This window comes from Amphritea atlantica, from assembly GCF_018860855.1.
In the GTDB taxonomy this organism is placed as follows: Bacteria; Pseudomonadota; Gammaproteobacteria; order Pseudomonadales; family Balneatricaceae; genus Amphritea; species Amphritea atlantica_A.
In genome coordinates this window covers 56,732-107,704 of record NZ_JAHKQE010000002.1, presented here as the reverse complement: position 1 = coordinate 107,704, position 50,973 = coordinate 56,732, and the positions used below count along the sequence as shown (strand labels likewise).

At 48.6% G+C, this 50,973-nt stretch carries 43 protein-coding genes and 5 tRNA genes (1 of these 48 running past the window's edge); 24 read left to right on the top strand and 24 right to left on the bottom strand.

Going from position 1 to position 50,973, the window contains the following annotated elements; genetic code table 11:
- From KO512_RS00735 to serB, 7 genes are all read left to right on the top strand, one after another.
- The coding region (locus KO512_RS00735) for a calcium-binding protein (protein ID WP_215950420.1) at positions 1-1,551 on the top strand (1,551 nt) is incomplete at its 5' end.
- 32 nt (positions 1,552-1,583) lie between these two features.
- Complete coding sequence (locus KO512_RS00730) at positions 1,584-1,889, top strand: DUF3467 domain-containing protein (RefSeq protein WP_126157769.1); 306 nt, start codon at positions 1,584-1,586, stop codon at positions 1,887-1,889.
- 93 nt (positions 1,890-1,982) lie between these two features.
- The gene (locus tag KO512_RS00725; RefSeq protein ID WP_215950419.1) at positions 1,983-3,806 is read left to right on the top strand and encodes an HlyD family efflux transporter periplasmic adaptor subunit; all 1,824 of its coding nucleotides are present in this window, start codon (positions 1,983-1,985) and stop codon (positions 3,804-3,806) included.
- Positions 3,807-3,840: 34 nt separating this feature from the next.
- On the top strand, positions 3,841-5,988 hold the full coding sequence (locus tag KO512_RS00720; RefSeq protein WP_215950418.1) for an efflux RND transporter periplasmic adaptor subunit: 2,148 nt from the start codon (positions 3,841-3,843) through the stop codon (positions 5,986-5,988).
- A complete protein-coding gene (locus KO512_RS00715) occupies positions 5,981-7,975 on the top strand; it encodes a prepilin peptidase (protein ID WP_215950417.1) in 1,995 nt (664 codons plus the stop codon). Before KO512_RS00720 ends, KO512_RS00715 begins: the two co-directional genes overlap by 8 nt.
- On the top strand, positions 7,972-8,718 hold the full coding sequence (locus tag KO512_RS00710) for an efflux RND transporter periplasmic adaptor subunit (RefSeq protein ID WP_215950416.1): 747 nt from the start codon (positions 7,972-7,974) through the stop codon (positions 8,716-8,718). Before KO512_RS00715 ends, KO512_RS00710 begins: the two co-directional genes overlap by 4 nt.
- A 298-nt stretch (positions 8,719-9,016) precedes the next feature.
- A complete protein-coding gene (serB, locus tag KO512_RS00705) occupies positions 9,017-10,243 on the top strand; it encodes a phosphoserine phosphatase SerB (protein WP_215950415.1) in 1,227 nt (408 codons plus the stop codon).
- Positions 10,244-10,299: 56 nt separating this feature from the next.
- On the opposite strand, the gene KO512_RS00700 is transcribed toward serB, so the two are convergent.
- The 12 genes from KO512_RS00700 to KO512_RS00645 form a co-directional block, all read right to left on the bottom strand.
- Positions 10,300-12,435 carry an EAL domain-containing protein gene (locus tag KO512_RS00700; protein WP_215950414.1) on the bottom strand — a complete coding sequence of 712 codons (2,136 nt, stop codon included), beginning with the start codon at positions 12,433-12,435 and terminating at the stop codon, positions 10,300-10,302.
- A gap of 537 nt (positions 12,436-12,972) precedes the next feature.
- Positions 12,973-13,047: transfer RNA gene (locus KO512_RS00695), tRNA-Gln, on the bottom strand.
- A gap of 9 nt (positions 13,048-13,056) precedes the next feature.
- Positions 13,057-13,133 (bottom strand) — tRNA-Met (locus KO512_RS00690).
- A gap of 110 nt (positions 13,134-13,243) precedes the next feature.
- Positions 13,244-13,318 (bottom strand) — tRNA-Gln (locus KO512_RS00685).
- An 18-nt stretch (positions 13,319-13,336) separates the two neighbouring features.
- Positions 13,337-13,413 (bottom strand) — tRNA-Met (locus KO512_RS00680).
- 189 nt (positions 13,414-13,602) lie between these two features.
- Positions 13,603-14,694, bottom strand: a complete 1,092-nt coding sequence (ychF, locus tag KO512_RS00675) for a redox-regulated ATPase YchF (protein ID WP_215950413.1) — start codon at positions 14,692-14,694, stop codon at positions 13,603-13,605.
- Between the two features lie 16 nt (positions 14,695-14,710).
- A complete protein-coding gene (pth, locus tag KO512_RS00670; protein WP_215950412.1) occupies positions 14,711-15,304 on the bottom strand; it encodes an aminoacyl-tRNA hydrolase in 594 nt (197 codons plus the stop codon).
- A 22-nt stretch (positions 15,305-15,326) separates the two neighbouring features.
- Positions 15,327-15,926, bottom strand: a complete 600-nt coding sequence (locus KO512_RS00665) for a 50S ribosomal protein L25/general stress protein Ctc (protein ID WP_215950411.1) — start codon at positions 15,924-15,926, stop codon at positions 15,327-15,329.
- Between the two features lie 129 nt (positions 15,927-16,055).
- Entirely contained in the window at positions 16,056-16,997 is a 942-nt protein-coding gene (locus KO512_RS00660; RefSeq protein ID WP_126157759.1) for a ribose-phosphate pyrophosphokinase, read from the bottom strand.
- Between the two features lie 161 nt (positions 16,998-17,158).
- Positions 17,159-17,233, bottom strand: a tRNA-Gln gene (locus tag KO512_RS00655).
- A gap of 96 nt (positions 17,234-17,329) precedes the next feature.
- Entirely contained in the window at positions 17,330-17,923 is a 594-nt protein-coding gene (gene lolB, locus KO512_RS00650) for a lipoprotein insertase outer membrane protein LolB (RefSeq protein ID WP_215950410.1), read from the bottom strand.
- A gap of 3 nt (positions 17,924-17,926) precedes the next feature.
- The gene (locus KO512_RS00645; RefSeq protein ID WP_215950409.1) at positions 17,927-19,666 is read right to left on the bottom strand and encodes a tetratricopeptide repeat protein; all 1,740 of its coding nucleotides are present in this window, start codon (positions 19,664-19,666) and stop codon (positions 17,927-17,929) included.
- 193 nt (positions 19,667-19,859) lie between these two features.
- Between KO512_RS00645 and hemA the strand changes: the two genes are divergently transcribed.
- The 6 genes from hemA (at position 19,860) to KO512_RS00615 (ending at position 24,780) form a co-directional block, all read left to right on the top strand.
- Complete coding sequence (gene hemA / locus KO512_RS00640) at positions 19,860-21,128, top strand: glutamyl-tRNA reductase (RefSeq protein ID WP_215950408.1); 1,269 nt, start codon at positions 19,860-19,862, stop codon at positions 21,126-21,128.
- A gap of 6 nt (positions 21,129-21,134) precedes the next feature.
- Positions 21,135-22,223 carry a peptide chain release factor 1 gene (gene prfA / locus KO512_RS00635; protein WP_215950407.1) on the top strand — a complete coding sequence of 363 codons (1,089 nt, stop codon included), beginning with the start codon at positions 21,135-21,137 and terminating at the stop codon, positions 22,221-22,223.
- Positions 22,224-22,234: 11 nt separating this feature from the next.
- Positions 22,235-23,089 (top strand): peptide chain release factor N(5)-glutamine methyltransferase, encoded by an 855-nt coding sequence (gene prmC / locus KO512_RS00630; protein WP_215950406.1) that lies wholly within the window; start codon positions 22,235-22,237, stop codon positions 23,087-23,089.
- A gap of 1 nt (position 23,090) precedes the next feature.
- Complete coding sequence (locus KO512_RS00625) at positions 23,091-23,846, top strand: HesA/MoeB/ThiF family protein (RefSeq protein ID WP_215950405.1); 756 nt, start codon at positions 23,091-23,093, stop codon at positions 23,844-23,846.
- 16 nt (positions 23,847-23,862) lie between these two features.
- Positions 23,863-24,258, top strand: coding sequence for a CoA-binding protein (locus KO512_RS00620; protein ID WP_215950404.1), 396 nt, complete (start codon positions 23,863-23,865; stop codon positions 24,256-24,258).
- Positions 24,259-24,426: 168 nt separating this feature from the next.
- Positions 24,427-24,780, top strand: a complete 354-nt coding sequence (locus tag KO512_RS00615) for a RidA family protein (protein WP_215950403.1) — start codon at positions 24,427-24,429, stop codon at positions 24,778-24,780.
- Between the two features lie 16 nt (positions 24,781-24,796).
- On the opposite strand, the gene KO512_RS00610 is transcribed toward KO512_RS00615, so the two are convergent.
- From KO512_RS00610 to KO512_RS00575, 8 genes are all read right to left on the bottom strand, one after another.
- A complete protein-coding gene (locus KO512_RS00610) occupies positions 24,797-25,423 on the bottom strand; it encodes an ankyrin repeat domain-containing protein (RefSeq protein ID WP_215950402.1) in 627 nt (208 codons plus the stop codon).
- A gap of 153 nt (positions 25,424-25,576) precedes the next feature.
- Complete coding sequence (locus KO512_RS00605) at positions 25,577-26,533, bottom strand: AEC family transporter (protein WP_215950401.1); 957 nt, start codon at positions 26,531-26,533, stop codon at positions 25,577-25,579.
- A 94-nt stretch (positions 26,534-26,627) separates the two neighbouring features.
- Positions 26,628-27,122: a SixA phosphatase family protein gene (locus tag KO512_RS00600; RefSeq protein ID WP_215950400.1), complete on the bottom strand. Its 495-nt coding sequence runs from the start codon at positions 27,120-27,122 to the stop codon at positions 26,628-26,630.
- Positions 27,123-27,998: 876 nt separating this feature from the next.
- Positions 27,999-28,700 carry an ABC transporter ATP-binding protein gene (locus KO512_RS00595; protein WP_215950399.1) on the bottom strand — a complete coding sequence of 234 codons (702 nt, stop codon included), beginning with the start codon at positions 28,698-28,700 and terminating at the stop codon, positions 27,999-28,001.
- Position 28,701: 1 nt separating this feature from the next.
- Positions 28,702-29,469, bottom strand: a complete 768-nt coding sequence (livG, locus tag KO512_RS00590) for a high-affinity branched-chain amino acid ABC transporter ATP-binding protein LivG (RefSeq protein WP_215950398.1) — start codon at positions 29,467-29,469, stop codon at positions 28,702-28,704.
- Complete coding sequence (locus KO512_RS00585; RefSeq protein WP_215950397.1) at positions 29,466-30,728, bottom strand: high-affinity branched-chain amino acid ABC transporter permease LivM; 1,263 nt, start codon at positions 30,726-30,728, stop codon at positions 29,466-29,468. Before KO512_RS00585 ends, livG begins: the two co-directional genes overlap by 4 nt.
- Complete coding sequence (livH, locus tag KO512_RS00580) at positions 30,725-31,651, bottom strand: high-affinity branched-chain amino acid ABC transporter permease LivH (RefSeq protein ID WP_215950396.1); 927 nt, start codon at positions 31,649-31,651, stop codon at positions 30,725-30,727. Before livH ends, KO512_RS00585 begins: the two co-directional genes overlap by 4 nt.
- Positions 31,652-31,767: 116 nt before the next feature.
- On the bottom strand, positions 31,768-32,886 hold the full coding sequence (locus KO512_RS00575) for a high-affinity branched-chain amino acid ABC transporter substrate-binding protein (RefSeq protein WP_215950395.1): 1,119 nt from the start codon (positions 32,884-32,886) through the stop codon (positions 31,768-31,770).
- A gap of 394 nt (positions 32,887-33,280) precedes the next feature.
- Between KO512_RS00575 and KO512_RS00570 the strand changes: the two genes are divergently transcribed.
- The 8 genes from KO512_RS00570 to KO512_RS00535 all read left to right on the top strand — a co-directional run bounded on the left by KO512_RS00570 (position 33,281) and on the right by KO512_RS00535 (position 43,349).
- Positions 33,281-34,390, top strand: coding sequence for a WD40/YVTN/BNR-like repeat-containing protein (locus KO512_RS00570; protein ID WP_215950394.1), 1,110 nt, complete (start codon positions 33,281-33,283; stop codon positions 34,388-34,390).
- Positions 34,383-36,776, top strand: a complete 2,394-nt coding sequence (locus KO512_RS00565) for an efflux RND transporter permease subunit (protein ID WP_215950393.1) — start codon at positions 34,383-34,385, stop codon at positions 36,774-36,776. Before KO512_RS00570 ends, KO512_RS00565 begins: the two co-directional genes overlap by 8 nt.
- Positions 36,763-37,596, top strand: a complete 834-nt coding sequence (locus tag KO512_RS00560; RefSeq protein WP_215950392.1) for a universal stress protein — start codon at positions 36,763-36,765, stop codon at positions 37,594-37,596. The genes KO512_RS00565 and KO512_RS00560 overlap by 14 nt, the downstream gene beginning before the upstream one ends.
- A gap of 290 nt (positions 37,597-37,886) precedes the next feature.
- Positions 37,887-39,686 carry an acyl-CoA dehydrogenase C-terminal domain-containing protein gene (locus KO512_RS00555; RefSeq protein WP_215950391.1) on the top strand — a complete coding sequence of 600 codons (1,800 nt, stop codon included), beginning with the start codon at positions 37,887-37,889 and terminating at the stop codon, positions 39,684-39,686.
- Between the two features lie 157 nt (positions 39,687-39,843).
- Positions 39,844-40,161 carry an SCP2 sterol-binding domain-containing protein gene (locus tag KO512_RS00550; RefSeq protein WP_215950390.1) on the top strand — a complete coding sequence of 106 codons (318 nt, stop codon included), beginning with the start codon at positions 39,844-39,846 and terminating at the stop codon, positions 40,159-40,161.
- Positions 40,162-40,305: 144 nt separating this feature from the next.
- A complete protein-coding gene (locus KO512_RS00545; RefSeq protein WP_215950389.1) occupies positions 40,306-41,973 on the top strand; it encodes an AMP-binding protein in 1,668 nt (555 codons plus the stop codon).
- Positions 41,974-41,987: 14 nt separating this feature from the next.
- The gene (locus KO512_RS00540) at positions 41,988-42,566 is read left to right on the top strand and encodes a DUF2889 domain-containing protein (RefSeq protein WP_215950388.1); all 579 of its coding nucleotides are present in this window, start codon (positions 41,988-41,990) and stop codon (positions 42,564-42,566) included.
- 12 nt (positions 42,567-42,578) lie between these two features.
- Entirely contained in the window at positions 42,579-43,349 is a 771-nt protein-coding gene (locus KO512_RS00535; protein ID WP_215950387.1) for an enoyl-CoA hydratase, read from the top strand.
- Between the two features lie 31 nt (positions 43,350-43,380).
- Here KO512_RS00535 and KO512_RS00530 read toward each other — a convergent pair whose 3' ends face one another.
- A complete protein-coding gene (locus tag KO512_RS00530) occupies positions 43,381-43,959 on the bottom strand; it encodes a 1-acyl-sn-glycerol-3-phosphate acyltransferase (protein WP_215950386.1) in 579 nt (192 codons plus the stop codon).
- Between the two features lie 395 nt (positions 43,960-44,354).
- Here KO512_RS00530 and fadB point away from each other — a divergent pair, with 395 nt between their 5' ends.
- From fadB to KO512_RS00515, 3 genes are all read left to right on the top strand, one after another.
- Positions 44,355-46,514 (top strand): fatty acid oxidation complex subunit alpha FadB, encoded by a 2,160-nt coding sequence (gene fadB / locus KO512_RS00525; protein WP_215950385.1) that lies wholly within the window; start codon positions 44,355-44,357, stop codon positions 46,512-46,514.
- Between the two features lie 13 nt (positions 46,515-46,527).
- Positions 46,528-47,706, top strand: coding sequence for an acetyl-CoA C-acyltransferase FadA (gene fadA / locus KO512_RS00520; RefSeq protein WP_215950384.1), 1,179 nt, complete (start codon positions 46,528-46,530; stop codon positions 47,704-47,706).
- Positions 47,707-47,807: 101 nt separating this feature from the next.
- Entirely contained in the window at positions 47,808-48,404 is a 597-nt protein-coding gene (locus tag KO512_RS00515; protein WP_215950383.1) for an ACP phosphodiesterase, read from the top strand.
- A gap of 34 nt (positions 48,405-48,438) precedes the next feature.
- Here KO512_RS00515 and KO512_RS00510 read toward each other — a convergent pair whose 3' ends face one another.
- The 3 genes from KO512_RS00510 to msrB form a co-directional block, all read right to left on the bottom strand.
- On the bottom strand, positions 48,439-49,578 hold the full coding sequence (locus KO512_RS00510; protein WP_215950382.1) for a hypothetical protein: 1,140 nt from the start codon (positions 49,576-49,578) through the stop codon (positions 48,439-48,441).
- 184 nt (positions 49,579-49,762) lie between these two features.
- Positions 49,763-50,125, bottom strand: coding sequence for a hypothetical protein (locus KO512_RS00505; RefSeq protein WP_215950381.1), 363 nt, complete (start codon positions 50,123-50,125; stop codon positions 49,763-49,765).
- Between the two features lie 63 nt (positions 50,126-50,188).
- Positions 50,189-50,973: the 3' portion of a peptide-methionine (R)-S-oxide reductase MsrB gene (gene msrB / locus KO512_RS00500; protein ID WP_215950380.1), read on the bottom strand. Its footprint extends 364 nt past the window's final position; only the last 785 of its 1,149 coding nucleotides appear in the window; its start codon lies off the right edge, out of view; its stop codon occupies positions 50,189-50,191.

The window sequence follows — 50,973 nt, the reverse complement described above, 5'->3', positions numbered from 1 at the left end:
CAATATGTTGATGGGATGGCGGTACGTTTGCTGTCGACGGATGTCGATGAGACAACCACCGGCCTAGATACCATTGATGCAGGGGATGGCAGTAACCGCGTGATCGGCGGCTTCAATGCCGATAGAGTAACCACCGGCGATGGTGTGGATGTGATCTTGGGTGATGCCGGTGAGTTGATCTATGTTGATAATGTTATTACGCGAGTAACGTCAGCGGAAACTTCAATCGGTGGTGCTGACACTATTCAAAGCGGAGATGGTGATAACGTTATTCTGGCTGGTCCTGGGGCGGATAGCGTTGTCACGGGTATCGGTGACGATGTCGTTCTAGGCGATACCGGTGAGGTGCTATTTGACACGGGCCGACTACAAAGCATTATGACTAGCAACGAGGGCGATGGTGAAGACCATATCAACACGGATGCTGGCGATGACATTATCTTTAGCGGCTTAGGCAGTGATGTTATCAACTCTGGTGCAGATAACGACATTGTGATTGCCGATACCGGTGTCCTGAATTATAACTTTACCTCAGAACCTGCCGTATTAATCAGAAATGATGTCGATGCGAATTTAGGCGGGAACGACATTGTTAATCTGGGTGCGGGCAACGATATTGGGCTTGGTGGTGCCGGTTCTGATTCGATTCGTGGCGAGGAGGGCGAGGATGCCATCTTTGGTGACTTTGTTAATATTACAATAGCGAATTCAGGGCTGAGGGATTTCCAGTCTACTTTACCGACCTTTGGCGCCAGTGACATTCTGTCAGGCGGAGACGGATTTGACATTATGGTCGGTGGTAGTGGCTTTGATTATTACGATGGTAGTTTAATCACCGATGTCATTATCGGTAACTATGCGCGTATTCAGGATTCCGCAGACTTCACCTCTTTATTGATTGTTTCTGACCCGACTAACCGTGAAGTTATATCTTCTAGCCTGTTTAGCATCTATGGTGTTAATACGGATATAGCGCAAGAAGAGGATGATGACATCTTTATAGACTCTGGGGACTCTGACGCTGAACCACTGCGTATTGATACGGCCTTGCGTTTAACGCCACTGTTGAATGGCGAAGAGCTTTCCCGCTTGTCTGATCAAGAGCTGCAAGAGTTTTTGCGGAATCTTCCACTGCTTGGTGTTGAGCAACGAAGAGGATCGGGTCATACATCTAGACCTGTTAGCGTACCAGTCGAAGAGCAGAAACCTACAGCCCCTGTCGCGCCAGATGATGCCATAATTCCAGTGGCTATGGTGAATGAACGGCCAGCGCAAGATAGGTCTTGGCTGTCAACCGCTAGCGATTCTGAAAAGAGTGTTGATGGTGAAGCAACGGAGCTGGACCGTGAGTATGCCGCGCCGGCAAGTGAACCCTTATCGGATTCATTGGCCATTGGTCTGCTGTTAGCGGCTAATGTGGCAGGGCAGCGAGGATGGCGACTTGGGCGCTTAAGTAATGAAGACAATGTTATTCAGGGAGATTTGCAAGACTTGCGAAGAGCACAGTCCAGTCGGAAGTATTCGATCTGGCAGAAAAAGGATTTAACATGAAGTTATTTAAACGAAAACATTGAGGAATTAAGATGTCTGGCGATACGGTAGAAAATAAGAAAGCAAGTGGACCGACAATTCGTTGGGACGACAGCAAGATGCGTAGTACTTACGCCAATGTGTGTAATGTTTCCAGTACACGCGAGGAAGTGACGCTGTTGTTTGGTACCAACCAAGCATGGCGCGCAGGTCAAAAAGAAGTCGGTATTGAATTAACGGATCGTATGATTGTTAGCCCTTTTGCGGCAAAGCGTTTATCGCTGCTGTTGAATGGTGTTGTGGAAGAGTATGAAAAGCGTTTTGGTAAGCTTGATGATACCGGCGTAAATAAAAATTAAGGAATCGAGAGTGGGTTAGTTTATAAACGCTTCGGTATGTTTTGGCATGCCGGGGCATTTTTATATTTAGACACATAAAAAAAGAATCTATTTATGGGTGAGATCACAGCTTCGTTGCCTGACTCTATTCAGCAGCTGAATGGGTTGTTGGATACCCATCATGATAATTGGCATTTTACCTGGCTGGAGTGGTTGTGCGGTCAATTACCCCAGGTTCGCGTCGCATTAGTCGTTGCCGATGAAGCACACAGTGGACAGTTTCATTCGATGGCCGTTTGGCCCGAAGTGGGCACTCAGGATAAATTACTACTGGATGCAGCGGACGAGACTCTGAAGTCAAAACAGCCGCTGATCATGCCTTTAGATGATGGTAAACATCATATTGGCAGTTACCCCGTTTTTGTCGATGGCGCGTTGCGCGCGGTCGTTACTGTGTTGCTGAGCGCTACAGATGAAGTGGAGTTACACAAGGCATTGGCGGTGATTGAGTATTGCGCTGGATGGCTTGAGTTACGCTTATCTCGCAACCTGTTAAATACGGTTGCCCAAGATAATCAACGGCAACATATTGTTATCGATAGTATTGCCCATGTACTTGGCGAGCGTGATTTTGAGCATGCAGCGCTGCGCTTTGTAAATTTGATGGGGCAATATCTAGACGCCGAACGAGTCGTGCTCGGATTTGTTAAAAATGCTGAGTTAGAGGTCCATTCTGAGTCAAATAGTAGCGGCCATAGTAAGAAACATGAGTTAGTTAAATTAACGACTCAGGCGATGCAGGAAGCCGTTGATCAACAAGAATCTATCGTATGGCCCGCTCTGGATGGCCATAACCGGGTAACACACGCGCATAGTATTTTGGCGGTAGAAAAAGGGCAGCGCGCCCTGATGACGATACCGCTGGTTGATAAAGAAGACTGTTACGGTGCGGTGCTCTTTGATCGGCCGATTGATCAGCCATTCAGCCAAGAAGAACAGCTTACGGCTGAAGCATTGACTAACTTTGTCGGCGTGGTACTTGAAGAGAAACGTCAGTCTTGTTTACCTCTGTATGCCTACGTTTATCGTAGTGTTAAAAATCAATTAAGTTTGTTGTTTGGTCCTGGTCATCTTGGTCGGAAAATTACTCTATTTAGTCTGCTCTTGTTATCTCTCTTTTTTAGTCTGATGCCCGGCCGTTACAATATCAGCGCGGATGCTGTCATCGAGGGCGCTGAGATCCGCTCTATCGTTGCCCCCTATGATGGTTATTTACAGAATGCGACACTCAGGGCGGGGGATACGCTAAAACAAGGGGCGTTGTTAGCCGAACTGGATACGCGAGAATTACGCTTGCAGTTGATGAGCTGGGTCAACCAAGAGGCTACATCGCGGCGTAAGTATGAAGAAGCCTTAGCGAGAAACGAGCGCACGCAAGTGCAGATTAATAATGCTCAGGGTAAGCGGGCGCAGGCTGAAATAAAGCTGCTTGAATATCAGATATCTCAGGCGGTGATGAAAGCGCCATTTGATGCCTTGATTGTGTCGGGGGATTTGAGTCAGAGAATCGGCACTCTGTTACGACAGGGCGATGTATTATTTGAATTATCCCCCCGTCGTCACTTCAGGTTAGCCATGTATGTGGATGAATTTAGAATTAATGATATCCGTCAAGGGCAAACCGGTCAGCTGGTGTTATCTGCTCTACCTGACCAGAAGTTTTCGTTTACCGTCACGCGTATAAATCCTATGGCTGAAGTGCTCGAAGGGGCGACGGTTTATCGTGTTGAAGCTGATTTTGACAATAAGGATGAGATGTTACGTGTCGGCCTCGAAGGGGTGGCGCAGATATATGTTGATGAGCGTCTATTGATCAGTATCTGGACGCGCAGCATGGTTGATTGGATGAAACTTCAATTGTGGCGTTTCTGGGGGTAGTGCCGTTGTCTCGGTGCGCAGATAGGGAATTATCATGAGTGCTAATTTGTTTTCCAGCGATTGGTATCAAATTGCCGAATTGAAACCGCGGTTACGGCACCATGTGACGGTTAATGCTCACCGTTATCGAGGCAAACGTTGGTATGTTCTTGAAGATCATGTAACCGGTCAGGTGAGACGGCTTTCACCTCAGTCTTATCTTATCGTTGGTTTGATGAATGGCGAACGAACGATTGATCGGTTATGGGAGCTCTCATCGCAGCGCCTAGGCGAAGAGATGCCGACGCATGAGGAGATGCTGCAATTACTGGCAAGCCTGTATCAAGCCAACCTCGTCGGTATGGATACGAGTGGTGATATCAGTGAATTATTTGAGCGTGGTAAAGAAGCCGAACGCACGCGCTGGATGTCTAAACTGAAGTCTCCGCTATCCATTAAAATTCCTCTGCTGGATCCTGAGCGTTTCTTGGTTGCGACGCAAAAATATATCAAGCCTCTCTTCTCTCTTACGGCGTTATGTATTTGGTGCCTCTTGGTTATTGGCATGCTTGTTATGGTGGGTCAGCATTGGGAGGAGCTAACCTCGAATGTGACCGATCGGGTGCTCGCGGCGGATAACCTAGTGCTTTTATGGTTTATCTACCCCGTAATAAAACTTATTCATGAGCTGGGACACGGTTATTGTGTTAAGCGAGGTGGCGGTGAAGTTCACGAATTGGGTGTTATGTTATTGGTGCTGCTACCCATGCCTTATGTGGATGCTTCGTCAACCAATGCCTTTGCGGATAAGAAACAACGTATTTTAGTCGGATCTGCCGGTATCATCGTCGAGCTGTTTATTGCTGCGGTGGCGATGTTTATCTGGGTGAATGCTGAGCCAGGCCTTATCAAATCGATAGCGTACAATATTATCTTTATCGCTGGATTATCCACTGTGATGGTGAACGGCAACCCTCTACTTAGGTTCGATGGTTATTACATACTGGCGGATCTTATTGAGATACCTAATCTTGGCCAGCGCTCGAATCAATACTGGGGATGGCTGACAAAGCGTTTTATGTTTGGCGTTAGTGGCTTGGCGTCACCGGCCTATGATCGGCGTGAAGCACTGTGGTTGTTTTTTTACGGCTTTGCCTCGTACATTTATCGTATGTTCTTGATGGTCACCATTGTGTTATTTGTGGCGCAGCAATATTTCTTTGTGGGTATCGTTCTTGCGGTTTGGGCGCTGATTGGTACTTTAATCGTGCCAAACTTTAAGCTACTAAAAAAAGCATGGCAGGACTCGGATATTCGCACTGGGCGCCGCAGCCCGACCGTGATGATTCCCGTGGCTGCAGGTATTGTTGTGCTTCTTTTATGTGTCATGCCGTTGCCGTTGACCACCAGTGTTGAGGGAGTGGTGCAGATGGACGATCAACGCCGAGTTCTCGCCGAGGAAAACTGCTTTGTCGAGCAGCTGCATAAGCCGCCTGGCTCTATTGTTGAGAAAGGCGATTTACTGATCAGCTGTAGCAATCCTCAGTTGCGTACTGAACAATTAGTTTTACAGCAGCAGTACCTCGAGTCCAGTGCAGAACGGCAAGGCGTCTGGAATGATCCGGTGCAGTTAAAAATATATGATGATCAACTGTCACGGCTCAATTTGGAGCTGAAAGAGAGCGAAGCACGGTTAGCATCTTTAAATCTTTATGCTCAGGCCGATGGCATTTGGTCGCTCAGAAATGCAGCGGATCTGTCAGGTATGTTTTTGAAACGTGGTGATCTTATCGGCCATGTTATAACCAATGATCATGTTTCGATTCTGGGTATGGTGCCGGAAGCTGATATTGAATTAGTGCGCGATAAATCAGTGGCTATATCTGCGTTACAAACATCGGATCTTAATACACAGTTAACACCCACTAGTTGGTCGGTTTTCCCTGCGGCGACTAAAGAGCCTGTCAGTGGAATACTGACTGAAACGGCGGGAGGGAGCATCATTATGGATCCTTCCTCCTCTTCTTCGGACACACCGCAATCACTAAGGCAGTACTTTATCGTTGCGTTGGAGTTTGGGCACTTTCCCATAGTGTTTGTTGATGAGCGTATCCATCTGAAATTTGAGCATCCGCCAGAAGCTATTATTTATAGGCTGTACCGCGTGGTTCGTCGTACTTTCTTGGAGTACTTCGATGTCTGAATATGCGAGTAAACAACCGGTTGTTGCAGGCTTACGCAACGAATATAAATGGCAGGAAAGTAATTGGCTCGATACATTTCTGAAGAGATCAAAGGAGCGGTCAAAAAAGTTAGGCGGCAAGTTGTTGCGACGCAACGAGCGGATGGTGAAAGCAATATTCAAACGCTCGGCGGCGCTCGAACACTATACAGCGGATGAGCTTGCGTTAGCGTTGGATACTAGTCGTCAGAAATTACGGTTAGAAGGCATCAATACCGCAACGATTATCGAAGCGTTCTCTGTGATAAGAGAGGTTAGTGGTCGCGTATTGGGGATGCGTCACCATCATACACAGATTCGGACCTCCTTAGCGATGTTGCGCGGCGGCATTGCTGAGATGTCGACAGGCGAAGGGAAAACCTTGGCGGCCACCTTGGCTGCGGCGACTGCAGGTCTCGCCGGTATTCCGGTGCATGTTGTCACTATCAACGATTATCTGGCCGAGCGAGATGGTGAAGAGATGTTGCCTCTTTATCAGGCGTTAGGGCTGTCTGTCGGTATTATTATCCATGAAAGAGAGCTGCAAGAACGGCGCGAAATATACGCCTGCAATATATGCTATTGCAGCAATAAAGAACTCACCTTTGATTTTTTAAAAGACAGCTTAGTATTAGCCCATCGAAAAACCACACGTATTCAGCAAGCCTCATTACTGACGGGGGATGCCTCTTGGTCGGACAATTTATTACTACGAGGTTTGCATTTTGCTATCGTCGATGAGGCCGATAGTGTGTTTATTGATGAGGCCAGAACGCCATTGATTATCTCTGGACAAGAAAAGTTCGGTCAACGGGAAGAACGCTTGTTAAAGACCGCGATGGAGATAGGGACAAAGTATAAAAAAGAGATCGATTTTAAGCAGGATGAAAATTCAAAGATACACCTGACTGCTGCAGGGCATAAGTTATTAGTCGATTGCTGTGAACCGCTGGATGGCTTGTGGAATAGTAGTTTCTATCGTGAGCCCTTAGTGAAGCAGGCTTTAGCCGCTTTGTATGTTTATCATTTGGATAGGGATTATATTATTGATGATGAAGGGGCCGTCCAAATTGTCGATCTGTATACCGGCCGTGTGATGCCGGGGCGAAGTTGGGGGCAAGGCTTGCAGCAAATGATCGAAATGAAAGAGGGCTGTGAGCTGACCAAACCTCGGGAAACAAACGCAGAAATAAGCTATCAAAACTTTTTTAGAAAGTATCATCATTTATGCGGCATGACCGGTACGGTTCGCGAAGTTGCAGGCGAGTTATTGGATGTTTATCGGCTGCGCAGTGAAACGATTCCCTTGCTGAAAAAGAGTCAGAGGAAAAAAGGCTACTGTGAGGTGTATTTAACCGAGCAGGAAAAATGGCAACGGGTTGCTGAAGTGACCCGTGAACTGGTAGCAAAAGGCCAAGCGGTATTAATCGGTACTAACTCGGTTGCTTCATCGGAAGCCATTAGTGAGGTACTGACGAACGTATCGATTGAGCACAAGATATTGAACGCGCGGCAAGATAAAGAGGAAGCCGATATCGTTTCAGTGGCGGGTTATCCTGGCGCGGTGATGGTGGCTACCAGTATGGCGGGGCGAGGAACGGATATTAAGCTAACGGATGAAACTCGCGCATCAGGTGGTTTACATGTTGTTATTACAGAGCTTCAGGATGCTGCTAGGATAGACAGACAGTTAGCGGGTCGTAGTGCGCGCCAAGGAGACCCTGGGGCTGTCAGTGAAATTTTATCATTTGAAGATCAGTTGGTTAAAAAGATGGCCGGGCCGTTGCTGCGAAAACTTATACAGGCGATAAACACGACAGGTATCATGTTGCCGCATCGGTTGGGTTATCGCATCCAGCTCAGTTGTCAGAAGAAACTGTCACGAAGCCATTACAAACAACGTATGCAACTCATCAAAGTGGATACTCAACGTCAACGGACGTTGGCATTTACTGGAGATAAAAAATGAAAAAACAGCCTCTCATGTTTATTGTTGCGATAGGCCTTTTCTTTACTCAACTTAGTAGTCTTCAGGCGGAAGAACTAAGGTTGTCAACCTTGGGTTGCATGTTAGAGCCGAGTGAAAAGGTGGAGATCAGTTCGCCGGTGATGGGGGTGCTGGATAAGGTGATGGTTAAGCGTGGAGATAGCGTTGAAAAGGGGCAAGCCCTATTTCAGCTCAAAGCGGGAGTTGAAAGGGAAGGTGTTCAATTAGCGAAAGTCAGGGCTGAGTTTGCTAAGCGCAAAGCACAACGTAATCAGGATCTTTATGACGACGATATTTTAACGGCGAGTGAACGGGATGAGATTGAAACAGAATTACTTATTGCTAAGTCCGAACTTCGCTTGAAGCAACAGGAGTTGTCGTTGCGTAAAGTTTCCAGCCCTATTAAAGGTGTGGTTGTGAATCGCTTTAATAATGCCGGTGAATTTGTTAACACGGATCCTATCTTATCCCTTGCAACATTAGATCCATTGCATGTCGATCTGTTATTGCCTGCCAGTTATTTTGGGCTGGTTTCGCTTAAGCAAGAGTTGTTGATTAAGCCTGAGTCAGAGACGATTGATGCAAACACCGCTACCGTGGTTATCGTGGATCCTTTGATTGACTCTGCCAGTGGTACTTTTCGTGTGCAGTTAGTGATGCGAAATCCAGATGGCAACATTCCGGCGGGTATTCGTTGCACCGCGCAGACTATCAGCAAACCATAGCAAGCGACGACTGCTCAATTGTTTGGGCTGGGCATGTAAAAGTCTCAGGTCGTCTTATTAGCAAATCCCTAGCGGGTTTACGGGCCTGTTTAATTGACGGACATAGTGGCGATCTATCAATAACATAAACAGTAGCAACGCTTTTCTGCTGTTTACTGAAATAGAGATCCCCCTTGTCAGCACGGGTAAAATAAGTGAAACAGCGGATTCAAATGCAGTATCCGCTTCGATCTTTAACAGTATTAAATTATAGCGGTGGTATAATCCGCCCATCTTCAGTACGCATTGCGAATAGGTCATGAAAGAGATCATCCTGCTTAACATCTCCGGCCAAGACAAGCCGGGCGTCACATCGTCTATCACCAATATTTTGACCCAGTTTGATATTAATATTCTTGATATCGGCCAGGCGGTCATTCATAACACCCTGTCATTGGGCATCCTGATTGGGGTTCCTGAAGAAGCCGAGGCATCCAGCTTATTACGAGACATCTTGTTTAAGGCCCATGAGCTGGATATGAATATCCGCTTTGAGCCGGTGACTGAGAGCGAATATGAAAGCTGGGTGAGTGAGCAGGGTAAGTCCCGGCACATCATTACCCTGTTAGCTCGCAAAATTACCGCAGAGCATATCGGCAAGGTCACTCAAACCGCTGCTGATCATGGTTTGAATATCGATAATATCAGTCGTCTATCAGGCCGTTTGTCTATCGATGAAGTTTCTAAGGGGCAAACCGGCGAAAAGACCCGTGCCTGTGTCGAATTCTCAGTACGAGGCGCACCGGCTGATTCTGCTCAACTGCGCGAAGAGTTTTTGCGTATCGCTAGCGATCTGGATGTGGATATCGCCTTCCAGAAGGATGATATCTACCGTCGGAACCGTCGCTTAGTGGTGTTTGATATGGACTCCACTCTGATTGAAGCGGAGGTGATCGATGAGCTGGCTAAAGAGGCGGGTGTCGGCGATCAGGTGGCTGAGATTACCGAAGCGGCGATGCGTGGCGAGATTGACTTCACTGAGAGCTTTAAACGCCGTATGGCGCTGCTGAAAGGGCTAGATGAGTCGGTATTGGAACGCATTGCCCATAACCTACCCTTAACCGAAGGCGTAGAAGAGCTAGTGTCTAAGCTGAAGGCACTGGGCTTCAAAACCGCGATCTTATCCGGTGGCTTTAACTACTTTGCCAATTATCTGCAGCAAAAGATGGGTTTTGACTACGTCTATGCAAACGAGTTAGAAATTGTCGATGGCAAGGTCACCGGTAATGTCACGGGCTCTGTTGTTGATGGTAAGCGAAAAGCAGAGCTGCTGCGTAAGATTGCTGAGAAAGAGGGCATTCGTTTAGAGCAGACCATTGCCGTAGGTGATGGCGCTAATGATCTGCCGATGCTCTCTATTGCCGGTTTAGGGATCGCGTTTAGGGCCAAGCCTTTGGTGCGTAAGAGTGCTAAGCAGGCGATCTCTACCCTGGGACTCGATGGAATTCTTTATCTTATCGGTTTCCGTGATCGGGATCGGTTATAACACATTCGTGAGTTAAGCACGCATCAAGAAAAAAACCGCCAGTTGGCGGTTTTTTGCTATTCAAAGAAGTCGTAGTTCATCTCTTCGGAGGGGGGCTGTAGATAGTATCCCTGAATATAATCCACGCCAAATTTCCAGAGTTTACCCATCAGTTGAGTGTCCTCTACGTAGGGGGCGATATTGCTAATATTAGCGTGCTTAAGGTCTTTAATCAGGGAAGCGAAGGCTTTGTCTGATTCGGTTGAGCTACTTAAATCTTGAATGTAGGAACCATCCAGTTTAACCAGATCTGGCTTGAGCTTAATACGTAATAACTCACGGTTTTCAGAGATGCCGAAGTGCTTGATGCAGAATTTACAGCCCAGCTTTTTCAGACCAAATCTGAAATGCTCGGCCTGTAGTTGGCTGGTACTCAAATCGGATTCACTGATTTGAAAGACAACCAATTCTGCTGGAATACGGTGCTCTTTCAGTTTATCGGCAATCCAACCAAGTTCGTCTTGGTCCTGATAAAAGCTGGCGGTCAGGTTAATAAATATTCGGCAGCGCTGTTTATGGTTTAGCTGTTTTGTCATTTGACTAAAGGTATGTTCGATTACCCATTTGTCGATCTGAATACTGGTATCGGAATGGTCCATCGTGGAGAGGAATATATTGGGCGATAGCGCCTCATCGTTCTCATTTTCCTGTAACCGGAGGAATACCTCATAGTTCCCCCAGCCGTTAGCTGAAGCCAGTGCCACGATCGGTTGAAACAGGAGGTGGAACTTATCATTTTTCAACGCATCTTGGATCATTTTGATAGATGAATCATTGATATCTTCCAGTTCATCCTCTGGGGTTTCAAACAGTTTTACACAGTTTCCTCGCTGACCATTATTGCGCGCTTCATCAGCGGCCTGTCGAGCTCGATCAATCAGCTCAATATAATGAGGTGCGTTATCATTGATGGTGCTGACACCGATGCTACAGCTGGTTTGTACGCTGGTGCCAGCGACATCAATCTTGAGTTGTGCAACCGAGCTACACAGGTGCTCAGCCAGCTTCATCGCTTTGTCGGGGCTAGGGTCGTGGAACAGAATGGCAAAAACGTCATCTTCCAGTCGCGCACAGATATGGGTTTTGTTGATTTTTTTACGCAGCAGATCGGCAACATCGGATAACACAATATCGCTACCGGTGACCCCGAGCTCTGATTGCAATGCACTGTAGTTATCAAATCGAATATAGAGAAGGCTACAGTCGGCCCCTCCGATCAGTGCACGGTGGGCGGCTTTTTCTAAGGCATTGATAATGTAATCTGCATCATATAGCCGAGTAGTTGGGTCGAGATTTTCAAAGGTTGTTTCATTGTCATCACTATCGGGGCTAATCATGACCTGTAGGCAGTCTTGATTCATATAGTGCGCATGTTGAATGGTAAATGCCGCTTCAAAGTTGGTGCCATCAATACGGCGTGCTTTCAACTCTGTTTTGATGATGTGATTGCTATTTTCGAGAGCGTCTTGCAGTGCTGTTTTCAAGCGATCACGATCTTTTAGAACGGTGAATTTATCCAGTGTTTGATGTTCTAGATTGTTGTTTTCTTCCAACCCGAACAGTTCCGTAAAGGCAGGGTTGCTGTATATAGGCACAAGGCTGTTGGTAAGGTAAACGATTGGCAGACTGGCGAGATCGGCTAGATGCTGGCACTGCTTTTCTGTCTGAGCCAGTTCAGCTTCAATAATGCGTAGACGCCGTCGAGTCTCAAGATGTTCAAGTTGTCGCCGAATTTGAATTAACAGCAGTTCCTGTTCATCCAGCGAAATGACGGTTGCCATTCGTGCTTTTAGCCCTTGCAAGAGCGCTTGGCTGCTACTTTTAGGGACCAGTTGAATGATGGGAATATCTTTATTTAGCCGGTGAATAATCTGGGCGGCTTCTTTAGCGCCAAATTGGCCTTCGATCTGGGGGCTAAGAATAAGATCCCACGAGCGCTCACTGAGCGCTGCATTCAGTTCTTCAGCCGATTGTATCTGCTGCCCACGGGGAGCCATCCTGGCGCCACGTAACAGGGTGATAATCGGGTCTGTTTCCTCGGCGGTTAGGCTGAGAAAGAGGATATGTACATTTTTACGTAGTCGCTGGCGCTTCTCTGAAACAATCCTTTTAAACAGTCCGCTTGGAGCGCCGGTTGTTGCTTGATCATTCATTGTATTCTTCTGCGGTTAAAACTCCCTATGTACATACGAGTGTATCTGCTTTGAGTCACTCTGTCAGCGATGAATATCAGCGGTTGAATTATAAAAGTAGAGATTGAAAGCAGTGGATGTTCCACCTGACATAACATGATGGTTGCGCGTGAACCTACTGTTGGGAACTGAAGATAGGGGTGTTTGTTGAGCAGAGAGATAAAGCAAGAAATGGCTGGGGTAGGAGGATTGATCCTTATCGTCTGATGACGATAAGTTCCCTGCGGGCTTCGCTGTCGCTCGTCTCAAATTGCTTCGCAATTAGTCGAACCTCGAGGTTCTCGTGCAAACTGAAAGTTAGGCGTTATATTTGAGTATGACAGAGGGGAAAGAAATGGCTGGGGTAGGAGGATTGATCCTTATCGTCTGATGACGATAAGTCCCCTGCGGGCTTCGCTGTCGCTCGTCTCAAATTGCTTCGCAATTAGTCGAACCTAAAGGTTCTCGTGCAAACTAAAAGTTAGGTGTTATATTTGAGTATGGCAGAGGGGAAAGAAATGGCTGGGGTAGGAGGATTCGAACCTCCGCATGACGAGATCAAAACCCGTTGCCTTACCGCTTGGCGATACCCCAGCAACAAAATGGTGGCAATAGCGGGACTCGAACCTGCGACCCTCGCATTATGAATGCGATGCTCTAACCAGCTGAGCTATATTGCCATCTATATAACAGTGGGTTTAAAAACCGTTATACAAATATGATTGATAATTATCAGGTTGACCTGATGTTCACCAATCTTTCTTAACGCTATTAAATAGTGTTAAGAAAATGGCTGGGGTAGGAGGATTCGAACCTCCGCATGACGAGATCAAAACCCGTTGCCTTACCGCTTGGCGATACCCCAGCAATGTTGATAAGTGAATGGTGGCAATAGCGGGACTCGAACCTGCGACCCTCGCATTATGAATGCGATGCTCTAACCAGCTGAGCTATATTGCCTTAGCACTTATCAAGGCCGCGAATTATTCTCTTTTTTGGTAATCATGTCAACTGATTAGAGGGAAAAAACCGTTAATTTCTCTCGCTTCTGCGGAGCAAAAAAATAGCCATGCTGAATGACTTCAGAATGGCTATTTTTTATACGATAAATTGCCTTAGATATGCAGGCTAATTCGCTCGTGGTTGGTTTTAGACGTTAAATCGGAAGTGCACAACATCGCCGTCTTTCAGGATGTACTCTTTGCCTTCAAGACGCCATTTACCGGCATCCTTCGCGCCCGCTTCACCTTTATATTGAATAAAGTCTTCATAGGCGATCACTTCAGCGCGAATAAAGCCTTTCTGGAAATCCGTGTGGATAACACCAGCGCCTTCAGGGGCAGTTGCTCCCTCTTTGACGGTCCAAGCGCGGACTTCTTTAACACCTGCGGTGAAGTAAGTGTGTAGGCCTAATAGGGAGTAACCTGCACGGATTACCCGATCAAGACCCGGTTCTTCCATGCCCATCTCTTGCAAGAATTCGAGTTTCTCTTCATCTTCCAGTTCAGAGATTTCCGCTTCCATCTTATTACAGATAACAACGACGGCCGCGCCTTCCTCTTCTGCTAAGGTGATAACTTTGTCTAAATGAGGGTTGTTTTCAAAGCCGTCTTCCGCCACGTTGGCGATATACATGGTCGGTTTGATGGTCAGCAGATGGAACTGAAGGATCTCTGCATGCTCTTCATCATTTAGCTCAAGCGCGCGAACCGGTTTTCCCTGTTCCAGTTGGGCGAGCACTTTTTCCAAGATGGCTTTTGATTTCAATGCCTCTTTGTCGCCGCTTTTGGCAATACGAGTCACTTTATTAAGCTGTTTTTCAACCGACTCAAGGTCGGCGAGTGCTAATTCAGTGTTAATAATATCGATATCATCAATAGGGTCGATCTTATTGGCAACGTGAATAACATTTTCATCTTCGAAGCAGCGAACAACATGTGCAATTGCATCGGTTTCGCGGATGTTGGCTAGGAACTTGTTACCCAGACCTTCACCTTTTGATGCACCGGCAACGAGGCCGGCAATATCAACGAATTCCATTGTGGTGGGCAATACGCGTTCAGGCTTAACAATGGCTTCGAGTGCGTCCAGACGGGGGTCTGGCATAGGTACAACACCTGCGTTTGGCTCAATCGTACAGAAAGGAAAGTTTTCTGCACCAATACCTGCTTTGGTCAGGGCGTTAAACAGAGTAGATTTACCTACGTTTGGCAAGCCTACGATGCCGCATTTGAAACCCATGGCTGTGATCCTGTCGTCAGTTGTTCGGCTTAAAGGAGTGTAAAGTGGTCATCGCTTTGTGCCAGTCGCCGCCAGCGGCTTGTTCCAACACGCGTAAGGCTTCATCGCAAGCGGCCTCCGTCAAGTTAAATTCAGAGGACGGTGCTTTTTTGAGGACAAAGCCGACAACCTCGCTTGCGCTGCCCGGATGTCCGATGCCGATGCGCAAGCGATAAAAATTCTTGTTGTTGCCTAGCTTGCTGATGATGTCGCGTAAACCGTTATGTCCGCCGTGACCGCCGCCTAATTTAAAGCGAGCAATACCGGGAGGAAGATCCAGTTCATCGTGGGCGACAAGAATATTTTCAGCAGGAATCTTATAAAAGTTAGCCAGTGAGGCAACTGCCTGGCCACTGAGATTCATAAAGGTTGTAGGGATCAGCAGGTGAACAGCTTTGCCATTCAGACTGATCTTTCCATACAGGCCGTGAAACTTGGTTTCTGGCTTGAGTTGGATAAGATGTCGGGCAGCAAGCTGCCCAACGAAGTCGGCTCCGGCGTTGTGACGGGTCTGGTCATATTTTTGGCCGGGATTTCCCAAGCCTACGATCAGTTGTATCTGGTCTTGCATACCGGAGCCTGTGGTTTAGCTATTAAGCGCCTGCTTTAGCTGCGCGTGGAGCGTAAGCCTGAGCAATACCTTGGTCACGATCAGAACCGCGACGCAATTGTACAATCTCAACACCTTTAGGCAGAGATACGCTAGACAGGTGAATAACCTGATCCATATCAACGCCTGACAGGTCAACTTCCAGAGCTTCTGGCAGATCTTCAGCTAAACAGCGAACTTTAGTAGTGTTCTGCTGGATGGTGAATTTACCTGATGCTTTACCCGCTGGAGACTGGTTAAAGTTAACGAAGTTCAGTGGTACGATGATTTCGATAGGCGCAGACTTAGTCACGCGTTGGAAATCGATGTGCATAACTGAATCTTTCGCTGGGTGGCGCTGCATATCTTTAACGATTACTTTTTCTTCTTTGCCTTCTAGGTTCAGTGTCAGGATAGAAGAGAAGAAGCTTTGATCTTCAAGCTGTTTAACCAGTACGCGGTTTTCCAGAGAGATAGACACAGGCTTTTTACGTTTGTCTCCGCCGTAAACTACAGCAGGAACAAAACCAGCATGACGTAGGCGGCGGCTCGCACCTTTCCCTTCGTCAGTACGAGGCTGTGCATTCAATACGAAATCGGTCATTTTGATACCTTCAATAAAAACAAAACTGCAAACACCTTGCGACCAGGTCTTTGCAGTTATTTCAGTAAGCCCTAAATGGGCACGTTTTCCCGTATGGGATGTTTATCAGCTACCGCTAAGCTCGTGGGCTTAACGGAACATTGCGCTAATAGATTCTTCGTTGCAGACGCGACGTACTGCTTCGGCCAGCATCGGCGCCAGCGTTAGCTGACGGATCTGACTGCATTGCTGCGCGGCTTCGCTCAGCGGAATAGTGTCGGTCACAACCAGTTCGTCGAGATCTGAACCAGTGATATTACTGATCGCTGCGCCAGACAGTACGGCATGAGTCGCGTATGCAACGACTTTGTCTGCGCCATTGGCTTTCAGTGCCGCAGCAGCTTTACAGAGCGTACCGGCGGTATCACACATGTCATCAACGAGGATGCAGGTCCGACCTTTAACATCACCGATTAGGTTCATTACCTGCGCTTCGTTGGCTTTCTCACGACGCTTATCGATAATGGCTAGATCACAACCCAGTTGCTTAGCAACCGCACGTGCACGGACAACACCACCCACATCCGGCGAGACGACAATAGGGTTGTCGTAGCATTGACGAGCGATCTCATCTAGCAGCACAGGTGAGCCGTAAACGTTATCAACAGGGACATCAAAGAAACCCTGGATTTGGTCGGCGTGAAGATCGACGGTTAATACTCGGTCAATACCAACACCCGCTAGCATGTCGGCCACTACCTTAGCGCTGATAGCGACTCGGGCAGAGCGAGGACGGCGGTCTTGGCGAGCATAACCATAATAAGGAATAACCGCGGTAATCCGACTGGCAGAGCCACGACGCAGAGCGTCAGCCATGACGATCAGTTCCATCAGGTTATCGTTGGTTGGCGCGCAGGTAGATTGGACGATAAAAACGTCTTTACCACGGGCGTTCGCATGAATCTCAACGCTGATTTCGCCATCGCTGAATTTGGTTACGGTGGCTTCGCCCATTGGAATATCGAGGCGTTCTACAACTTTTTCAGCCAGCTGGCGGTTTGCATTGCCAGTGAAGACCATCATTTTAGGCACGGTGTCTACCTTCTCGGATCTGCAGTCGTTTAATTGAGATTCGTTCATCTTATTTGGCGGGGCTTGCACTCTATTTAAACCTCAAAATAAAGGCTCAGGAGCCGCTTCCCGGCCAAGTTCTTTAAAATCGAAGCTATGATAAAAACGCTCAGACTTAAATATGGCTGGGGTAGGAGGATTCGAACCTCCGCATGACGAGATCAAAACCCGTTGCCTTACCGCTTGGCGATACCCCAGTAATTCTGATTCACGGATCTGGCCCGTAAATGAGGCGCGTATTTTCCTAGATGCGTGAGTTAAAGTCAAATGAATGACGCCGAAAAGAACTGATTTTAGTGTGGTATTTGCCACTCTTTCGCGATAATGGTCAGTCGGAGATTATCGCGGCTGATGGTTAGCTTTTCAGGCAATGGGTAGTCAGTTTGATGATTGTATCGCAAGTACTTGATTTCCCAGCCGTTCTGGATGATTTCGTCGGCGAGCTGCTGAGATAAACTAAGTTCGAAGGGGTTGCTGGGGGCGGGAATGCCCAAAACCCAGTAGCGTAAATCTTGCACCGGAAACTGCCAGCCGAGGGTATCTTCCATTAATTGTTCGGCGGAAGGAGCCCAAAGAGGCTCCTCGCCAGCAATATCAATGCTGATACCTTGGTCATTACCTTCTATGCGGGCGCCACCTTGGCCGAGCGGGCCGGTGAGCTCTATTTGGTAGTGTTGTGGAGATTGTTCCCAATACAGGCTAGCGCTGTGATTTTCATCGGGGGCGCGAATGCCTATCTTGCCCTTAAGTTGCCAGGTATTGAGCGATTGCAGTTGCTGATAGTGCTCATTCCAAGGGCGTTCAGTGAGCGGTGTCGGTTGTGGTGTCAGGGTCGAACAGCCTGACAGCAGCAAAAACGCCATGATACAAAGAATTCGTAAGCGCATGGTTTAATCCTGAGGCGCGTTAATCGACTGCGCTGCTTCCTGTAAAAATTCATTACCGGGATGCTTGATCTGCTCTTTTTTTAACAGTGCGAGGGCGGTTTGTTGGTCACCGGCGGCATGATAGGCCTGAATTAGGTGAGCGCTGACTTCAGGGTCGGGAAAGCGTTGGTAAGCTTGTTGTAAGAAATCGACGGCCGCTTTGGGTTTGCCTTGCTTCAAAAGGATCCAGCCCATGCTGTCGAGAATCGAAGGGTCATTAGGGGATATGATTAATGCACTGTTGACCAGTTCATAGGCTTCATCAAAACGGTCTGTATACAGGGATAGTGTGTACCCCAGTGCATTGAGTGCCATGCTGTTATCCGGCTCTAGCTTTAATACTTGCCGCAGGTCTTTCTCTATCAGGTCGATATCCTGAGGCGGCAGAGTCATGGCGCGGCTGTAGAGTAGACTAGAGTTAGTGCTGTGTTGCTGCAGCGCTTCATCAAGAACGCTGAGGGCAAGATCCTTAAAGTCATGCAGGTTCAGCCATTCGGCTTCGATGATATAAAGAGGAACATCAAGTTCAGGCATGCTGTTGCGGGCATTCTGCAGAATTGTTTGCAGTTGGCTGCGATCGCTTGGGTGGTCGAGCAGTGCTGCGATACGCCGGTAGGATGGCAGAATGTTGTTGTTATCTTTGACTTTTATAAAGTGATCAATAGCGGCGTCGCGATTTCCATCGTGTTGATCAATCAGACCGAGATAGTAATGCGGTGTCGTATTGTCCGGATACTGCTGTAGCAGTGCCAGCATAATGTTGCGGCTTTGCACTACCTGATTATTTTCCAGTAACAGTAGGGCTGTATAAAAAGTTAGTTGAGGCTCCTCGGGGAAGGTTTCCACCAAGAGCAATGCTTGTTGTACGGCTTTTTTCGTCTGTTTCGATTGGAACAGCAGTTGCACATAAAGAGTAAAGACCTGCTGGTCCGGTTGATCCGCATTCATATGGGGTTCTAGCACGGCTATCGCTTGGCGAAAGGCGCCTTGGCCGCGCAGCAGTTCAGTTTTTTGGATGATGGCTTCAAGGTGATCTGGATCATCGTTGATAGCGGCATTAAAACGTTGCAGGGCCTTAACATTGTTGCCTTGTTGGGCATAAAGGATACCCAAGGTGGTCAGCAGTGTGGCATTAGTGCTCTGCTGGGCGCGCTCTTCCAGTAGGCTAATGTAGGCATCGGCTTCTTCGGGGCTGAACTGTTCCGCTTGAGCACTGATGATCACCAGTGTTTGTTTATCGGACTGACTCAGCGCGTTACGTAATAGAGGGAGTGCTGCAGCAAAATCACCTTGATGCAGTAGTAGACTGGCTGCTATTTGATAGGGTTCAGGGTTTTGCGGTTCGGCTATTTGCCACAGATTAGCGGCCTCAAGTAATTCATCTGGGCGTTGCAGGTATTGGGCAATATAGGTGGCGCGCTGGGCAATGACTGGGTCTTTGGTAAGCTTTGCCTGATGTAAATAATTTTCCAGCGACAGGTCAAACGCCTTACGCTGACCAGCAATCTCCGCCACTATAAGATCGTATAAGGTTTCACGGTTGAGTTCGCCTGGTCGATATTCCACGGTGGGCAGGGATTGCGTTTCGAGCTGGGCTTCGTTTTTGCTCAGATGGCTAGAGCAGCCCGTTAAGCTCAATAATAGGCCGAGAACGGCGACGGTAAACGGCGTGGCAGCTTTTACTACGGATGTGGGTATAGGCATAGATACTTTCATTTTGCTGTTATTTAGCTATCGCAAAGAGATTGATGGCTCCACTATAGATTAATCGTGGGGGTGTTGTCATATATGGGTGTAATTCGTAAAAAATTGATCTGATCCGTCAGGGGTTTTTAACCTTTGGGTCAATAAAGTGTATTATTACGCGCTATTTTCAACCTAGGTGTTATTTTCCTATATGGCTTTGCTCGCGTTAGGCATTAATCACAAGACAGCGTCGGTATCGATCCGTGAGAAGGTTGCCTTTGCACCGGAACAGATGGCTGATGCGTTGGCGCAGGCCTGTCAACTTGCCCATCTGAAAGAGGTGGCCATTCTATCTACCTGCAACCGGACGGAGCTCTATTGCTCGACAGAGCTCGAAGGCACTCGCGCGTTATTAGAGTGGCTGGGGAGTTATCATAGTCTCGACCCCGATGAATTACAGACCTGCAGCTATGCCCACTGGGATCAGAGCGCCGCACAACATATGATGCGGGTGGCCAGTGGTTTGGATTCGTTGGTGCTGGGTGAACCACAGATACTCGGGCAACTTAAATCCAGTTATGCGGTGTCCCAGAGTGCCGGTGTAGTGGGTGCGGAGCTAGATCGACTGTTTCAGCAAACCTTTGCCGTGGCGAAGAAAGTGCGCACCGACACCGCGATTGGTGAAAACCCAGTCTCGGTTGCTTATGCATCGGTTAGTCTAGCGCAACATATTTTTACCGATCTGAGTCAGAGCAAAGCCTTATTGATTGGCGCGGGTGAAACCATCGAACTGGTCGCTCGGCATCTATCGGAGGCCGGCGTAAAGCAGATGACCGTCGCCAACCGGACATTAGCGCGTGCCGAGGTACTAGCGGAAGAGTTTAATGCAAAGGCTATATTGCTGGGTGATATTCCTGAAGCGTTGGAAGATGCTGATATTGTGATCTCCTCAACGGCCAGTCAACTGCCGATTTTGGGTAAAGGGGCGGTTGAGTCTGCGTTGAAAAAACGTAAGCATCGTCCTGTGTTTATGGTGGATATCGCTGTGCCACGGGATATCGAACATGAAGTCGCCGATCTGGATGATGTTTATCTCTATACCGTTGATGACCTTAAAGAGGTGATCGAGGAGAATGTTCGTAGCCGCGAAAGTGCTGCCCGCGAAGCGGAAGCACTGGTTGAAGCGGGAGCGATGGAGTTTATCCGTCAATTGCGCTCGCTAGGCGCGGTCGAGACCGTGATGTCTTTGCGCCAGCACGCTGAAAAATTGCGCGATGCTGAACTGGAAAAAGCACTACGCCAACTGAATAATGGTAAGGATGCTGAAACGGTGTTGAACAATCTGGCCCGAGGTTTAACGAATAAATTAATGCACAGCCCGACAGTGCAGCTGCGTAAAGCTAGCGCTGAGGGGCGTGATGATTATCTTGAGATAGCCCAAGATCTGTATCAGCTATCTCCCAATTTGAAAGAAGACTGATTAGTGATGAAAGAATCGATAGCCCTTAAACTCGAAAGCTTGGCTGACCGTTATGAAGAACTAGCGGCGTTGCTGGGGGATGCCGGGGTAATCTCTAATCAGGATAAGTTTCGTGCTTATTCGATGGAATATTCAGAGCTCGAACCCGTCGTGAAATGCTTTCAGGCCTATCAGGCTGCCGATGCCGATCTAGAAGAAGCCCGTCTGATGTTGGATGATTCTGACCCAGATATGCGCGAAATGGCTAAGGAAGAGTTTTCGGCGGCGAAGGACAATATTGAAGCCCTGGAGCAGGAGTTACAGATACTACTGCTGCCAAAAGACCCTAATGATTCACATAACGTGTTTCTTGAAGTCCGTGCTGGCACCGGTGGTGATGAAGCGGCGATCTTCTCGGGTGATTTGTTACGTATGTATACCCGTTTTGCCGAAACCCAAGGTTGGAAACTTGAAATTATCAGTGCTAATGAGGGTGAGCACGGGGGTTATAAAGAGGTGATCACTCGGATTATCGGTAAGGATGTGTATTCCCGTCTGAAGTTTGAGTCCGGTGCGCATCGTGTACAGCGGGTGCCAGAAACCGAATCACAGGGACGTATCCATACCTCCGCCTGTACGGTAGCGGTGATGCCTGAGATGGATGAGGTCAGCGCTATTCAGATTAATAAGGCCGATCTACGGGTCGATACTTTCCGCTCATCTGGTGCCGGTGGTCAGCACGTTAACAAAACGGATTCAGCGATTCGATTGACCCATATTCCCACCGGCGTGGTGGTCGAGTGTCAGGAAGAGCGTTCGCAGCATAAGAACCGCGCCAAGGCGATGTCATTGCTGGCCTCTCGTCTGCAAGCGGCTGAACGGGAGCGTCATGCGGCAGCGCAGGCCAGTACGCGGAAATCATTAGTCGGTAGCGGTGATCGTTCCGAGCGGATTCGTACCTATAACTTCCCTCAAGGACGGATTACCGATCATCGTATCAACCTGACGCTCTATAAACTGCAAGAGGTTATGGAAGGCGCGCTGGGTGCGGTGGTTGATCCGCTGGTTAATGAATATCAGGCTGAGCTACTCGGGGCGTTGTCCGAAGAGGGCTAGCCTGACTTATTATGAATATACTCGAAGCTCAGGGCTGCGCAGCCCAGCTTTCTGCCTGTAGTGATAGCCCAACTGTCGATGTTGAGCTATTAATCTGTCATGTCCTCGAATGCAGTCGCACCTTTCTATTTACCCGCCGTGAGCATAGCTTGAGCGAAGCGCAACAGTTGCGGTTCGAGCAGCTGCTGCAACGACGCCTACAGGGTGAGCCTATTGCCTATCTGACCGGTATCCGTGGGTTTTGGAATCTTGACCTTGAGGTGAATGCCACGACGCTTATTCCCCGCCCCGATACCGAGTGCTTGGTGGAGAAAGCATTGGAACTAATTCCCCCTTCCGCGGCCAGAGTATTAGACTTAGGCACTGGCACTGGGGCGATAGCCTTAGCATTGGCCTCTGAATGTCCCGCATGGTCATTGGTAGCAGTTGATCGGGTGGCCGATGCAGTAGCCTTGGCTGAACGTAACCGTCAGCGTGCAGGTTTGGCCAATGTTCGCGTGTTGCAGGGGAGTTGGTTTGAGCCGGTTGATGGGGTATTCGATCTGATTGTGAGCAATCCTCCCTATATCGACCCTCAAGATCCGCATCTCGAGCAAGGTGATGTGCGTTTCGAGCCGCTCAGCGCCTTAGTTGCAGAAGAGCGTGGTTTGGCTGATATTCGTTATATCGCAACCGAAGCTCGGACGTTTCTTGCGGATGGCGGTACATTGCTGTTTGAACATGGTTATGATCAGGCCGAGGCCGTGCGGCAGTTATTGGCTGGCCTGCATTACAAGGGGATCGAGTCGGCGCAGGATTATGGTGGTAATGATCGTATAACGTGGGCCCGTTGGCATAACCCAGTGATAGAAAAAGAGATTAAATAGAATGCTGAATGATGATCAGCTATTGCGTTACAGTCGCCAGATTATGTTGCCTGAGGTTGATATTGCCGGTCAGGAAGCTTGGTTAAAATCGACGGTACTGATTATCGGTGTCGGTGGTTTGGGCAGTCCAGTGGCTATGTATTTGGCCGCTGCCGGCGTGGGTCGATTGGTGTTGGTGGACGATGATAAGGTTGAACTGACCAATCTGCAGCGGCAGATTATTCATCGCACTGAAACCATTGGTCAGCCTAAGGTGGCATCAGCAAAAGCCGCCTTAGCCGCACTGAATCCTGATATTCAAGTTGAGGCGATTGATGGTCGGCTAGAGGGCGAGGCGCTGGAACAGCAGGTGATAGCGGCGGATTTAGTGGTTGATTGTAGCGATAACTTTGCCACTCGCTTTGCTCTGAATGATGCCTGTGTAAAACATAAAACGCCGCTGGTGTCAGGGGCGGCGATACGACTAGAGGGGCAGGTGGCGGTGTTTGATTCGCGCCGCGACGATGCTCCCTGTTACCGTTGCCTTTATCGCGACGGTGATGAAGAAAGCCTAACCTGTGCCGATAGTGGCGTGCTGGCGCCGCTGGTCGGGATTATTGGTTCAGTGCAGGCGATGGAAGCTTTAAAAGTACTCGCGGATATCGGTGAGCCGCTGGTTGGTAAATTATTACTTTTAGACGGTCGTCATATGGATTGGCGAACACTGAAACTGCGACGGGACCCCGAGTGTCCTTGTTGCGCAGATAACAATAATTAAAGAGGTACCGGATTTAATGGACGCAATTCGTCAGATATTAGAGCAAAGTAAAACCATTGCGATGGTAGGGGCTAGCCCTAAGCCGCATCGTGCGAGTAATCAGGTGATGCATTTCCTGTTAGCTAAAGGTTATAACGTGATTCCAGTTAACCCGCTTAAAGCGGGTGAAAAGATTCATGGTCGTGAAGTCGTCGCCTCTCTCAAGGATATTAAAGAACCGATCGATATGGTGGATATTTTCCGTAACTCCGCTGAAGCGGGAGATGTGGTTGATGAGGCGATTGAAGTGCATGCTAAAGCCGTGTGGATGCAGCTGGGGGTGGTGAATGAGCCGGCGGCTGAAAAGGCTGAAGCGGCCGGTTTAAAGGTTGTTATGGATCGCTGTCCGGCGATTGAAATTCCCCGCCTCTGACGAGGCCTTTGTTGCCAGTGGCGATTAATCCACTGGCAGCAGCATTATTTTCTGCAAAATCGTCGACTACCCCGCTTTCTGTTGTCTCTGATCTCTATTTCAGGCAGATCTGTCTGGTGTCTACGGGTCGATCGAATACAATGGCTGATTTTATTAAGGGTGGAAACTATGTCTATTGAACGTCAGGAAACGGCTCAGCGCATGAGTCGTATTGTTATTCATAACGATACTGTTTATCTGTGTGGTCAGGTGGCTAAAGATGCCAATGACGGAATTACGGAACAGACAGCAACCATGTTGGATAAAGTGGATGCGCTGCTACAGCAAGCGGGCAGCGATCGTGAGCATATCTTGTCGGCAACCCTGTATATCCGCGATATGAAAGATTTTGCGGCGATGAATGCTGTTTGGGATAGCTGGGTACCTGAAGGTCATGCTCCCGCGCGCGCCTGTGTCGAAGCCCGTATGGCGCGGCCAGAACTACTGGTGGAAATCTCAGTCATTGCTGCGCTAAAAAAATAGATCGTCAGGTGCTCGTCTAACCGAGCATCATCTGTCTGATACGAAGGTCATCGGCTAGTCGTTTGGCATAGCCGATCATTTCGTCTGCGCACAATCCCTCAGCCATCTCCTCTGGCAACAGCGCTCCGCTGTTAATCAACATCTGTACTAATCCTTTATGTTCCAGTTGTAACGCTAACATGAGCGCTGTGTTGCCTTGCGCATCCGTTTGATTAAGATCGGCACCATACTCATTTAGGCGGCTTAGGTGAAGCATTAAACTAGAGATGGAGCAAAACCTAAAGCAAGCAAAGAGCGCATGCTGAGGGTCGCTATTGGGATATTCTAGTGGGGTGTTTGCTTGAAGCAGTACAGTCATCAAGGCCAAGCTCTGCTGCGGATGTTGTATGGCTTGATATAACAGAGGCTCTGTTCGGCTGGCAATGATTGGGCAGCCTGCTTGAAGTAGATGTTCTAATGCTTTCGCTTGACCGACGCTAATCGCCAGTTCTGGCAGGTTGTAGTGTTGGTTCTGATGGTTAAAGGTAGGTTCCGTCAACGGTGCCTGGTCTAGCTTCTGGAATTGCTTTTTCAGTTTAACCAGATCTCCGTCAATGACGGCTTGCTGCAGTTTATTTAGATGGCGTTGGGTAAAAAAATTCATCTACAAGGCACCTTGAGTTCGTCAGATAAATGGCTGCGATGGCTTCATCGCCTGCAGTGGTAAGCGGATCGCGTCATAGAGAATGGATATTGGATAATATCCAAAAGTGGCAGCAATCTCTTAAGCCTAACGATCCGTTTGGGCTTATCTTTATTATATTAAATTCAATAAACGTAACAGATAGATACCGCCGCTGAGGGTAAACAATGAGCCTAGCGTGGTGGTCAAAATGATATTGGCGGCGAGTTGCGCATTACCGTGCATCGCTTTCGCCATAATAAAGCTGGCGGCGGCGGTCGGGCAGCCAAATAATACGAATAGAACACCGAGCTCTTGGTTTTCAAAACCATACAGCCATGCACCGATAGTCAGTACGAAGGGGATGATGATCAGCTTAATCAGGGTGGCCCAGCTAGATAGGCCTGAGGTATCTTTTAGGCTTCTGAGGTTGAGTGAGCCGCCGACCGCCAACAATGCTAAGGGGAGCGTTAGATTGGCGAGGTAATGACCAATTTTATCGCCGACCTCCGGTAGCGCCCAACCAAAATATGAAAAGGGCAGTGCTAGCAGCACCGAGATGATGAGTGGGTTGCGGGCAATGGCTTTGAGCGGGGCGGTGAAACTAGGGCCATCTTTATCTTGCATGGGAAGTGATAACACCAGAACCGACACGACGTTATAGAGCGGAATAACGCAGGCGAGTAATAAGGATGCGAGTGCTAAGCCGGTGTTGCCAAACATATTAAAACTGATGGCCAAGCCTAGAATGCCGAAGTTGCTACGAAATGAGCCCTGAATGAACACCCCAAAGTCTTCTGGCTTTTTGATAAAAAACTTACTGATATGCCAGATGGCTAGCACACTGATCAGTGTGGTGATTATAAAATAGCCTAGTAGGCTCGGGTTAAACACGGCCTGAAAATCCATCGTGGAGATACTCATAAAGACGAGCATCGGCAGGGTGATGGTAAACACGAGTTTAGATGAGGTATCAACAAACCCATGATCAATTACTCCTAGTCGTATGAGCAGATAGCCCAGTGACACGATGAAAAAGATGGGTGTAACAATGTTGCTAGTAAAAATCAGTGTATCTAGATAGAGGTTCAAGGCTGTATGTCCGTTACGCTAACAAATAGCTAATTGGTGGGCGTTAGCCGCAGTTTACCATTTTCGGTCACAGTGTTGATATTCAGTTAAGAGATTATTGATGAAGTTTTGGATAATCGAGCCGTTCGAGAGTGCCACAGGATTCGGCTAGCTCTTCCCAGCGGGTAATACTCAGAGCGATCTGCATAACGCCACAGGTGGGCAGGTTAGCGATGTTTTCCTGGGTTAAATAGTAGCCAGCCAACTCTAACGTAGGGTTATGGCCAACAACCATGAGGTGGCGATAGTGGTCGGATTGTCCCTGCAGCAGGTTGATTAGAGTCTCTACGCGAGCATGATAGAGTTCAGGCACTTCAATGATCTTATCCGTCGGATAATCTTGCATCCGTGCCACCTGTTCGGCGGTAGTGATTGCTCGGCGAGCTCCGCTACTGAGGATCAGATCTGGTTGGATCTGCCATGCTTGTAAGCGGGCCGCCATTAACGGCAGATCACGTTTTCCCCGTTTGTTGAGTGGCCGGTCAAAGTCAGACAGTGTTGGGTCTTTCCAGCTAGATTTAGCGTGCCGTAGTAGTGTCAACATTCTCATTAGTTTGTCCCGTAGCTCCGCGGTGATTGTTTCAGTATTAACTACGGATGCTAGAAAAGCTATTGCTGAGCACTCGATATCATTAGCGACATGACTTATTTGTCATGTTGGTTATATTCAGAGCGATGGGGTTTTAGATCGAGAGTGAAAATTGTTGCCAAAGAGATCGCTGGGGGTTGTTCGTGAAGAGCTGAAACGGAGGCGTAATATATTGGCGCTGTTTACAGGTGCTGCACTATAGTCGATTTCATTAAGCCATAGCTAAGCGATGGCATACCTAATATACCTAATGTCAGTAAAGAATAGGCGTTAAGCGTTAAGTCTCAGGCGACTTGCTGACCTGGCGTGTAATTTATCAGTTCCCAGCGATGGGGGACGCTGATCAATCCGATTTGCGCGGAGCAGTCTTTACATCTATACAGCGTATTGTTGTGTATGTGTTTAACCTCAACCAACCCGCTGTGTAGGCTGATGCTTTGATGTTCCAGTAGTGACTTGCACTGTGGGCATAGACATGTCATGTGTGTTACCTCAAAACTGTTTTTGGATAGACCTAAGTTCGTTAGCTAATACAGTGATTATTCTGTAATAAGCCTGTAACTATCAGGCTGTAACAAAAAGGAGTCGCTTTTATCTATTTTTTGTCGCATTTATAAGACATACAGTAGCACGAAAAGAGCGTTTTGAATATCCTGATATAAATCATTGTTTTTAATATGATAAACGCAATATTGATGGTTTTTAGCATGATTTAACGAATGCATTGATTAAATTATAGACTATAAATAGAAAAACCAGCCGATTGGCTGGTTTTTTTGTAGTCGCTGTTTAGAGACAAAGAGGTTTATTCTCCGTTTTTTAGGCTACTTTTTGGGATTAGCCTCCTAGATAAGCCTGGCGAACGGACTCGTCGGTGAGCAGGTTCGCTCCGGTATCGGTTTTAACGATGCGTCCATTTTCCAATACATATCCTCGATCGGCGATCCGTAATGCCTGATTAGCATTTTGTTCAACCAAAAAGATGGTGACCCCTTCATCTCGCAAACGCTCGATAATATCGAAAATCTGCTGGATGATGATCGGCGCGAGTCCGAGGGAGGGCTCATCTAGGAGCAGCAGACGCGGTTTGCTCATCAGCGCTCGGCCAATCGCTAACATCTGCTGTTCACCACCGGACATGGTGCCTGCCCTTTGCTTATAGCGTTCTTCCAAACGGGGGAACAGGTCAAGCACGTACTTTGCCGTTTCGGCTGCCTGTTCGTTAGTGCGGAAGTAAGAGCCCATGAAGAGGTTTTCTTCAACCGTCATGGCACTGAAAACCCGCCGTCCTTCAGGCACAATGGCGAGGCCTTTGCGCATGATCTCAGGGGTATTAAAGGCGCTTAGTTCTTCGCCTTCAAAGATAACTCTACCGGCCGATGCTTTTGGGTCACCGCAAATAGTCATCATCAGGGTGGTTTTACCAGCACCATTCGCGCCAATCAGGGTGATAATCTCACCCTGATTGATCTCGACGCTGACGTCATGCAGTGCCTGAATCTGTCCGTAATGAGTGTTTACATTTTCGATCAGCAGCATCTTATTCCTCCCCAAGATAGGCTTTGATAACGTCGGCATTCCCTTTGATCTGCTCGGCATTACCGTCAGCGAGTGGGGTGCCCTGAGCGATTACGTAGATATGATCGGAGATGCCCATCACCAAGCTCATATCGTGCTCAATCAATAGGATAGAAATTTCATGCTCATCCCGTAGCTTGATGATCAACTCATCTAGCTCTTTCGTCTCATTCGGGTTTAGTCCGGCAGCGGGTTCATCCAGCATTAGTAATTCTGGCTGGGTGACCATACAGCGGGCGATCTCTAAACGGCGTTGCTGGCCGTAAGACAGATTGCCCGCCTCCCGATTAGCAAACTCCAGTAGGCCGACCTCTTCTAGCCAATGGGCAGCATGGTTCATCGCGTCTTTTTCTAGACGGCGATAGTTGGGCGTTTTCAACAGACCTGATAGTAGATTGGTATTCATATGCCGGTGCTGAGCCACCAGCATGTTTTCAATCACAGTCATCTTCTGAAACAAGCGGACATGTTGAAAGGTGCGTACCAAGCCTTTACGGGAGATCTGATAATCTTTCAGCCCCGCAATCTGTTCGTCCTTCAGCATAACGCTGCCTTCGGTCGGAATATAAAAGCCTGATAAACAGTTGAAGACGGTTGTTTTTCCCGCCCCATTTGGGCCGATAACAGAAACTATTTGGCGATTCTTAACCTTCAGGTTTACGCCGTTTACCGCTACCAGACCACCGAAGCGCATCGTCAGGCCGTTTACATCTAGCAGTAACTGACTCATTGTTGTTTTAACTCCAGATTCGGACGTTTCATAGGTACCAGGCCTTCAGGGCGCCAGCGCATCATCACGACCATTAATAGACCGAAAAGCAGCATTCGATATTCAGCGAACTCCCGCGCCATTTCGGGCAGAATCGTCATAATAATGGCGGCAAAGATGATTCCCACCTGTGAGCCCATACCGCCGAGGACCACAATCGCCAGAATAATCGCCGACTCAATAAAGACAAACGACTCAGGGCTGATAAAGCCCTGTCTTGCGGCAAAGAAACAACCCGCAAAGCCTGCGGTTGATGCGCCTAGAGTGAAGGCGGAAAGTTTAATGGCGGTACGGTTTAAGCCTAGCGAGCGACAAGCGATCTCGTCTTCCCGTAGCGCTTCCCATGCGCGACCGATAGGCATCCGCATCAGTCGGTTAATCAAGTAGATAACACAGATGACCAGTAAAACAGCGATCAGATAGAGAAAGATTACTTTGTATGAGCTGGAATAATCCATACCAAAGTATTCATGGAAAGTGACCGCGCCTTCCTCTTTTGCCCGACGATTAAATTCCAAGCCGAATAAGCCTGGTTTGGCGATACCTGAAATGCCGTTTGGCCCGCCGGTGAGGGAGGTCCAGTTGTTCAGTAAAATACGGATGATTTCACCAAAGCCGAGGGTAACAATCGCCAAGTAGTCGCCGCGTAAGCGGAGCACTGGGAAACCGAGTAGGAAACCAAAGCCCGCGGCCATTGCTGCAGAGATTGGCAGGCAGGCCCAGAATGACATACCAAAATACTGGGACAGCAACGCGTAGGTATATGCACCCACCGCATAGAAGGCGACAAAGCCTAAATCCAGCAAGCCGGCAAGACCGACAACGATGTTGAGGCCTAACCCGAGCATGATATAGATCAGCGTCAGTGTCGCCAGATCAACGGTACCCCGTGAAACCATAAAGGGCCAGATCAGCATGACGACAATCACCGCAGAGATCAGCCAAGGTTTAAGGGCGGCCATTTTCTCGCCTTGCGGCAGCACTTTCTGGAAATTAGGTTTAGGAATCGCACCGAATAGGGCGTCCACCTGAGCGCTGAATAACTGTGACAGGAAGACCACCGCGATGCCGCCAAAAATCCACATCCATTGTTCTGTGGTAGCGCCTTTAACGGCCAGAGTGGAACCATCGGTATCCAGCTTTACGCCGATCATCAAGCAGGCCAGAATCAGAGAGATCCCAGCTGCGAAAATGGCGTTATAAAGTTTACTCGAGGTCATACTTTTTCTACCTCCGGCTTGCCTAGAAGGCCACTAGGGCGGAACAGCAGGATGGTCACCAGTAGCCCGAATGAAACCACATCTTTATATTCCGATGGGAAAAATGCTGCGGTCATCGCTTCGGTAACGCCGAGAATCAAACCACCGAGCATCGCTCCGGGAATCGAGCCAATTCCACCGAGAACCGCGGCAGTGAAGGCCTTCAATCCGGCAATAAAACCGACAAAGGGGTTAACCACACCGTAATACAAACCCAGCAGTAAGCCGGCAATGGCCGCCAGTGCTGCACCCACGATAAACGTGAGGGCGATGATCTTATTGGTATCAATCCCCAGTAGGTTCGTCATGCCCAGATCTTCCGAACAGGCGCGGCAAGCGCGGCCCATACGTGAACGGGAGATAAACAGGGTGAGTAGCGTCATACTGATGAACGTGACGGCAAAGATCAGCACCTGCATATAGGAGAGCGATACTTCAAACAGACTCGGGTCGCCAAAGTTCCAGCCGCCGGTAATTTGCGGTGGCAGGGCAACATCACGTGAACCTTGAGACAGAACCACAAAATTCTGCAGGAAAATAGACATACCGATCGCGGAGATCAGCGGAATCAGTCGGTTCGTGCCTCGCAGTGGGCGGTACGCTACCCGTTCCACCGTCCAGCCATAGGTGCTAGAGATGAAAATGGCGACGACCAAGGCAATGATCAGGATGATAGGAAGACTTGCTATTCCCATGCCCATCAAGCCTGCGATAACAATAAATGTCACGTAGGAGCCGATCATATAGATCTCGCCGTGGGCGAAGTTGATCATGCCGATAATGCCGTAAACCATTGTGTAGCCAATGGCAATCAGCGCATAGGTAGAACCGATGGTTAGCCCGTTAATGAGCTGTTGCAACAGATAAAGCGAAAATTCTGACATTTGCAGGGACCAGATAAAACGAATCCCCAATACCGGATCGCGGCACCAGGGAGTCGGGGTTGTCGAACTTCAGCAAATACTGCTGAAGCTTGCTAAACCATTGTTATTAAGACGAATTACTCAGCAGGCGTCTTAGAACCATCCTGATGCAGACGGTAGACTAAGAAGGTAGACTCAGTCAGATCGCCTTTCTCGTCGTATTTAACTTTACCAATGGCAGTATCGAAGTCGTGTTCACGAATGTAGTCAGACAGTACTTCAGCATCGGTTGATTTGGTCGCGGTCATCGCATCGGTCATCACTTCAACGGCAGCGTAGGCAGTGAAGACGAACGGGCCAGTTGGATCTTCACCCTTCGCTTTGATCGCCGCTACGCGGGTTTCGTTGATTGGGTTTTGATCGAAGCTTTTTGGCGCAGTAGCCAGAACACCTTCAGATGCTTTACCAGCAATTTTTGCTAGGTCGGAGTTTACGACGCCTTCAGGCCCCATAAACTGAGCGTTAAAGCCTTTTTCTGCTGATTGACGCAGAATTAGACCCAGTTCTGGGTGATAACCACCGTAATAAACGAAATCAACGTTCTCTTTTTTCAATTTGGCAATCAGAGCCGAGAAGTCTTTATCGCCAGGTGTTACACCTTCAAACATGGCTGCTTTAACGCCTTTCTCGGCGAGCAGGTCACGTACAGAGGTGGCTAGACCTTCACCGTATTGCTGCTTGTCATGGATGACGGCGATACGCTTAGGTTTTGCATTGTTGAGAATGTACTCAGCAGCCATAGAGCCTTGCAGGCTATCTAGACCGATCGTACGGAAGATTGTTTTGTAGCCTTTCTCTGTGATCGATGGCGAAGTAGACGCCGCCGTGATCATCAGAATACCCTCTTCATCATAGATGTCGGTAGCAGGCTCTGTTGATGAAGAGCACAGGTGGCCGACAACCTGAGTGATACCGTCATTAACGATCTTGTTGGCGACGGCTACTGCTTGTTTAGGGTCACAGGCATCATCATAGACAACACCCTCAAGCATCATGCCATTGATGCCGCCGGCTTTATTGATATCATCAATCGCGGCCATTACACCAATCTTTTGCATATCTCCATATTGTGCAACAGGTCCGGTGGACGGTCCTGCAAGACCAATTTTAAGGGTCTCAGCTTGCGCTGCAGCGGTTAAGCCCATAATACAAACGGCGGTACTCAGGCTCAGTAATGTTTTGCGAAATTGATTCATCAAACTAATCTCCATTTATTGTTCTTGCAGAGGACGTCTTGCGGGAGGAATAATATCTGAGGATAGTCGATTCGCGTTATTAACGTAGTCGAACATAGCTGCAGATTCTTATACCCGTGTGAAAGTCCTCTGACACAGCTTCTAACTCTACCTCCGGCTATCTATTAAATGCAATCTAAGTAGCGATGTTTTATCAGATAATATTGTTCTGAAGCCCATTTTTTTTAGCGGCTGGCAAAAAGTGTTAATAATATTGCCAGTATTTGTTATTGAGCATTTGACCGTTTTTGTTAATGATTCTTGCACCTTACTGGGTATTACTCGGGTGGCGGTGGATGATACCGGCCTGAGAGAGAAAGTAAGTTCCTGCATAAAGATAATAATTGGGAAGAATATGGATCCAATCAGATCACTCATTCACTGTTTCGCATTGGCGACTGTTTTGCTGAGCAGCAGTGTTGCCGCACAGCCAGACGTTGATCGTCTCAACACCTCTGCGTTGCTTTCTTATCGTGCTGGTCAGACATTGATGCTGGATATCGCTAAGCATGGTGACCAACTACTTGCTGTGGGCGATCAGGGGGTTGTGATGCGCTCGTCCGATCAGGGACAGCACTGGCAGCAGGAGCAAACGCCTTTTAGTGTCATGCTCACGTCTGTTTTTTTTACCGATGCTAATAATGCTTGGCTGACCGGCCATGATGGGCTGTTGGCGTCGAGTCATGATGGTGGTGTGACTTGGAAACGGTTACTCGACGGCAATCAGATCAATCAGTTACGTCTGCAGCGGTTACAGGCGGTGGTGGTTGAGTTGCAGTCTCAAGTGGATGCTGAGCCGGAAAATGAGTCATTGATGACCCAATTAGATGACGCTGTCTGGTACGCCGAGGATGCAGCCGCCGCGTTAGCAGAAGGGCCGAGTATCCCGTTGCTCGATGTTTGGTTTGCCAATGATCAGCAAGGATTCGCACTGGGTGCGTATGGGTTGTTGTTGAAAACCGATGATGGCGGTGAAAGCTGGGCTTACTGGGGAGATCGTCTGGATAATCCTGATAACTTCCATCTGAATGCGATGATGGCTGATCATCGCGGCGATTTGTATATCGCGGGTGAAGCGGGGCTGCTGTTTCGCTCAACGGATAAGGGCATGTCTTGGACTCGTATGGATACGCCTTACGAGGGATCATTTTTTAGTATTACCGAATTTAAACAGCAATTGTTTTTGATGGGCTTACGGGGGCATCTGTATCGCTCAGATGATGGTGATGATTGGCAAGCGGTTAAGACGGGCTATAGCGCGACGCTGCTGAGTGCTGTCGCTGGGGCAGATAAGTTGGTGCTGCTAGGGCAGGGTGGCCTGATTCTTGAGAGTTCGGAAGGTCTGCATTTCACGGCATTGGATAGTGGCGGTCGGCGCTCTTTGAGCGCGGGGGTGGCGGTCGAGGGAGGCTATCGATTGGTGGGTGAAGGTGGATTGCTGAGCTTGGAGGTCGGAGATGAATAAGTTATCGCGGATATTATTGGCACCGATCAAAGGTTCTGAAGAGTTTGCCGAACGGTTTTTGTTTCACCGGCGACTACCGGTGTTGTTGGTGTTTGCTGCATTGACGTTATTTCTCGGCTGGCAGGCGGTGCAGATTCGTCCCGATGCCAGCTTTGTGAAGATGATTCCGACTTCGCATCCCTATGTTGAGAACTATCTCAAAAACCGTGATGACCTAGCAGGGCTAGGGAATAGTGTACGGGTTGCGGTGGCGGTTAATGAGGGAGATATCTTTACCGCTGAGTTTCAGCAAACGCTGCAGAAAATTACCGATGAGTTGTTCTTTATTCCGGGTGTTGACCGTTCGGCACTGACCTCCATCTGGACGCCGAATGTGCGTTGGACCGAGGTGACCGAAGAGGGCTTTGTCGGTGGCCCAGTGATCCCGGCAGATTACGATGGCTCTGCGGCTAGTCTTGAGCAGGTTAAGTTAAATGTTTTACGCTCCGGTCAGGTGGGGCGGTTGGTCGCAAATGATTTTCGCTCGGCGATTGTGCAGGTGCCACTGTTTGATAAACATCCCGATACCGGCGAAAAGCTCGATTATCAGGCGTTATCGCAGCAGTTAGAGATCTTGATTCGCGATAAATACCAATCCGATAAGGTGAGCGTCCATATTACGGGCTTTGCCAAAATTGTGGGTGATCTGATCGATGGCGCTGCGCAGGTGGCGGTGTTCTTTGGTATCGCACTATTGATCACGTTAGTGCTGCTATATCTTTATTCCCGCAGTATTACCGGTACCTTGGTGCCACTGGCCTGTTCAGTGATTGCGGTGATCTGGCAATTAGGATTGTTAAAGCTATTAGGCTTCGGTCTAGACCCATATTCCATGTTGGTGCCGTTTTTGGTGTTTGCCATCGCGGTCAGCCATGGGGTGCAGATCGTCAATACCATTGCCTTAGAAAGTGCTCGGGGGGCGGATAGTTGGTTGGCTGCTAGGCGAGCATTTCGAGCGCTGTATATTCCGGGTTTGACTGCGCTACTGTCAGACGGCATCGGTTTCGTCACCCTGATGGTGATCGATATTCGCGTGATTCAGGATTTAGCTATCGCCGCCTCATTGGGTATTGCGGTTATTATTTTGACGAACCTATTCCTGTTGCCGGTGATCATGTCGCTGCTTGGAATTGGGGAGCGGGCAACGCAACGTGCATTGAATGCCGAGCAGAAACAGAACAGCGCCTGGGATCGCCTCACATGGTTTGCGACCCCAGTGGGCGCTTGGTCTGCTGTGATCGTGGCGGGTGTGTTATTGGCCGGTGGTCTCTATCAAGGGCAAAAACTGCAAATCGGCGATCTTGATAGCGGTGCTCCAGAGTTACGCGCCGATTCCCGCTATAATGTCGATAATCGCTTTATAACCCAGCACTATTCCACCTCCAGTGACACCTTTGTGGTGATGGTCGGCACTCAGAAAGACCACTGCTCTAGTTTTAATACGCTGTCATTGGTGGATCGCTTTCAGTACTACCTGACCAATATCGAGGGAGTACAGTCGAGTGTCTCGCTGGTGGATGTTTCCAAGCGGGTGACGTCAGGGTTGAACGAGGGCAACCTAAAATGGCGCACCGTGAGCCGTAATCAGTTGGTGATCAATGCATCACTGTCCTATGTCCCCGCGGGGTTGATGAACCCTTCTTGCTCTCTGTTGCCGGTGATCATCTTTTTGGATGACCACAAGGCGGAAACCTTGCAGCGGCTGACGGGGAAGATCGAACAGTTTGCCGCAAAATATGATTCTGAGCAGATACGTTTTGAGATGGCGGCGGGTAATTCCGGCTTTGAAGCGGCCACTAACGAAGTGATCGGTACCGCGCAGTATCAGATGTTGGCTTGGGTTTACGCGGTGGTGGGTTTGCTCTGTTTGCTAACTTTCCGTTCGTTTAAAACCTTGATCTGTATTATTGCGCCGTTAGCACTAACCTCAATACTGTGTCAGGCACTGATGGCTAGCCTGGGTATTGGCGTGAAGGTGGCAACACTGCCGGTGATTGCGCTGGGTGTTGGCATTGGCGTCGATTATGGTATCTATATCTATTCTAAGCTGAATACCTACCTCGTGCAGGGCATGGCGCTACCGGAAGCGTATCTCAATACGTTGAAAACCACCGGCAAGTCAGTAGCCTTTACCGGATTAACCTTAGGCATCGGCGTGGTGCTTTGGGTCTTCTCTCCCATCAAATTTCAGGCAGATATGGGCATCTTACTGACCTTTATGTTCCTCTGGAACATGCTCGGTGCGCTGGTATTGATTCCGGCACTGGCGTGTCTGTTAAAGTGTGGTGCAACAGGTGTTGGCTCAATAAGTACGGCCCAAGCGGAGGTTGAAGATGTTGTTAAATAAGCGATTGTTACTGGTGCTTGATCAACAGGATGAAGCCTGTCTGGCGCTACAACGTTGTCATTTAATTGCGAGTCGTCTGCAAAGCCCTGTCAGTATTGTTTGGCTTGGCGATGACCAAGTTAAAGCGGAACAGGCGATGGCGCAGCTGGAGACTGAGGGTGTCGCGGTTAGCTTGCACTACAGTACGCGGAATAAACTGTTAAAACAGTTGGCGGCGTTATTGTCGCAGCAGTCATTTGGATTGTTGATAAAAAGCTGTGATCCGCGCCAATCCGGTTTTATGACCTCGATGGATGGTCATATCCTTCGTGACCTTCCCTGTCCGGTATTGTTGGTGAAACGTGGTCAGCTTTGGCAAGATGGTGTGGTGATGGCGGCGGTGAATGCCTTGACCCATGATCCGCATCAGTTGCAGCTGAATGATGATGTTTTAAATGTTGCTGCTCAGATTGCCTTGGTTACCGAGTCGGCACTGACCGTCGCGGTGGCTTGTCCATCGGCGATGATGGGCGCTGATCCGGTACTGCAGTCGGAAAACCTGATACAAGCCAAGGCCCAGCAGTCGTTGGAGGGGCAGCTAAGTCGGTTGGCATTAACCGCAAAGGATTCAGCTGTTGGTGAAGGGCCCGTTGAGTATTGGATTCCTGAAGCGGCTAAACAGCTTAAGGCTCGTTTGGTGGTTATTGGTACTCGGGCTCGCGGAGGCTTGAAAGGGGCGTTAATTGGTAACACCGCCGAGCGAATATTATCGCGGTTGGATTGCGATATTCTTGTACTGAGGGTTGGGCTTTCCGATGAAGTCGTACCGTTAATAAAGTAGTGGCCGATTGTTTCGCTACAAACTGTTTCTCTAAAAGCCCGATTTTCGGGCTTTTTTGTTAATAAAATTTACCTATGCACCGTTTTTTATTGTGTTGATTTATATAGGTTATTCTGCCGTTATATGTGCCGTGATTTTTTGTGTTAGTGATAATGAAAGGTTTTGTTATTGGTAAATGCGGGCGCTTCATAGATCCTAGATCCATACAATAAATAACCAAAGATCTCTGTACTGAAAAGCATCTGTATCTCGGGTGCAGGCAGCGTTACAGGATCGATCGAGGTGTCATCATGCCGGAATATAAAGCGCCCCTAAGAGACATTCAGTTCGTACTGGACGAAATGTTGCAAAGTGAACAGCATTATCAGAGCCTGCCTGGCTGTGAAGAAGCAACCCCCGATATGATTAACGCGATCTTGGATGAAGGCGCTAAGTTTGCCGAACGTGTTTTGGCGCCGCTGAACCAGGTGGGTGATCAAGAGGGTTGTCAGTTGAATGATGGCGTAGTCACAACGCCAACCGGTTTTAAAGAAGCGTATCAGCAGTTTGTTGAAGGCGGTTGGCCTTCGTTACCCCATGATCCACAATGGGGTGGGCAGGGGTTACCGGAATCGATCGGCATTATCTTGAATGAACTCGTCGGATCGGCTAACTGGTCATGGAGTATGTATCCAGGCTTGAGTCATGGCGCGATGAACACCATCGAAGCGCATGGTACCGATCCGCAGAAACAAACCTACCTGACCAAGCTGATTAGTGGTGAGTGGACTGGCACTATGTGTCTGACGGAGTCCCACTGCGGTACCGATCTGGGTATGTTGAGAACCAAGGCTGAACCACAGGCGGATGGCAGCTATAAGATCAGCGGAACCAAGATCTTTATCTCAGCTGGTGAGCATGATATGGCGGATAACATTGTTCATATCGTGTTGGCGCGTCTACCGGATGCTCCGCAGGGCACTAAAGGCATCTCTCTGTTTATCGTGCCTAAGTTTTTACCCGATACGGCCGGTGATGTTGGCGAGCGTAATAGCCTGAGTTGTGGTGCGTTAGAGCATAAAATGGGGATTCACGGTAACGCAACCTGTGTGATGAACTTTGATGGTGCGACCGGTTATCTGATCGGTGCCGAAAATAAAGGTTTGAACTGCATGTTCACCTTTATGAACACTGCGCGTATTGGTACGGCACTACAGGGATTGGCCCATACCGAGTGGGGTTATCAGAACTCCCTTGACTATGCTCGTGATCGTCTACAAATGCGCTCACTGAGTGGCCCAGCATATCCAGATAAAGCGGCCGACCCAATCATTGTTCATCCAGATGTTCGACGCATGTTGCTGACGCAAAAAGCCTTTGCGGAGGGTGGTCGTGCATTGATCTACTACTGTGCTCAGTTAGTCGATAAAGCTCACCTCACGGCTGATAGTGATGCGCGTCAAGAAGCTGAAACACAGCTGGCATTCCTGACACCTATCGCGAAAGCCTTTTTGACTGAAACAGGTTTTGAATCCGCTAACCTTGGTATGCAGATCTTTGGTGGTCACGGTTATATCAGCGAATGGGGAATGGAACAGAACGTGCGTGATAGCCGTATTTCCATGCTTTATGAAGGCACTACCGGCATTCAGGCGCTCGACCTTCTAGGTCGTAAGGTGCTGATGACTCAGGGAGAATCACTACGCTCCTTTACTAAGGTGGTGCATAAGTTCTGTGCATCTCAGGCTGATAACAAAGCCGTGACGGAATTTATTAGTCCGCTGGCTCGCTTGAATCGCGAATGGGGAGATTTGACCATGCGCATTGGCATGAAAGCGATGCAAAACCGCGAAGAAGTTGGCGCGGCATCGGTCGACTATCTGATGTACTCCGGCTATATCACCATGGCCTATTTGTGGGCGCGTATGGCGGTTACGGCACAGGAAAAGTTGGATGCCGGCGCGGGTGATCAGCGTTTCTATCAAGCTAAATTAAAAACAGCGCGTTTCTATTTCGAGCGTATCTTGCCACGGACTAAAACATTGGAAGCGACCATCGATTCTGGCGCGGACAATCTGCTGTCGATGGATATCGCTGAATTTTCTAATTGATCCTCTATAGCTGATCATGATGAAACGACTTCAATCTAAAGCAGTTAAAAGTAAGGCGGGCCGCGCAGTCATCTCGGGCTTGCTAACATTAAATTACCGTTTGCGACGGATAACGAAAAAATCATCGCAGACAAAAGAGCGTCAGGAGATAGCAGCAATGAGCGATATCAAAGGTTTATTTGAGCAGATGGTTGGGCGATTTGATAGTGCCGCAGCAACGGGCCTAGAGGCGGTATTTCAATACCGTCTGGATGAGGGGGATGCGTATTATGCAGCGATATCGAACGGTGAATGCACCCTCGGCGAAGGCGAGCATGATGAGCCAAGTGTAACTCTGTTGATGGATACCGAAACCTTTAAAGAGGTGCTCGATGGTGAAACCAACGGTATGCAAGCGTTCATGGCTGGCCGTATTCGGGCGGAAGGCGACATTATGCTAGCGACCCGATTGGAAACACTGTTTCCGGTCAGCTAAAACCACGATCAGCTGCATTAGATCACTATTGTGGCTGATTGTATTCGACTTTTTTATCTGAGTATTTATGCTGAAATAAACAGGTTGAGCAGTAAACCCTAGACCAAAAAAGATAAAAAAAATAACAACGGATGGGATCTGAACATGGATCATAAAACACGCGGCGACTGGATTCCTGAAAGTTTGAATCCACGGGGCTATCAAACACTGACCGACGTTATGACGCGAATGGTCAGTGACTATGCCGACAAGCCCGCCTTCACCAGTTTCGGTTATGCGATGAGTTATGCCGAGCTGGGACGGTTGTCAGATGCGTTTGCGGTATATCTGCAACAGGAAACCGATTTGCAGCCGGGTGACCGGATTGCCATTCAACTACCTAATCTCAATCAATATCCGGTTATTTTATTTGGCGCGTTGAAAGCGGGTTTGGTGATTGTTAATACCAATCCGCTGTATACCCCGCGAGAACTGGAAAATCAGTTTAAAGACTCCGGTGCAAGGGCATTAGTTGTTTTTAAAGGCGTGGCCCATAACGTCGATAAAATCATTGCTAATACCAGTTTAAAATATGTATTTACTACTCAGATCGCTGATCTGCACTCGCCGTTAAAACGGTTGTTGATCAACTCTGTAGTTAAGTACGTGAAAAAGATGGAGCCCGCCTACCATCTACCGCAAGCGATTGAATTACGTCACGCCTTAAAGCAAAAAGCGGGTATGCAACCGCAAGTGGTGACTAAACAGTCCAGTGATATTGCTGTTTTACAATATACCGGTGGCACGACGGGTATCTCGAAAGGGGCGATGCTAACCCATGCCAACCTAATCTCTAATTTCTTGCAAGGGGTCAAGTTGATCTCTGATGCCGATAAGCATTGGGCAGAAACGGTGGTTTCACCTTTGCCGCTCTATCATATCTATGCCTTTACTCTGTCGATGGCGGTGTTGGAGCTTGGCGGCAATAATCTACTGATTGCTAACCCTCGGGATATCAACGGATTTGTCAAAGAACTGCAAAAGAATGCTTTTTCAGCGTTTATCGGCCTGAATACTCTGTTTGTGGCCATTTGTAATCACAAAGATAGCGATAAAATCGATTTCAGCCATTTAAAGGTAACCCTGTCCGGTGGTATGGCGCTGACATTATCGGCCGCCAACGCTTGGCAAAAAATGACCGGTTGCGAAGTGCTCGAAGCCTATGGTTTGACCGAAACCTCGCCAGCGGTGGCAATGAACCCTCCGGCCAATATCCGAGTGGGGACTATTGGGCCTCCAGTGGCTGAGACCGATGTGAAAATCGTCGGGCTTGATGGCCAAACGGTAGGGGTGGGTGAAGTGGGAGAACTTTGCGTTAAAGGGCCCCAGGTGATGCTAGGCTATTGGCAGAAAGAGCAAGCAACCCGCAGCTGTTTTACCGATGATGGTTATTTTATTACCGGCGATGTCGCAACCATAGAAGCCGATGGCTATCTGCGTATTGTCGATCGGGCAAAAGATATGATCAATGTGTCTGGTTTCAATGTTTATCCCAATGAAATTGAAGATATTGTTACTTTGCACCCCGGCGTCATTGAGTGTGCTGCGATCGGTATGCCCGATGAGCACAGTGGTGAAATAGTGAAGCTCTTTGTGGTAGCTAAAGATGAACTGACCAGTGAAGATATTCGTAACTGGTGTAAAGAGCGTCTGACCCCTTATAAAGTCCCTAAAATCGTCGAATTTACGGATGACCTACCTAAATCCAATGTGGGTAAAGTGCTGCGACGCTGTCTGCGTAAAGATAATAAACCTGGTAGTCATGCTGCCTAACGCTGGAGACTGTTATGGCACTTTCCCAACCGGTGCGACGGGTGCTAGAGCACCGTCGTAGCATCGAAAGTTATGGTTTTAAGCGTGAAGATGGTTTGTGGGATATCGAAGCCCGCATGATCGATGTGAAAACTGAAACAGTGGCTTTGCCTATTCGAGGCGAGGTCCCTGCGGGTGAACCCTTTCATGATTTGGGTTTGCGGATCACACTCGATCAGCAGTTTTTAATCCACGAGGTTGAGGCGTTTATCGATGCCTCACCTTTTCCCATCTGCCCGAATATTACTGTCGCGTTTAAAAAACTGGAAGGCACGCGTATTGGTGCGGGTTGGTCGCGGCAATGTAAAACGCTGTTGGGAGGGCATCGCGGCTGTACACATCTGAATGAGTTGCTGCCGGTTATTGCGACGACGGCTGTGCAGACGCTTTGGCCTAGCATTGATGCGGATGTCATGAAGTTAGGCGCACCACTGATGATCAATAGTTGTCATAGCTGGGCGCAGAACAGCGAGGTGATAAAGGTTCTACTGCCTGAACACTTTACTCCCGTGGACCCCGATAATACTGATTCCACCCCTAAATCCTCGAATTAAACAGGAGTTATTGTGAGCGATATACTGAGAGTTACCACCGAGGATCGTATTTGTCAGGTCTTAATGAATCGTCCTGATAAAAAAAATGCCCTGACACTCGAAATGTACCAAGGGTTAACCGATGCTATGTTAGCTGCTGATGCAAATCCTGAGGTCCGGGTGATTATGCTCGGCTCCACCGGCGATAGCTTCTGTGCCGGTAATGATATTGCTGATTTTATCGCGGCCTCTAGCCAACCGGATGCGATTAAAGTGCCGCTGTTTTTTTTGCAAACCTTGGCTTCATTAACGACACCGTTAATCGCCGTCGTGCCAGGGGCGGCGGTAGGTATCGGAACGACTATATTACTCCATTGTGATCTAGTGATTGCCAGTGATCAGGCACGCTTTCAACTGCCATTCGCCCGTTTAGGGCTAGTGCCAGAAGGCGGTTCTAGTCTTTTGATGCCGCAGTTAGTCGGCCATCGACGGGCCTTTGAGCTGCTAGTGCTGGGGGACTCTTTCAGTGCGGAGACCGCCAGTGGTTTGGGGTTGGTAAACTGGGTCGTGGCTCAAGATTCGTTGCAAGCGAAGGCGTTGCATGAGGCGACTAAGTTGGCTGCGTTAGCGCCGGAAGCGGTGCGCCAGAGTAAAGCGATGCTGCGTAGCCATACTCAGTCTCAGTTGGAGGCGGTACTGGTTGCCGAGGTTAATCAGTTTGCCGAGCGACTCACATCCGAAGAAGCCCGTGAAGCATTAATGGCTTTTATGCAGAAGCGCGAGCCAGACTTCTCCCGGTTTTGATTTTTAGGGTGGACAAGCCCGACCAGTAACCTTATTGATTGCCCTTGTGACGTAACAGTAGGTCGCCGTAGAGGGCTTTGATTTCGGCAATATCTTGGTCGGCATCACCGCTGGTGTAATACGCCGTGTAGATACCTGCACGGCGGGTGCGCCAATCGATATAGGTTGCCATCACCGGTACGCCGGCCTGATGGGCAATATAGTAAAAACCACTCTTCCATTCATCCACTTGGGCGCGGGTGCCTTCTGGGGCGATCACTAGGTAGAGCTGATCGGCTTGTTTCAGCTTAGCGGCTGCCTGAGAAACCACATTGACCGATTTTGAACGATCAATGGGAATACCGCCGAGCCACATCATGAGGCGACGGAAGGGGAACTTGAAAATCTGTACTTTCCCCATCCAATAGATCGGTAGATCCTGACTAAATCCCAGCATCAGTGCATAGGGTAGATCCCAGTTACTGGTGTGTGGTGCACCAATGAGAACGCATTTATCGATCCCTTCTATCGCTGAAAAATCCACCTGCCAGCCTTTCATCTTAAGAAATTTACGCGATAGCCAGCGCAGTGGCGGATGAAACAGTGTGCTGTTAAAAATAGTTGAATGCATGGCGTGATTAGTAAATGTCAGCGGCTTTAATGGCCATTGTAGTGTTATTTGGCTTAATCGGATACGCAATAGCCGGCATTGTCCGGACTAGAATCTCTTCGATCACCGCTTAAATTATAAAAAGTGTCTTTTTTTACGGCGCTTGCTCAGAAATGTTATTTATCTGTTTTTATATAAGCTTTTGTTTTATATGAATATATATTTAAGATAACCGATTTTGTTACTGATTAAGGCTATTTTTGTTATTGCTGGAAAATCACCTGAGTCTAGTATTAATAAGCCTGAGCTGTGCGCAGTTTTATCTCCCTGTTTTTGATTTGGCAGTCCGGCGTACAGAAGAGGAGTCAGGTTCCTTACTATGACTAACAATAATTATCCTGAGTATGGAGTGCACCATGTATTTTGAAGGTAAGGCTATTCGAGTTCAGGAGATCGACAGCGGTTTTTACGAGCTGACATTTGATCTGAACAATGAGCCAGTAAATAAGTTTAATCAGTTGACCCTAGGTGAGCTGAAAGAGGCGGTGACTCAGCTCAGCGCAGTAGAAGGCATCCAAGGGGTGCTGTTTAGCAGTGCTAAAGACTGTTTTATCGTTGGCGCGGATATTACCGAATTCAGTTCTCTGTTTGGTCAGGGGGAAGAGGGCTTAATTGCCGGCTTACTGGAAACCCACGCTATTTTTAATGCGGTTGAAGATCTACCTTGCCCAACCGTTACCGCGATTAACGGTTTGGCGCTGGGCGGTGGTTTTGAACTTTGTTTGTCGACCGATTATCGGGTGATGGGTAAAAACGCTAAAGTTGGCCTACCCGAAGTTAAACTAGGCATCAATCCGGGTTGGGGCGGTATTGTTCGTTTACCTCGCCTGATCGGTATCGATAATGCCCATGAATGGATCTGTGCTGGTGCTGAAAAACGCGCGGCGGCGGCTCTGAAAGATGGCGCGGTGGATGCGGTTGTAGAACAAGATCAAGTGCGTGAAGCGGGTATCAACCTATTGCGCCAGTGCGCTGCCGGTAAGTTCGATTACGCCGCGCGTCGTCAGATTAAACAAAGCCCTGTGAAGCTCAATCAAATTGAGCAGATGATGGCGTTTGAAACCGCTAAAGGCATGATCGGTGCGAAAGCTGGGCCCCATTATCCGGCGCCATTACAAGCGGTTAAAACGATTCAGAAGTCCTGCGGGATGACCCGGGACAAAGCGATCCTAGCGGAAGCTAAAGGTGTCGCGAAACTGGCGTCTGGCCCAGTGGTGAAAGCGCTGGTGGGTCTGTTCATGAAAGACCAGTATGTTAAAAAAGTCAGCCGTGGCTATGAAGCGAAAGCGCAAAAAGTGAAGCAGGCGGCGGTTTTGGGTGCTGGCATCATGGGCGGCGGTGTGGCTTATCAATCGGCCTCTAAAGGGGTGCCGATCCTGATGAAAGACATCAATGAGTCGGCTATTCAGTTGGGGCTTGATGAGGCAAATAAACTGCTCGCCGGGCAGCTTAAACGGGGCCGAATCGATGCGGCGAAGATGGCTGCGACCATCAACCGTATTCGCCCGACCTTGAGCTATGGTGATTTTGCAACGGTCGACCTCGTGGTTGAAGCCGTGGTTGAGAACCAAAAAGTTAAAGCGATGGTACTGGCTGAAACCGAGCAGCATATCGCTGAAGATGCCGTGTTAGCGTCTAATACCTCGACGATCTCTATTAATGCCTTGGCTAAATCACTTAAACGGCCGGAAAATTTTTGCGGCATGCACTTTTTTAATCCAGTGCATATGATGCCATTGGTGGAAGTTATTCGGGGTGAAAAAACCTCGGATGCCACGATTGCTCGGACCGTTGCTTATGCCTCAGCGATGGGCAAAACCCCGATAGTGGTCAATGATTGTCCTGGGTTCTTAGTGAATCGAGTATTGTTCCCTTACTTTGGTGGTTTCAGTGGTTTACTGCAGGACGGTGCTGATTTCCGTCAGGTGGATAAAGTGATGGAACGTTTTGGTTGGCCAATGGGACCTGCCTATCTGTTGGATGTGGTTGGTATCGATACGGCCCATCATGCCGATGAGGTGATGGCTGCAGGCTTCCCTGAGCGGATGTCTCATGAGGGTGAATCGGTTATTGATCGGATGTTCTCATTGGAACGTTTTGGCCAGAAAAATAGCAAAGGTTTCTACCGTTATGAGTTAGATCGTAAAGGTAAACAGGCTAAATTGCTGGATGATGCCGTTGATTCTCTGATCGAAGGAGTGGTCGGTGCTAGCCGGGACTTCGACGATCAAGAGATTATCGAGCGGATGATGATACCACTGTGTATCGAGACGGTACGTTGTCTAGAAGAGGGTGTAGTCGCCTCTCCAGCGGAAGCTGATATGGCGATGATTTATGGTATTGGTTTTCCTCCATTCCGTGGTGGTGTGTTCCATTACCTTGATGAGATGGGATTGGCCGCATTCTGTGAAATGACCGCTAAATACGCTGAGTTAGGCCCTCTGTATCAGCCAACTGAGACGATGCAGCAGATGGCGGCGGCCGGTACCACATACTTAAACAACACAGCTAACTAAGGAGGAATCGAAGATGAGTCTGAATCCAAATGATGTAGTCATCGTCGATGCGGTGCGCACCCCGATGGGTAAGTCCAAAGGCGGTTCCTTCCGGAATGTCCGTGCTGAAGCATTATCCGCAAGAGTGATGAACGGTTTGCTGGAACGTAACCCTAATGTGAATCCCGCTGAAATTGAGGATGTGATCTGGGGCTGCGTTAACCAGACCAAAGAGCAGGGCTTTAATATTGCACGTAATGCATCGGTCTTAGCGGGTTTGCCTCATAGTGTTGCAGGGCAGACGATTAACCGTTTGTGTGGTTCCTCTATGGCCGCGCTGCACACCGCGGCACAGGCGATTATGACCGGCAACGGCGATCAGTTTATGGTCGGTGGCGTTGAACATATGGGACACTTAGATATTCTTCACGGGATCGATATCAACCCGCAGATGAGTACTCAGGTTGCCAAAGCGGCGATGATGATGGGTCTAACGGCTGAGATGTTGGGCAAGATGAACGGTATCAGTCGTGAAGAGCAGGACGCCTTTGGTGCTCGTTCTCACCGTCTGGCCGATGAAGCCCGCCGTGAAGGTCGGTTTGATAATGAGATTGTGGCAGTTGAAGGGCATGATGAGAACGGTTTCAAATCGTTGCTGGAGCAGGATGAAGTTATCCGTCCAGAATCCACAGTGGAAACGCTTGGACAGCTGAAACCTGTGTTTGTACCGAAGGTAGGTACGGTGACCGCAGGAACCTCCTCGGCGTTTTCTGATGGGGCTTCTGGGATGCTGATTATGTCGGCGGCCAAAGCGCAGGCGCTTGGGTTGAAACCGCGTGCCAAGATACGTTCGATGGCAGTTGCTGGGTGTGATCCTTCTATCATGGGATTTGGACCGGTGCCTGCGACTCAGAAAGCGTTGAAACGGGCTGGGCTGCGCATCGACGATATCGATTACGTTGAGCTAAATGAAGCCTTTGCCGCGCAGGGTCTTGCTGTGCTGAAAAACCTCAAGCTGCTGGACCAGATGGAAGAGCGGGTTAACCTCAATGGTGGCGCGATCGCATTGGGCCACCCGCTAGGCTGTTCCGGTACGCGAATATCCACCACATTGCTGAATGTGATGGAGCAGAATGATGGCACACTAGGGTTAGCGACCATGTGTATTGGTATGGGACAGGGTATTGCGACGGTATTTGAACGTGTGAACTAAGTGTCATTCACAGTTAAGCGGCACTCTCCTAGAGTCGCTTGCTGTGGTACTAAAAACCCCGGATACTGTGATTTGTTGTCACAATACTCGGGGTTTTTTATTTGAATTTTTTTGCCCATCTCGTGCTGGCTAAGCCGACGGTTGAATCTCGGGTTGGTAACTTGCTGGGGGACTTTGCCCGCGGTGTGGATATCCAGAGTTTACCTGAGGAGGTACGAGAGGGGCTGATGAATCATCGGCGGGTTGATCAATTTACGGATCAGCATCCTGAGGTTATTCAGCTGAAAGGATATTTTAGCGTCCAGCGGCGTCGATTTTCCGGTATAGCTCTGGATGTGTTGTTTGATCACTTTATGCTTAAACATTGGCAGCAGTTTAGTCATGTACCTGTGGATCAGGTGATTGAAACACTGTACGAAGATCTAATCGCTGGTCAATCACTTATGCCGGAACGGATGCAGTTGGTGACTCAGAGGCTGGTGGATACCGATTGGTTTCGGGCTTATCAAGAGTTAGACGGGGTTGCTTATGCGTTGGATCGGATTGCGGGACGGATTCGCTTTCGCCATGATTTCAATGGCATCGGCGAGGAGTTGATATTGCACTATCCTCAACTTGAAGCCGGCTTCAGTGTGTTTTTTGTCGATCTGTGCGATCGCTTTCCATCATCGTTAATCGATTCAGGAAAGCGAGCATAAACCCCGAAGCACGCTTTCGATGCTTCGTGCTGGGTTATTTACCGTTGCGTTGCGCTAGGCGTGCTTGTAGTGAACTGATCAGGTCTTGCTGGCCATAGACTTTATTGCTAACTGCCGGTGTTGCGGTTTTACGATAGCGATCAATGGTATGAGCAATTTTTTGCTCTTTACTCTGGCCGCTGTTCTGAGCCACGCGAGCCATAGCGAAAGGTTTAGCCGTTAAGGGTTGGCCTGTCACTGCGCGGCTCTTTTCCTGCTGCATTACGGTCAGTTCGGCTTTCTTCGCGATGTCCAGATCCAGTTCTAATCGTGTTTCCCTGAGTGCTTCTGGCGCCTTTTTCACCGATAGCGGAATACTGCTACGCATGGCTGACTTTGGTTTGGCTTTAGGTGCGGTTTTTCGCATGCCCTGTGCGCGGGCGTCAATGCGCGCCATCACTGCGGCCATCTCTTGGGCTTCAGCTTTTTGCCGAGAGATTTTAGTGGTCTCACGGGCTTCTCGTTCTTGGACTATTTTCTCTTTAATCTCTTTCTCAAGTTTAGCGGAAGAGACTTTGCCAACAGCGAGTTTGGGTGCTGTCGATACGGGTTTAGTCGTTTTGCCGGTAGAACTTTTGGCTTTTGATTTCGATGACTTACTGCGTTTACGGAACTCCATTTCAGCAAGAACCTTGTTCATTGCCATGGTTTCCTGACGCTCACGAACGATTCTTGCTTCCAGTTCAGCATCGCGCTTACGGGCAAGGAGCTTTAGATCCGCTTCGCTGACAGGTGTGTCGCCTGCTTCGCCGGTCGGTTTAGCGATCTCATTTTTCAACAGAGCTTGTTGCTCAGCTTCCTCTAGTAGAGCCAGAGCGGCTTTACGCTCAGCCGCGCTCTGACGGTGTACCTTGCTCGGTTTAGGCTTGGTGATTAGCCCCTGCAAGCTTTTAGCATCGAAGGTTTCGATAGCATCGGCGGTGAGCTCACGGGCCTCGCTGAGATTATCGGCGAATCCCCATTCGGATAATGCGAAGCTGTGGGCTCCGGCATCACGAATATCATTGTAGAGTTCTGCTTCTACACCGGATTCTGCTGCAATAAGCAGCGTCTCCCAGTGACTATCGATATCACTTCGGGTTGAACCGACATAAACCTGTTTGGAAACTGTGTTGGTGATGGTGAAAATAATCAAGATATTACCCAGAGCCGCTGGCAAAATGAGGGCGTATTATAGAGATCAGAAAGGCAAAGGTAAGACTTGAAATTTAGTTTTTTTTCAGACTTTAATATGGATGCGGCTATCTGTCTGATTTAATAGTTTTTTCAGGCGAAACCTCACGAAAATAACCCTTCAATAAAAATGAAATTAAATTGGTCTAACGGCTTAATTGCGCGATTCTCTCTGCTAGCTGTTTATATTCTGAATAGGTATCAACGGTGAGTTGGCGTAGTCCGTAGGGAACCTGTGCTAATCCCTTGGTAGTTCCGTTCGGTAAGATGAGTTGCCACGCGGTTTTGAGTTGAGAGTCTTGATCTAATAATTGTTGGCAGGCTTGGCTGCGCCAAATATCGGGTAGATGATTGCTGGCTTGAGCTTCATGGAGGCAGGCGTTAATAAGAGGACGTTGTTGCTGCAGATACACAGCTGCTGATCGAGGATCGGTCAGTTGTATAGCCAAGGCCTGTTGTGCCACTAATGGCAGTATCAGCGTGATGATTAAACGATAGAAAACGGACAAACGGTTGCTCCTCATCAGTATGAGCAACAGTTTATCCTATTTTTGTGTCAGACTCAGCGGTGATTATTTAAACAGACTAAGCTGTTCGGTATAACCTGCAGCAGCCATTTGATCTAGCGGAATGAACTTCATTGCCGCAGAGTTCATGCAATAGCGTAGTCCGCTGGGTTGAGGGCCATCATTGAATACGTGTCCTAGGTGGGAATCCGCATAAGCACTACGCACTTCGGTACGGGTCATAAAAAACTTTGTATCGCTATGTTCAGTTACCACGTCTGCTGTAATCGGACGGGTAAAGCTAGGCCAGCCGGTGCCTGACTTATATTTATCTTTAGACGAGAATAACGGCTCTCCACTGACGATATCGACATAAATTCCTGCCTGTTTATTGTCCCAATATTCATTCTGAAAAGCCCGTTCGGTGCCATCTTCCTGGGTAACTTCATATTGCACTTTGGTCAGTGTTTGACGTAGCTGCTGTTCTGACGGTTTTTGGAAATGCATGTAAGCATTCCCATCTTTAGTATTCTGATCCATTGCGTCTTGTTGCTGGCCACGGCCAAACTGGGTGAAGTCCGGATGTAGCTCTTCACCCCAGGTTTTTTCCAGATACTGATCGCGGCCTGAATTAAAACGGTAGTATTTATAGCGAATTGGATTGTGCTGATAGTAATCCTGGTGATAATCCTCTGCCGGATAAAAGACGGTCAGCTTGGTGAGTTCTGTCGCCAGTGGTTGGCTGTAGCGACCAGAGCTAGCGAGCTCCGCCATCGATTTTTCAGCGATAAGGCGCTGCTGTTCGTTGTGATAGAACACGGCTGGACGGTATTGATTTCCCCGATCGACAA

Excerpts from the sequence above, each read along its gene's own strand:
- KO512_RS00540 (WP_215950388.1), top strand. The coding sequence starts at position 41,988 with ATGGCACTTTCCCAACCGGTGCGACGGGTGCTAGAGCACCGTCGTAGC.
- KO512_RS00700 (WP_215950414.1), bottom strand. The coding sequence starts at position 12,435 with ATGAATGATCAAGCAACAACCGGCGCTCCAAGCGGACTGTTTAAAAGG.
- KO512_RS00575 (WP_215950395.1), bottom strand. The coding sequence starts at position 32,886 with ATGAATCAATTTCGCAAAACATTACTGAGCCTGAGTACCGCCGTTTGT.
- fadB (WP_215950385.1), top strand. The coding sequence starts at position 44,355 with ATGTATTTTGAAGGTAAGGCTATTCGAGTTCAGGAGATCGACAGCGGT.
- KO512_RS00730 (WP_126157769.1), top strand. The coding sequence starts at position 1,584 with ATGTCTGGCGATACGGTAGAAAATAAGAAAGCAAGTGGACCGACAATT.
- hemA (WP_215950408.1), top strand. The coding sequence starts at position 19,860 with ATGGCTTTGCTCGCGTTAGGCATTAATCACAAGACAGCGTCGGTATCG.
- KO512_RS00595 (WP_215950399.1), bottom strand. The coding sequence starts at position 28,700 with ATGCTGCTGATCGAAAATGTAAACACTCATTACGGACAGATTCAGGCA.
- KO512_RS00615 (WP_215950403.1), top strand. The coding sequence starts at position 24,427 with ATGTCTATTGAACGTCAGGAAACGGCTCAGCGCATGAGTCGTATTGTT.
- KO512_RS00555 (WP_215950391.1), top strand. The coding sequence starts at position 37,887 with ATGCCGGAATATAAAGCGCCCCTAAGAGACATTCAGTTCGTACTGGAC.
- KO512_RS00600 (WP_215950400.1), bottom strand. The coding sequence starts at position 27,122 with ATGAGAATGTTGACACTACTACGGCACGCTAAATCTAGCTGGAAAGAC.
- KO512_RS00625 (WP_215950405.1), top strand. The coding sequence starts at position 23,091 with ATGCTGAATGATGATCAGCTATTGCGTTACAGTCGCCAGATTATGTTG.
- KO512_RS00560 (WP_215950392.1), top strand. The coding sequence starts at position 36,763 with ATGTTGTTAAATAAGCGATTGTTACTGGTGCTTGATCAACAGGATGAA.
- KO512_RS00550 (WP_215950390.1), top strand. The coding sequence starts at position 39,844 with ATGAGCGATATCAAAGGTTTATTTGAGCAGATGGTTGGGCGATTTGAT.
- KO512_RS00585 (WP_215950397.1), bottom strand. The coding sequence starts at position 30,728 with ATGACCTCGAGTAAACTTTATAACGCCATTTTCGCAGCTGGGATCTCT.
- KO512_RS00720 (WP_215950418.1), top strand. The coding sequence starts at position 3,841 with ATGAGTGCTAATTTGTTTTCCAGCGATTGGTATCAAATTGCCGAATTG.
- KO512_RS00725 (WP_215950419.1), top strand. The coding sequence starts at position 1,983 with ATGGGTGAGATCACAGCTTCGTTGCCTGACTCTATTCAGCAGCTGAAT.
- KO512_RS00665 (WP_215950411.1), bottom strand. The coding sequence starts at position 15,926 with ATGACCGATTTCGTATTGAATGCACAGCCTCGTACTGACGAAGGGAAA.
- KO512_RS00710 (WP_215950416.1), top strand. The coding sequence starts at position 7,972 with ATGAAAAAACAGCCTCTCATGTTTATTGTTGCGATAGGCCTTTTCTTT.
- livH (WP_215950396.1), bottom strand. The coding sequence starts at position 31,651 with ATGTCAGAATTTTCGCTTTATCTGTTGCAACAGCTCATTAACGGGCTA.
- KO512_RS00565 (WP_215950393.1), top strand. The coding sequence starts at position 34,383 with ATGAATAAGTTATCGCGGATATTATTGGCACCGATCAAAGGTTCTGAA.
- KO512_RS00610 (WP_215950402.1), bottom strand. The coding sequence starts at position 25,423 with ATGAATTTTTTTACCCAACGCCATCTAAATAAACTGCAGCAAGCCGTC.
- serB (WP_215950415.1), top strand. The coding sequence starts at position 9,017 with ATGAAAGAGATCATCCTGCTTAACATCTCCGGCCAAGACAAGCCGGGC.
- KO512_RS00715 (WP_215950417.1), top strand. The coding sequence starts at position 5,981 with ATGTCTGAATATGCGAGTAAACAACCGGTTGTTGCAGGCTTACGCAAC.
- KO512_RS00645 (WP_215950409.1), bottom strand. The coding sequence starts at position 19,666 with ATGCCTATACCCACATCCGTAGTAAAAGCTGCCACGCCGTTTACCGTC.
- prfA (WP_215950407.1), top strand. The coding sequence starts at position 21,135 with ATGAAAGAATCGATAGCCCTTAAACTCGAAAGCTTGGCTGACCGTTAT.
- KO512_RS00530 (WP_215950386.1), bottom strand. The coding sequence starts at position 43,959 with ATGCATTCAACTATTTTTAACAGCACACTGTTTCATCCGCCACTGCGC.
- KO512_RS00620 (WP_215950404.1), top strand. The coding sequence starts at position 23,863 with ATGGACGCAATTCGTCAGATATTAGAGCAAAGTAAAACCATTGCGATG.
- livG (WP_215950398.1), bottom strand. The coding sequence starts at position 29,469 with ATGAGTCAGTTACTGCTAGATGTAAACGGCCTGACGATGCGCTTCGGT.
- fadA (WP_215950384.1), top strand. The coding sequence starts at position 46,528 with ATGAGTCTGAATCCAAATGATGTAGTCATCGTCGATGCGGTGCGCACC.
- KO512_RS00545 (WP_215950389.1), top strand. The coding sequence starts at position 40,306 with ATGGATCATAAAACACGCGGCGACTGGATTCCTGAAAGTTTGAATCCA.
- pth (WP_215950412.1), bottom strand. The coding sequence starts at position 15,304 with ATGCAAGACCAGATACAACTGATCGTAGGCTTGGGAAATCCCGGCCAA.
- KO512_RS00570 (WP_215950394.1), top strand. The coding sequence starts at position 33,281 with ATGGATCCAATCAGATCACTCATTCACTGTTTCGCATTGGCGACTGTT.
- ychF (WP_215950413.1), bottom strand. The coding sequence starts at position 14,694 with ATGGGTTTCAAATGCGGCATCGTAGGCTTGCCAAACGTAGGTAAATCT.
- prmC (WP_215950406.1), top strand. The coding sequence starts at position 22,235 with ATGAATATACTCGAAGCTCAGGGCTGCGCAGCCCAGCTTTCTGCCTGT.
- lolB (WP_215950410.1), bottom strand. The coding sequence starts at position 17,923 with ATGCGCTTACGAATTCTTTGTATCATGGCGTTTTTGCTGCTGTCAGGC.